The organism is Methylobacterium sp. SyP6R (genome assembly GCF_019216885.1).
GTDB lineage: Bacteria > Pseudomonadota > Alphaproteobacteria > Rhizobiales > Beijerinckiaceae > Methylobacterium.
In genome coordinates, this window is sequence record NZ_JAAQRC020000001.1 from 3,327,650 (window position 1) to 3,383,399 (window position 55,750).

Consider the following 55,750-nt stretch of genomic DNA (forward strand, 5'->3'; position numbering starts at 1 on the left):
ATCACGTCGAGGCGCACAATTATTGGCATCAGACGAAGCCGTCCCGGTCGCGCTCGACCGCAGCGCCGACGCGTAGCAAGGCTTCAAGGACGCCGAGCAGGGCGGCGACGAGGAGGATGTAGGCCGAGCCGGCATGGAACCAGGCCCGGTCTACGCCGTGGCCGACCGCTGCGACCAGGATTTCGCCGAGGGCCGGTGCCAAGGCTGCGGTGACGAGCCAGAGCGCGATCCGGCGCAGGCGATCTGCCTGGAGCGCTGCAAAGGTCGCGCCTTCGCCAAAGCCGCACAACAGCCGGCGCAAGGCTGCCAGAGCGAGGAGAAGGGGCATCTGCCCGAGGACGAACTTCGTCGCATAGGCGAGGCGGGTCGGCCAGGGCAGCGAGCCGAACGGGACCAGCCCGGCGACACCCTCCGGCGCCGCACCGAGATAGGCGGCATCTGGCGCGAGCCACAAGAAGGCACCACTGCAGACGAGCCCGAGGATCAGGACCGCGCCTCCGAACGCCGTCATCAGGACGATGAGAACGGCACAGAGCCGGTCGAGCCAGGTCGAGAGATGGCGGAGCCGTATCCGGGAGGCGGGCTCGTCCTCCGGCAGGGGCGACGGGGCGACGGCGTAGGGCATGGGCGTGCCTCCAGAAGATCCTGGTCGCACGAAAAATAATTTCTGTAAAACGATAATTTTAATCCCAAACGTGATGCTCTACGCGTGCTCCCTAATCAAGTCCCTTCATCAAGTCCCCCTGGGCTTCGCCCGCCGGGTCGGCGGGGCGGTGGTCGGGTCCTCGGGCCAGGGGTGGCGGGGGTACTGGCCGCGCATGTCGGCGCGCACCGCGCCCCAGGAGCCGCGCCAGAAGCCCGGCAGGTCGCGGGTGATCTGGATCGGGCGCTGGGCCGGCGAGAGCAGGTGGAGCACCAGGGGCACGCGGCCGCCGCCGATGGTCGGGTGGCGGGTGAGGCCGAACAGCTCCTGCACCCGCACGGCGAGCGCCGGACCGCCCTCGGCGGCGTAGTCGACCGGGATGCGCGAGCCGGTCGGCACTTCGAGATGGGTCGGCGCCTCGGCGTCGAGGCGGGCGCGCAGGGACCAGGGCAGGAGGTCGTGCAGGGCCTCCGAGAGCCGGTCGGCGCCGATCTCGTCGAGGCGGGTGAGTCCGGTCAGATGCGGTCCGAGCCAGTCGGGCAGGGTCTCGGCGAGGTGGGTATCCGAAAGGTCGGGCCAGGGCTCGCCCTCGGCTTTGCGCAGAAACATCACCCGCTCGCGCCATTGCTGCGCCGCCTTCGACCAGGGCAGGGCGCCGATGCCGAGGCCGGCGAGGCCGCGGGCGAGGATCGCGGCGCTGTCGGCGTCGGTCGGGACCGGCAGGATCCGCTCGGCCAGCGAGACGGCACCGAGGCGGCGCTGGGCCCGGGCGCGCAAGGCCCGCGCTTCCGCGTCGAACTCGACCCGGGTGCGGGCCTCGATCCGGTCGGAAAACAGCGCCTCGATGGCGGGGAGGGCGATCGGCGCCGCGGCCAGGATGCGCGCCGACGAGGCCTTGCCGACGATCTCGGCCACGGCCAGGAAAGGCTCGCGGGCGAGCGCGGCGGCGGGGTCGAGGGCGGCGCCGCGGCCGTTGGCGAGGACGTACTCGCCGGGCTTGCCCCGGGCCCGGGCGATCCGGTCGGGATAGGCCAGCGCCAGCAGCGTGCCGGTATCCGGCGCCTCGGCGGAGCCGGTGGACTCGACCGTCGGCACGGCGAACTGGCCGGCCAACCTCGCCCAGCCGGCGGCGAGGCGGCGCATGTCCTCGGCCCGTCCCGAACGGTCGCGCCGGTAGCGCTCGACCCGGTCGGTGAGGTCCGCCGCGTCGCCGCCGAGGCCGCGCTCCACCAGCACGGCCGCGACGTCGGCGGCGTGCCGCGCCGCGTCCCGCCCGCGCGCGGCGGCGCTCACCACCATGCGGGCGAGGCGCGGCGGCAGCGGGAGGGCGCGCAACGCCCGGCCCGACGCGGTCAGACGGCCGTCGCCGTCGAGGGCATCGAGGCCGCAGAGCAGCGCGCGCGCCTCGGCGAGGGCCGGAGCCGGGGGCGGATCGAGGAAGGGCAGGGTGGTCGGGTCGGCGACCCCCCAGGCGGCGCAGTCGAGCACCAGCCCGGCGAGGTCGGCGGCCAGGATCTCGGGCCGGGTGAAGGGATCGAGCGCACCGGTGGCGGCCTCCGGCCACAGCCGGTAGCACACGCCCGCCTGGGTGCGGCCGGCGCGGCCCCGGCGCTGGTCGATGGAGGCGCGGGAGGCCCGCTGGGTGACGAGGCGGGTGAGACCCAGATCCGGCTCGTAGACCGGCACCCGGGCGAGGCCGGAATCGACCACCACCCGCACCCCCTCGATGGTGAGCGAGGTCTCGGCGATCGAGGTGGCGAGCACCACCTTGCGCCGCCCCGCCGGGCTCGGCCGCACCGCCCGGTCCTGCTCGGCCCGGTCGAGGGCGCCGTAGAGCGGAGCGAGGTCGACATCGGAAAAATCGCTCAGGCGCTCGCTCAGGCGCTCCTCGGTGCGGCGGATCTCGGCCTGGCCGGGCAGGAAGGCGAGGACCGAGCCCGGCTCGGCCCGCAGCGCCCGCATCACCGCATCGGTCACCGCGTCCTCGATCCGGCCCTGCGGGTCGCGATCGATGTGGCGGGTCTCGACCGGGAAGGCCCGGCCCTCGGACAGGATCACCGGGGCGTCGCCCATCAGGGCCGCGACCCGGGCGCCGTCGATCGTCGCCGACATCGCGAGAAGCCGCAGATCCTCCCGCAAGGCCCCTTGCGCGTCGAGCGCCAGGGCCAGGCCGAGATCGGCGTCGAGGGAGCGCTCGTGGAACTCGTCGAACAGCACCGCGGCGATGCCGTCGAGCTCCGGATCGTCCAGGATCATCCGGGCGAAGACGCCCTCGGTGACGACCTCGATCCGGGTGCGGGCCGAGACCTTGGAGCCGAGGCGGACCCGCAGGCCCACCGTCTCGCCGACCGCCTCCCCCAGGGTCGCGGCCATGCGCTCGGCGGCCGCCCGGGCGGCGAGGCGGCGCGGTTCCAGGAGAATGATGCGGCGGTCGCCGCGCCAGGGCGCCTCCAGCAGGGCGAGCGGCACCCGGGTGGTCTTGCCGGCCCCCGGCGGCGCCACCAGCACCGCGTTGGGCCGGCCGGCGGGGTCCGAAAGGAGCGTCGCGAGGTCGCCGAGGACGGCATCGATCGGCAGGGAAGGGACGGAGCGCATGGGCGCCGGGATGGCGGAGCCCGCCGGGCGGCGCAAGCCCGGACCCGATGCGCCCCCGGCCGACCGACTCAGCCCGGCCGCGGGATCGGAGCCGAAAAGTTTCCCGAGGATTTCTCGTGCCGCAGCGGAACCGGGTGCGAGACGAACGCTTGATGCACAGGTTGGCCGAGGGGGCCACCGTTCGGAGAATGCCTCGATGAAGTCCCTGACCCTGGCCCTGGCGGCGAGCGTGCTGCTGGGCGGTCTCGCCCTGACCCCGGCCTCGGCCGCCGTGACCGGCCCCGCCTCGGCCGTGGCCGGGTCGGAATCGACCGTCGAGCACGTCGCCATGCGCCGCCACTACCATTATCGCCACATGAAGCGGCACGACCGCCACATGCGCCGGCACATGCGCCGCAACCACATGCGGGCCGGCGACCCGAACGCCCGCAACCCGTCGCGCCCGGGCTACCAGCAGCAGCTCGGCAACACCACCGGCGGCCCGCGCTATTGAGCCCGATCGCGGGCGTGGCGAACGCGCCCGCGACCCTGCGTCCCTTCGTCTTTCGGGTTACCCGGACATCATGTAGGGACGCAACTTGACGCTTGCGCGCGTGGCCGCGCCGGGCGAGGGGAGCCGGACCGGCCCCCTCGAACCGTGAGAGCCCGTCCGTGACCGCCTCCCTCCCGCCGCGCGGGACCGCCCGCCGATGAGCCTCGCTTCCGTGAAGGCCGACCTCGCCGCCCGCGCGCCCGACCTCACCGTCCTGGAGACCGAGGCGAGTTCCGCCACCGTGGCGCTTGCGGCAGCGGCCCACGGCGTCGAGCCGGCCCGCATCGCCAAGACCCTGTCGCTGCGCCTCGGCGAGCGGGTGGTGCTGCTGGTGGCGCGGGGCGACGCCCGCCTCGACAACCGCAAGGCGAAGGCCGCGTTCGGGGTCAAGCCGCGGATGCTCGGGCCCGACGAGGTCGAGGCGATCACCGGGCACCCCGTCGGCGGGGTCTGCCCGTTCGGCCTCGCCACGCCGCTGCCGGTCTATTGCGACGTCAGCCTGAAGGCTTTCGACGAAGTGGTACCGGCGGCCGGCTCCCCCAACAGCGCCGTGCGGGTCACGCCGGAGCGCATGGCGGCGTTGACCGGGGCCGAATGGATCGATGTCTGCCAGCCGCCGGCCGAGGAGGGCGAGGCCGAGCCGGCACCGGAGGCCTGACGCCGGGTGAGAGCACCTTCGAGCGAAAACACGGACGGCTGTGGACCGGGCGTCATCGACAAGCGGGGCGCCCGTGACCTAGCTGTCACGGAGCCTTCAAGCGGCCGGGCCAGAAGGCCTCTCCCGCCCTCGCCAGAGACCGTCCCTTGATCTTCGTCCATCAGCCGAATGCCTGCGCCAGCACCGGTCAGCCGCTCCTCGAGCGGCGCCTGCTCGAGATGTCCGAGCCGATCCCGCCGGACGCGCTCTGGATCGACCTGATCGAGCCGACCCGCCAGGAGGACCACAAGGTCGAGGCGTTCCTCGGGATCTCGATCCCGACCCGGGAGGAGATGCAGGACATCGAGCCGTCCGAATTGCTCTACGTCGAGAACGGCGCCCGCTACATGACCGGGCGGCTCCTGTGCCGGGTCGATACCGACGACGCGATGCTCACCGGCGTCACCTTCATCCTGCGCGACAACAAGCTCGCCACGGTGCGCTACGACGATCCGCAGGCGTTCCGGATGTTCGTCCACCGGGCGGCGCGGCCGGCCGGGGTGATGCTGGCCGGCGAGGCGATCCTGGCCGGGCTGATCGAGACCATCATCGACCGCGCCGCCGACGTGCTCCAGCTCCAGGGCGAGCGCATCGACCGGCTCTCGCGCCGGATCTTCGCCGAGCATTCCGATCCGAGTGCACGCAACGCCGAATTGCAGGACACCCTGCGGGCGCTCGGGCGCCACAACGAGCTGCTGTCGCAGCAGCGCGAGAGCCTGGTCTCGGTCGAGCGCATCCTGCTCTCGCTCTCGGCAAGCTACCGGGCCAGCAAGGCCCCGCGCGAGGTCCGCGAGGAAATCCGCTCGACCCTGCGCGACCTCCAGTCGCTCGAGGAGCATGCGAGCTTCCTGTCGGGAAAGATCCAGTTCCTGCTCGACGCCACGCTCGGCCTCGTCAACCTCGAGCAGAACAACATCATCAAGCTGTTCTCGGTCATGGCGGTGGTGTTCATGCCGCCGACCCTGATCGCCTCGATGTACGGCATGAACTTCAAGGTGATGCCGGAACTCGACTGGGGATTCGGCTACCCGATGGCGGTGGTGATGATGGTGGTGGCAGCCATCCTGCCCTATGCCTTCTTCCGCTGGAAACGCTGGCTGTAGGGGGCACAGGGATGTGCGGCCGCTTCTTCGCCACCTCCTCGCCCGACACATTTCGCGAGGCCTACGGCTACGACGACCGGCCGAACTTCCCGGCCCGCCACAACGTGGCGCCGACCCAGCCGGTGGCGGTGGTGACCTCCGAGCACGGGCGGCGGCGCTTCGTTCTGATGCGCTGGGGCTTTCTGCCGGCCTGGGTCAAGGACCCGGACGACTTCCCCCTCGTCATCAACGCCCGGATCGAGACCGCTTCCGAGAAGCCGAGCTTTCGCAATGCCCTGCGCTACCGGCGCTGCATCTTTCTGGCGGACGGCTTCTACGAGTGGCGCCGCGGCGGGCCCCGGGGCCAGGCGCCCTACGCCATCCGCCGCGCCGACGGCCGGCCGATGGCGCTCGCCGGCCTGTGGGAGACCTGGAGCAGCCGCGACGGCTCGGAGATCGACACCGCGGCGATCGTCACCTGCGGTGCCAACGGACTGCTCGCCGGCATCCACGAGCGCATGCCGGCGATCCTGTCGCCGGAGGGGGTGAATGCCTGGCTCGACATGCGGGACGTGGATGCCGGGCGGGCGGCCGCCCTGTGCCGCCCGGCGCCGGAGGAGTGGCTGGACTTGGCTCCCGCGAGCCGGCGGGTGAACGACGTACGCAACGACGGGGCGGAGCTGCTGCGGCTGGACGAGGATGAGCCGGTGGTGCCGAAGCCACTGGAGTCGAAGGTGGAGGCGCAGGGTCGATTATTTTGATGCATGTACTGTTACCGAAGGGGCGGATTTGGATATCAAGTTTCTGGCATCTCAGGATGTGATGATTCAATGTGTTTTTGGTATTCAATTGCCAATAGTAATTTTTTTCCTGTATCTGTAAGTGTAAAATAGACCTCTGTGTGGGGCTTGCTAAATTCATGCTCCTGAACGTGGGTGATCCCTACCAATCCCCTGGAAGCATATTCTGCAAGAACATCAGATATTTCGATTCTCATGCCGGATATTTCCAATTCCCCCGCCAGTCTTCTCTTAATATTCCATTCGGTGCTGCCTGTTGATAGTGCGCGACTAAGAATTAGAAATGTCTCCATCATAGAAATTTCCGGTATTTCAAAATTATTGTCCTCGGTTTCTATGAATTCTGCCAATAACTTAGATTTTAAAGAATTAATATGAAATTGAATTTCTGCTGGTATCTTCAATGTTGTGTTTTCTCCCTCGTATCGATCAAGTTTCTCTTGTAATATGCGTTTTTCTTCTAATAGTCTAGACATCTCACTCAGCGCCAACGAAGTAGCAACACTATCTGCCCTGACCCAGCCCGTCATGGGCCTCTCTCTGATAAGCTCAACTAGGCTCCCTATAACTTTTGTATTCAAGTCATCCACATTTCTCCAGTGTTTAACAAGTTTTTTCTCACACAAGCTTCTAAATTTATTTACCTTAGCAATTTTATCAAATTCTATTTTACTTTGAGGCCAGCTTTTTCTAGCGTCGGAGTGAAGTAAGAAAGAAATCGTGGGAATTTTATTTTTTATCGCAAATTCATACTCCATCTGGGTGTAACTTTTGCCTGTCTGACCTTCGGATCCATATCTTTCAGCCATTATTAGTACATAATAGTCAGACTCTAGTATTCGCCTCTTTATATAGCTCCACTGTGTTTCATCTCCAGCTTGAAATAACTCCATACCAATCGGAATATGGCCAAGATTTAATATTTGTTCGATCACCCCTCTTCGCTCATCTTGCAAATCAATAAATGTAGAACTTACGAAAACTTGATATTTTACATCCATCTGGAGTGCTCATAATAATTCGATTTTGCTGTCATATTTGGTGGAGTTCTATGAAAAATTGCAAGAGAAATTTTATAGGGAAATAGTCGATCTCCGCCGCTACCCAAGGCGGAGATCGAGAATGCAGATTTTTAAAAAGATGGGTTACTCCGCCGGCGGCCGCGCGCTCTCCCGGAACGGATGGGCCGGATAGGTCCCGATGATCCGGAACGCGTTCGAGAAATAGGCCAGCTCGTCGAGCGCACGGCGCAAGCCCGGTTCCTCCGGATGGCCGTCGACCTCGGCGTAGAACTGGGTCGCGGTGAACTGGCCCTCGACCATGTAGCTCTCCAGCTTGGTCATGTTGACGCCGTTCGTGGCGAAGCCACCGAGCGCCTTGTAGAGCGCGGCCGGGATGTTGCGCACCCGGAACATGAAGCTCGTCACCGTCGGGCCCGCATCCACCGGCGGCACCACCGGCTCGCGGGAGAGCACGACGAAGCGGGTGGTGTTGTGGGCCTCGTCCTCGACATCCTCCTCCAGGATGGAGAGACCGTAGATCTCGCCGGCGAGCCGCGGCGAGAGCGAGGCGCGCGAGCGGTCGCCGGCCTCCGACACCTGGCGGGCGGCGCCGGCGGTGTCGGGCGCGACGACCGCCTTGAGGCCGAGGCGCCGGATGATCTTGCGGCACTGGCCGAGCGCGTGGACGTGGCTGTGCACGGTGCGGATCTCCTCCAGCTTCACGCCCGGCAGGGCCATGAGCTGGAAGTGGATCGGCAGGAACTGCTCGCCGACGATGTGGAGGCCGGACGCGGGCAGCATGTGGTGGATGTCGGCGACGCGGCCGGCGATCGAGTTCTCGATCGGGATCATGCCGAGCGCCGCCGCACCGTCCTGCACCGCCGTCAGCGCGTCCTCGAAGGTGGCGCAGGGCAGCGGCGTCCAGTCCGGATAGGCCTCCTGGATGATGATGTGCGAGTTGGCGCCGGGCTCGCCCTGGTAGGAGATGGTTCGGTTCATCGCGGACGTGCTTTCGGGGTCAGTTCAGGCGCCGGGCGGCCAGGATGGCCCGGGCGCGTTCGAGATCGTGCGGCGTGTCGACGCCGAGCGGCACGTCGTCGACCACCACGGCGTCGATCCGCATGCCGGCTTCCAGCGCGCGGAGCTGCTCGAGCTTCTCGCGCAGCTCGAGCGGGCTCGGCGGCAGGGATACGAAGCGCTCGAGCGCCCGGCGGCGATAGGCGTAGAGGCCGATATGATGCAGGAGCGGGCCGTCGCCGTACGGCGCCGTGGCGCGGGTGAAGTAGAGCGCCCGCAGCCGCTTCGGGCCGATCTCGGAGCCGACCAGCTTGACGACGCTGGGCTCCGTCCGCTCCTCGGGCCGGGTGATGACGGCACACAGCGTCGCGATGTCGACCGCACGGTCGGAGAGCGGCACGACCGCGGCGGCGATCGCCGCCGGGTCGATGGTCGGCAGGTCGCCCTGCACGTTCACCACCACGTCGTGGCGCCCCTCCGGGTCGATCACCTCCAGGGCCTCGGCCAGACGATCGGAGCCGGACGGGTGGTCGGGCCGGGTCATCACCGCGAGGCCGCCCACGGCTTCCACCGCCTGCACGATCGCGGCCGTGTCGGTGCAGACCACCACCGGGCCGATGCCGGCCTCGATCGCCCGGCGCCAGACATGCACGATCATCGGCGCGCCGGCGATGTCGGCCAGCGGCTTTTCGGGCAGGCGGGTCGCCGCGAGGCGGGCGGGGATCAGGACGAGCGGATCGGACATGGGGGGATGATTCGGGGCCGTGCGGGATTTGCTCTGTGGATGACGGATTCGTCCGGCAAGCCGCGGCTCTTAGCAGTGCCGGCCGGGCTTGTCATGGCGGGCGGGCGCCCGGGCACCGTGGCACGGTCCACACGCCGGCGCTCTGCGACGAACCGACGATGTTTAGAGCCATTGTCAACGGTGTCGCAGAACGGCTAAGCACCGGCGGACCTTCAGAGCGGCGTGGGGACGGGCCGCTTCTCGAATCGCCCCTGCTCACCGGAGCATCGGAGCTGCCGACACATGGATTCCTTCGAGCTTAACAAGATCGCCGGCGCAGTGCTCGGCGCCCTGCTCCTCGCGATAGGGACGGGGTTCCTGGCCGAGCTGATCTACAAGCCGAAGCCGGCGGGTGATCGCGGCTACGCGCTGCCCGCTGCCGAGGAGAACGCCGGCGCCGCGGCGCCCGCCGCCGCCAAGGAGGAGCCGCTGCCGGTCCGCCTCGCCAGCGCCGACGCCACCAAGGGCCAGGCCGCGGCCAAGAAGTGCATGGCCTGCCACAGCTTCGAGAAGGGCGGCCCGAACAAGGTCGGCCCGGACCTGTACGGCGTCGTCGAGCGGCCGAAGGGCAGCCACGAAGGCTTCAATTACTCCGCCGCCATGAAGGCGAAGGGCGGCAACTGGACCTACGAGGACTTGGACCACTTCATCCACGGGCCGAAGGCTTTCGTGCAGGGCACCATCATGGCCTTCGCCGGCGTGCCCTCGGGCGCCGAGCGGGCCGACATCCTGGCCTATCTGCGCACCCTCTCCGACAAGCCGGTCGATTTCCCGAAGCCCTGAGCGGCGTCGCGATCACCGCATGGGCACGAGGCCGGGCGATAGCCCGGCCTTTTTCGTCTGTGGGCCCGTCGAGAGCCGGGCCTTTTTGCGTGAGGGGCCCCTGCGCCGACGCGCCCGGGTTGGCGGAGCCGCCTCCCGCGACCTAGAACGGGGAGACCTTTTCCACATGGAGGATCGCCCCGCGTGATCGCACGCCCCCTCACTCGCCGCACCGCCCTCGCCCTCCTGAGCCTCGCCGGCCTGCCGGCCGGGGCTCGAGTGTCCCGCGCACAAGCGCAGGGAGCGCTTGCGGCAGGCGGCACCAACGGCGACGGCTGGCGCCACGGCCTGTCGCTCCTCGGCGAGCCGAAATACCCGGCGGGCTTCACGCATTTCGACTACGCGAACCCCGATGCCCCTAAGGGCGGGCTGGTGCGGTTCGGCTCGCAAGGCTCGTTCGACAATTTCAACATGATCGTCGCCGGGGTGAAGGGCGACCTCGAGAGCCAGATCCCGCTGATCTACGACACCTTGCTCGCCCAGGCGCAGGACGAGGCCTCGACCTATTACGGCCTCGTCGCCGACGGCGTGAAGCCGGCCGCGGATCTCGGCAGCGTCGCCTACCGCCTGCGGCCCGAGGCGCGCTGGCACGACGGCAAGCCGATCACGCCGGACGACGTGGTGTTCTCCTTCGACGTGCTGAAGGAGAACAGCCCGCAATACGCCGCCTATTACCATAACGTGACCAAGGCCGAGGCGACCGGCCCGCACGAGGTGACCTTCACCTTCGCGGAGAAGGGCAACCGCGAATTGCCCCAGATCGTCGGCCAGCTGCCGGTGCTGCCCAAGCACTGGTGGCAGGGCAAGGACGCGAGCGGAAAGACTCGCAACCCGACCGAGACGACGCTGGAGATCCCGCTCGGCTCCGGGCCCTACCGGCTCGCCCGCTTCGATGCCGGCCGCACCGCGACCTACGAGCGGGTGCCGGATTACTGGGGCCGCGACTTAGCCGTGAACCGGGGCGCCAACAACTTCGACACCCAGCGCGCCGAGTATTTTCGCGATGCGACGGTGATGATCGAGGCGTTCAAGGCCGACCAGTTCGACTGGCGCACCGAGAACATCGCCCGCAACTGGGCCACCGCGTATGACGGCTTCCCGGCCGTGCGCGAGGGGCGGATCGTCAAGGAGGAATTTCCGCAGGCCGGCATGGGCATCATGCAGGCCTTCACCCTCAACCTGCGGCGCAAGAAGTTTGCCGATGCGCGGGTGCGCCGGGCCTTCATTCTCGCCTTCGACTTCGAGGAGATGAACCGCACTCTGTTCTACGGGCTCTACAAGCGGGTCGATTCGTACTTCTTCGGCACCGAATTGGCCTCGTCCGGCCTGCCGGAGGGGCGCGAGCGGGCGATCCTGGAGAGCGTCAAGGACAAGGTCCCGGCCTCCGTCTTCACCACCCCCTACAAGAACCCGGTCAACGGCAGCCCTGAGGCGGTGCGCGCCAATCTTCGCGAGGCGGTGCGCCTGTTCCAGGAGGCGGGCTACGAGATCCGCGGCAACCAGATGGTCGAGAAGGCGACCGGCCAGCCCTTCACGGTCGAGTTCCTGGGCTACGACAACTCGGCCGAGCGGGTGGTGCTGCCCTATCGCGCGGCGTTGGAGCGCGTCGGCCTCAAGGTGTCGTTGCGGGTGGTCGATCCGGCCCAGTACCAGAACCTCGTCCGCAGCTTCGACTTCGACGCGCTGGCGCTCAACAGCTGGGCCGAATCGCTGTCGCCGGGCAACGAGCAGCGCGATTTCTGGGGCTCGGCCGCCGCCGACCGGCCGGGCTCGCGCAACGTGGCGGGCATCAAGGATCCGGGCATCGACGCGCTCATCGACAAGGTGATCTATGCCGGCGACCGGGAGGAGCTGGTGGCGGCGACCCGGGCGCTCGACCGGGTGCTGCTGGCCCACGATTTCGTGGTGCCGCAATGGTCCTCGCCGGTGTCGCGGACCCTGCGCTGGAACCGCTTCGCCCATCCGGCAGTGCTGCCGAAATTCGGCGCCTCGGGCTTCCCGACGACCTGGTGGTACGACCCCGCGCTCGCCGCCAAGACCGGGGCGGCGCGGTGATGCGCCGGCGCAGCTTCCTGGCGGCGAGCGGGGCGGCCTTGCTGGCCGCCCGCCTCCCGGCCCGCGCGCAAACGCCCGAGCGCCACGGCCTGTCGAGCTTCGGCGACCTGAAATACCCGGCCGGCTTCCCGCGCTTCGACTACGTCGAGCCGCTGGCGCCGAAGGGCGGCACCTTCTCGGCGCAGCTCTCGACCACCACCGGCAACCAGGCCTTCGAGACCTTCAACACCCTCAACATCTACGTGCTGAAGGGCGATGGCGCCGCCGGCATGGACCTGACCTTCGACAGCCTGATGGTCCGGGCCCTCGACGAGCCGGATGCCGTCTACGGCCTCGTCGCCCGCAGCGTCTCGGTGAGCGACGACGGGTTGGCCTACCGTTTCAGTTTACGCCCGCAGGCGCGCTTCCACGACGGCTCGCGGCTCACCGCCCGCGACGTCGCCTTCTCGATCATGACGCTCAAGGAGAAGGGCCACCCCCAGATCGCCGCGGTGCTCCGCGACGTGGCGGGCGCCAGCCCGGACGGCGACGACGCGGTGGTGGTGCGCTTCGCCCCCGGCCGCAGCCGCGACCTGCCGCTGATCGTCGCCGGCCTGCCGATCTTCTCGGAAGCCTATTACCGGGGCCGCGACTTCGAGGCCTCGACCCTGGAGCCGCCGCTCGGCTCCGGCGCCTACCGGGTCGCCCGGTTCGAGGTCGGCCGCTTCATCGCCTTCGAGCGCGTCGCCGATTACTGGGGCGCCGACCTGCCGGTCTCGATCGGCCAGAATAATTTCGGTGAAATCCGCTACGAGTATTTTCGCGATCGCGACGTGGCGTTCGAGGCGTTCAAGGCCGGCACCTTCACCTGGCGCGAGGAATTCACCTCCCGCGTCTGGGCCACCGGCTACGATTTTCCGGCCGCCCAGGAAGGCCGGGTCAAGCGCGAGACGGTGCCGGACCACACGCCGTCCGGCACGCAAGGCTGGTTCCTCAACACCCGCCGGGCTGTCTTCCGCGATTCCCGCATCCGCGAGGCGATCGGGCTCGCCTTCGACTTCGAGTGGTCGAACCAGAACCTGATGTACGGCGCCTACAGGCGCACCGCCTCGTTCTTCGAGAATTCCGACCTGAAGGCGGAGGGCATGCCGTCGCCGGAAGAGCTGGCGCTGCTCGAACCGTTCCAGGGGAAGGTCCCCGACGAGGTGTTCGGCGAGCCGGTCTCGCCGCCGCGCTCGGACGGGTCGGGCCAGGACCGGGCGCTCCTGCGCCGGGCCGACACCTTGCTGCGCCAGGCCGGCTGCACCCGCGACGGCGGGGTGATGAAGCTGCCGGACGGCCAGCCGCTCGCCTTCGAGTTCCTGGATTCCTCGCCGGTCTTCCAGCCGCTGTTGCAATCCTACATCAAGAACCTGAGCCTCATCGGCATCCGGGCGAGCTCGCGCCTCGTCGATGCGGCGCAGTACCAGGCGCGGCTCAAGGATTTCGACTTCGACGTGGTCTCGACCCGGTTCGGCGGCTCGGTCACCCCGGGCGCCGGCTTGCGCGAGGTCTATGGCAGCCGGGCCGCCAAGGTGCCGGGCTCGCAGAACCTCGCCGGCATCGAGAACCCGGCGGCCGACGCGATGCTCGACCGCATCGCCGATGCCGCCTCCCGGGCCGACCTCACCACCGCCTGCCGGGCCCTCGACCGGGTGCTGCGCGCCGGCCGCTACTGGGTGCCGATGTGGTACGGCGCCCAGCACCGCCTCGCGCTCTGGGACATGTACGGCCGCCCGCGCGACCTGCCCAAATACAGCCTCGGCACCCCCGCCCTGTGGTGGCACGATGCCGACAAGGCCCGAAAGATCGGACGGACCTGACCTGATGGCCGCCTACCTCATCCGCCGCCTGCTCCTAATGATCCCGACGATCCTCGGGATCATGCTGATCTCCTTCACGATCGTGCAATTCGCCCCCGGCGGACCGGTCGAGCGGGTGCTGGCCCAGCTCCAGGGCCAGAACACCGCCATGTCCCGGATCACCGGCGGCGGCGGCGACCTCGCCGGGCGCGGCGGCACCTCCCAGGCCGGGGGAGGGGAATCGAATTCCCGCTACCGCGGCGCGCAAGGGCTCGATCCCGCCTTCATCAAGCGCCTGGAGCAGCAATTCGGCTTCGACAAGCCGGCCCCCGAGCGCTTCCTGAAGATGCTGTGGGATTATGCCCGCTTCGATTTCGGCAAGAGCTACTTTCGCGATGTCTCGGTGCTCCAGCTGATCCGCGAGAAGCTGCCGGTCTCGATCAGCTTAGGCCTGTGGATGACGCTGATCTCCTACGCGATCTCGATTCCGCTCGGCATCCGCAAGGCGGTGCGCGACGGCTCGCCCTTCGACGTCTGGACGTCGGGGGTCGTCATCGTCGGCTACGCGATTCCCGGCTTCCTGTTCGCGATCCTGCTGATCGTGCTGTTTGCCGGCGGCTCGTTCTGGCAGATCTTCCCGTTGCGCGGGCTGACCAGCGAGGGCTGGTCGCAATTCTCGCTCTGGCACAAGGTGACGGACTACCTCTGGCACATCACGCTGCCGATCATCGCCATGGCGATCGGGGCGTTTGCCACCTCGACCCTGCTCACCAAGAACTCGTTCCTCGACGAGATCCGAAAGCAATACGTGCTGACCGCCCGGATGAAGGGCCTGTCCGAGCGCCAGGTGCTCTACGGCCACGTCTTCCGCAATGCGATGCTGATCGTGGTGGCGGGTTTTCCGGGCGCGTTCATCTCGGCGTTCTTCGCCGGATCGCTCTTGATCGAGACCATCTTCAGCCTCGATGGGCTCGGGCTCCTGTCGTTCGAATCGATCGTGAACCGCGATTACCCGGTGGTGTTCGCCAACCTGTACATCTTCTCGCTGCTGGGCCTGGTGGTGAACCTGATCTCCGACCTGACCTATAGCTGGATCGATCCGAGGATCGATTTCGAGGCGCGGGCGGCTTAAGTCGGAGCACGCCCTCTTGAACCCTCCCCCCTCTGCGGGGGAGGGTGCCCGGCGGAGCCGGGCGGGAGAGGGGACGACGTTTCCGGAAAAGACTGAACCGCGCTGACGGGCGCCATACTCGGCCCCGTCGCGCTACCCCTCTCCCGGCCTGCTCCGCAGGCCACCCTCCCCCGCAGAGGGGGGAGGGGTCAGGCGTCGCACCCGTTAAAGGCGGCGCCTCAGCCTTCCGTCGGCTTCGCCTCGGCCTTCGGGCCGCCCTTGGCGACGCCGACCAGCGCCGGGCGCAGGACGCGCTCGCCGATGACGTAGCCCGACTGCACCACCTGCACGACCGTGCCGGAGGTGACGTCGGGGTTGGGCACCTCGAACATCGCCTGGTGCAGGTTGGGGTCGAAGCGCTGCCCGTGCGGCTCGACCCGCTTCACGCCGTGGCGCTCCAGGGTCTTGAGCAGGTCGCGCTCGGTCAGGTCGATCCCGTCGACCAGCGCCTTGAAGGGGCCCTCGGCGCTCGCCCGCGCATCGGCCGGCACGCTCTCCAGCGCGCGGCGGATGTTGTCGGCGGCGTTGAGCATGTCGCGGGCGAAGTTCGTCACCGCGTAGGTGCGGGCATCCGCCACCTCGCGCTCGGTGCGCCGGCGCAGGTTCTCCATGTCGGCCAGCGTGCGCAGGAGCTTGTCCTTGAGGTCGAGCTTCTCGGCCTCGAGGGTGGCGATCGTGTCGGCGGTCGCGGCCTCCGGCGCGGAGGCGGGAGCGCCCTCGGCAGCCGCGGGCTCATAAGCCCGCGCGGCGTTCTCCGTGTCGTTCGGCGTCATCGTCATTCCGAAAAAGGGGTCGGGGAGTGACTCCGATATCAGGTGGGAGGCCGGCGAAATCAAGCTTCGCCGGCGATGGGGGCCGACTGGTTGCGCTCGTCCTTAAGGGCCGCCTTGCTCCCGCCGCGGCGGCCCCGGTCACTGCGGGGCAGGTCGGCCTCGAACACCGCCATCACGGCCCGGCGGATCGTCGCCTGCCGGTCGGGCTGGGTCACCTTGGTGCCGGTGAGGTCGGTGACGTAGAACACGTCGACCGCCCGCTCGCCGAAGGTCGCGACGTGGGCCGAGGTGATGTTGAGGTTGAGCCGGCCGAGCGCCGAGGTGAGATCGAACAGGAGGCCCGGTCGGTCGAGGCCGGAGATCTCCAGAACCGTCTCGCGGGCCGAGAGCGCGTTGTCGATCGACAGGTCCGGGGCGACCTGGAAGGTGCGCGGCCGGTCCTTGACCGGGTGCTTGTCGGCGACGAGGTCGGCGATGCGGATCTCGCCCTTCAGCGCCCGCTCGATCGCCGTGGCGATGCGGCCGGTCCGGCGCAATTCGTCCTCGTCGCGCTCGAAGGCCCGCGACAGGGTGATGGTGTCGAGCACGAAGCCGTCGGCGGTGGTGAAGATCTGCGCGTCGACGATGTTGCCGCCCGACGCCGCGCAGGCGCCGGTGAGGATCGCGAGCAGCCGCGGATGGTCGGGCGAGTAGACGCAGAGCTCGGTGACGCCCCGCGACGGGTCGGTCTCGAAGGCAGTGGCGACGGTGTTGCCGGCCGCCGCCGCCGCCTTGATGAAATGGGCGTTCTTGAGCTGGCGCCCGGCATCGACCTTGAGCCAGTAATGCGGATAGTGCCGGGTGGCGTAGGCGTCGAACTCCTCCGCCGACCACTCCGTCAGTTGCTCGCGCAGGCGCATCTGGATCAGCCGGACGCGATCGGTGCGCGGGATCTCCGAGCGCCCGCCCGAGAGCACCATCTCGGTCTCGTAGTAGAGGGTGCGCAGGAGCGTCGCCTTCCAGGCGGTCCAGGTGCCGGGGCCGACCGCCTTGATGTCCGCGATGGTGATGACCAGCAGCAGCTTCAGCCGCTCCAGGCTCTGCACCACGCCCGCGAAGGTCTCGATGGTCTTCGGATCCGAGAGGTCGCGGCTCTGCGCCGTCATCGACATCAGCAGGTGGTGCTCGACGAGCCAGGCGACTGTGCTGGTCTCGGCGGCATCCAGCCCGAAGCGCGGGCCGAGCTTGCGGGCCACCGCCGCACCGGCGATCGAATGGTCCTCCTTCCGGCCCTTGGCGATGTCGTGCAGGAACATCGCCACGTAGAGGGCGCGGCGGTTCTGGATCGTGCCGACGATGCGGTGGGCGAGCGGATGCTCGTCCTCCAGCTCCCCGGCCTCGATCTTCGCCAGCACCCCGAGCGAGCGGATCAGGTGCTCGTCCACCGTGAAGTGGTGGTACATGTTGAACTGCATCATCGCGACGATGCGGCCGAAATCCGGCACGAACCGCCCGAGCACCCCGGTCTCGTTCATGTGCCGCAGGACCGTCTCGGGGGCGTTCTGCGAGGTGAGCAGCGCGATGAACAGGCGGTTGGCTTCGGGATCGACCCGCACCATCGGGCCGATCAGGGCCAGCGACCGGGTCGCGAGCCGGCTGGCATCGGGATGGATCGCGAGGTCGTGCCGGTCGGAGAGCCAGAACAGCCGGATCAGGTTGACCGGATCGCGCTCGAAGGCGGCATCGTCGCGCACGTCCAGGCGGCCGGTATGGATGCGGAAATCGTCCGCCTCCAGGTCGGGCGCGCGGAAATGCTGCTTGAAGCGGCGCAGCCAGCGGTCGAGCACCGGCGGGCGCTTGGCGTGGCGCGCCTCCATCTCGGCGCAGACGATGGCGGTGAGGTCGCCGACATCCTTGGCGATCAGGAAATACGCCTTCATGAACCGCTCGACCGCGGCAAGGCCGCCGCGGGCACCGTAATCCAGCCGCTCGGCGATGCGCGGCTGCAGGCCGAAGCCCAGCCGCTCCTCGGAGCGCCCCGTGACGAAGTGCATGTGGCAGCGCACCCGCCATAAAAACTCGTCGCAGCGCTCGAACAGGCGCAATTCATCGGGGGTGAACAGGCCGGCCTCGACGAGGTCGGCCGCCTCCTTGACCCGGAAGGTGTACTTGGCGATCCAGAACAGGGTGTTGAGATCGCGAAGACCCCCCTTGCCGTCCTTGACGTTGGGCTCGACGAGGTAGCGCGAGGCGCCGCTCTTCTGGACGCGGGCGTCGCGCTCCTTGAGCTTCGCCTCGACGAACTCGGCCGCCGTGCCCTGCACCACCTCGCGGTCGAAGCGGGTCTCCAGTTCCTCGAACAGCGCGCGGTCGCCGAACAGGAAGCGCGATTCGAGGAGGGCCGTGCGGATCGTCATGTCGCCGCGGCTCTCGCGCAGGCAATCGGCGACCGAGCGGGTGGCGTGACCGACCTTCAGCTTGAGGTCCCACAGGACGTAGAGCATCGCCTCGACGACGCTCTCGCTCCAGGCGGTCTGCTTGTAGGGCAGCAGGAACAGGAGATCGATGTCGGAGCCCGGCGCCAGCAGGCCGCGGCCGTAGCCGCCGGTCGCCACCACGGCGATCTGCTCGGCGGCGGTCGGGTTGTCGGAGCGGTAGAGGCGCTTGACCACCGCGTCGTAGATCGCCCGGATCACCGCATCCATCTGGGCGCAGATCAGCCCGGCGCAGGCATGGCCGTCGCGCTCGGCCATGAGCCGCCGCTCCGCCTCGGCGCGGCCGGCCTCGATGATGCGGCGCAATTCCGGCACCAGCCGCTCGCGCAGGCGCGTGGGGTCGCTCAGGGACTGGTCGATGCCGGCGAGCAGAGCTTTCAGGGCGGCGTTGGTGTCGGACGGGTCGATGACGGGTTCGGACATGGTAGCCGGGTTCGGGCCTGGAGCGGGGGGCGAGCGCGGCCGGGTCCCGTCGCGTCGATTCCTGTTTCGCATCACGGCAAGCGGAAAGCCAACGCTTCCGCGCCGCGCACAGGCTCCCACAGTACGACGCGTTCGGTCCGAAAGGCTGATCCGCTTCATCGGCCGGATCGTTTGACACTCCGAACGCCGCGCCCTAGCTATGGCGCCGATCCGCCCCGCCTGGAGTGACGGCGCGGTCGACAAGGGGAGAGACGATGCGCATCCATCGCCGCGCGCTCATCGGCGCCGCCCTCGGGACAATCGGCCTCGCCGCCGGTCCGGCCCTCGCGCAAGCCGCCAAGGAACCCGCGAAGGAAGTGCGCCTCGACTGGGCGACCTACAATCCCGTCAGCCTCGTCCTGAAGGACAAGGGCCTGCTCGAAAAGGCGCTCGCGCCCGAGGGCATCACGGTGCGCTGGGTCCAGTCGCTGGGCTCGAACAAGGCGCTCGAATTCCTCAATGCCGGCTCGATCGATTTCGGCTCGACCGCCGGCGCCGCGGCCCTGCTGGCGCGGATCAACGGCAATCCGATCAAGGCGGTCTACGCCACTTCGCGGCCCGAATGGACCGCCCTGGTGACGCGCCCCAACACCGGCATCACGGCGGTGAAGGACCTGAAGGGCCGCCGCATCGCCGTCACCCGCGGCACCGACCCGCACATCTTCCTGATCCGGTCCTTACGCGGCGCCGGCCTGACCGAGCGCGACGTGAAGCTGGTGCTGCTCCAGCATCCGGACGGCCGCACGGCTTTGGACCGCGGCGACGTCGATGCCTGGGCCGGGCTCGACCCGATCATGGCGGCGGCCGAGATCGAGAACGGCGACGTGCTGTTCCACCGCGATCCCGCCGCCAATACCTGGGGCGTGCTCAACGTCCGCGAGGATTTCGCCAAGCAGAATCCCGACCTGACCCGCAAGGTGCTGGCCGCCTACGAGGAGGCGCGAAAACTCGCTCTCTCGGATCCGAAGGAACTGACCCGCATCCTCGTGGCGGCGACGAAGCTCCCCGAGCCGGTGGTGGCGCGCCAGCTCGAGCGCACCGACCTGTCGCAGCCGGTCATCGGCAAGCGCCAAACCGAGACGATCCTCGATGCCGGCACCGCCCTTCTCGATGCCGGGGTGATCCCGGCCGGTACCGATGTCGGCGCGGCGGTCCAGGCCCTGATCGATCCACGCTTCGGCCCGGCGGCCCCGTAACGGCGATGGAGGCGAGTTCGCTGCCCCTCGCGGCCGCGCCGGCCGGTCCCGCGCGCCGATCCTTTCGCTTGCCCGGCGGCCGGATGCTCACCGGGCTCGTCCTGCCGCTGGTGCTGGCCCTCGGTTGGGAAGCGGCGGTGCGGGCGGGGCTGGCGCAGGGACGGCTGGTGCCGCCGCCGAGCCGGGTGCTGGCCACGCTGTGGGGCCTGGCCGAGAGCGGCGAACTCTGGACCCACGTGCTCGCGAGTCTCACCCGGGTCGCGGCAGGCTTCGGCTTCGGTGCCGTCGCGGGGATCGTGGTCGGGGCACTCACCGGCACCTTGCCGCTCGTCCGGCGCCTGATCGATCCGAGCCTCCAGGCGCTCAGAGCGATCCCCTCCATCGCCTGGGTGCCGCTGTTCATCCTGTGGTTCGGCATCTTCGAGGCCTCGAAGATCACCCTCATCGCGGTCGGCGTGTTCTTCCCGGTCTATCTCGGGGTGGCGGGCGCCATCGCGGGGGTCGACCGCAAGCTCGTCGAGGTCGGCCGGGTTTTTCGGCTCTCGCGTCTCGCGCTGGCCCGGCGGATCCTGCTGCCGGCGGTCCTTCCGGCGACCCTGGTGGCGCTCCGCACGGGTTTGGGGCTCGGCTTCATGTTCGTGGCGGCGGCCGAGCTGCTCGGCGCCTCGGAGGGCCTCGGCTACCTCCTCCTCGACGGCCAGCAGCTCGGCAAGCCGGACCAGATCGTCGCGGCGATCCTGGCCTTCGCCGCCCTCGGCAAGCTGTGCGATGCGGCGCTCGTCGGGCTGACCGCGCCGCTCGCCCGCTGGCAGGACACCGCGCGGGACGCGCTCTGATAGGCTGATGACGAGAGACTGTCCGCCGTGATCGACCCGTTCACTCCCACCCACGACCTCATCCTGAGGTGCTGCGCAGCAGCCTCGAAGGAGGGCTCCAGTGCGCGCAGAGACTTCTGGAGCCCTCCTTCGAGGCTCCTGTCAGTCTGCGATCTACGATCGCCAGCATCTCAGGATGAGGTCGCGAATGGGAGAGACGAGGTCCTCGTGATGCCGCCGCCGCAGACCACGCAGGCGCCATGCTGATCCTCGATCGCCTGTCGAAGACCTATGCCGACGGCACGCGGGCCCTCGCCGACCTCTCGCTCGAGGTCCGGGCCGGCGAGATCGTGGCGCTGATCGGCGGCTCGGGCTGCGGCAAGACCACCTTGCTGCGCCTGATCGCCGGGCTCGACCGGGCGAGCGCCGGCCGGATCAGCCTGGACGGCGAGGCGATCACGGCGCCGCATCCGGGCGTCGGCATCGTGTTCCAGGAGCCGAGGCTCCTGCCCTGGCTCAGCGTCGCCGACAACGTCGCCTTCGGCCTCGCCGACTTGGCGAAGGCCGAGCGCCGGACCCGTGTCGCCCACGCCCTGGAGCGCGTCGGCCTCGCCGAGCATGCCGGGCGCTGGCCCCGCGACCTGTCGGGAGGCCAGCAACAGCGCGTCGCGATCGCCCGCGCCTTCGTCGCCGCCCCGAAGGTGCTGCTCCTCGACGAACCCTTCTCGGCTCTCGATGCCCTGACCCGGGCCGGACTGCATCGCCACCTTCTGGCGCTCTGGGAGGAGAGCCGGCCGACCGTGCTCCTCGTCACCCACGACGTCGCCGAGGCGGTGGCGCTCGCCGACCGGGCCGTGGTCCTGCGCCCGAAGCCCGGCCGGATCGACGACACGATCCCGCTCCCCTTGAGCCGCCCGCGCCAGCCTTCGGCGCCGGGCAGCGAGGCTGCTGCCCGCACGATCCTGGCGAGCCTCGACCGCTCCTTGCGCCCGGAAGGCGAGCCCGACCGCGCGAGGCCGGATGCCGCCGCGATGTGGTGGTGAGATCGCCGCCGCCGATGCCGCCGGTCAGGGCTTCGACGCCGCGCGCGGGCCCGCCGGCCTGATCGGCAGCGCCCGTTCCAGCAGTCCGTCGCCGAACAGGTCGCGAAACCCCAGATGCGGCATGTGGGCGTAGCCGATATGGCAACGGCACTGGGCGAGCGGGCAGGGGCGCGGCGCCAGGACGGCGTCGAAATCCGGGTCGTAGAGGTTGCCGATCCGGGTCTTGACGCTGTGGCAGCGGCGGACCTCGCCGTCGCCGTCGACGCTGATGACGCTCTCGCCGGTGGCGCAGGCCCGGCCGCGGCTGCGGATGCCGGCCCGGTTGATGCCAAACAGCGGGTCGATCGCCTGGAGGAGCGCCAGGTCGTCCTCGGCGTAATGGTTCGGGCCCTCGTCCCGATAGGCATTGATCCAGAGATAGATCTCGGGGCGCAAGGCCGCGCGGAGCGCCGTGATGCTTGGCAAGTGCTCGCGCTTGCCCACCACTCCGACGCTGTAGCTGACGCCGCGCTCGTCGAGGGCGGCGCAGCGGGCAAGGAAGCGGTCGAGGGAGGTCTCGCCCGGGTGGAAGGTGCACCAGAACGCGATGCGCGAAGGCTCGCAGGCATCGAGCCAGCCGGTCGGCCAGGACAGGTTGGTCTGCGCGGCGACCCGGCGCACCTGCGGCATCCGGCTCAACTCGGCCATCGCCCGCCGGTAGGCGGGGCGGATCAGGGCCTCGCCCCAGGGCGTGAACAGGATGCCGAGGCTGCGCCGCGCCTGCCCGCCCACCCAGTCGACGAAGCGGGCGAGCTGCCGGGCGTCCCGCCGCAGGGTCTCGCGGCTGTCGCGCCGCTTGGCGAAGGGACAGTAGGGGCAGGCGTAGTTGCAGCTCGCGAGCGGGCCCCGGTACAGGATGTCGAGGTGACGGCTCACGGCGTTCACCGGAGCGCGAAGGCGCGCATCCGCTCGCGCGTGCCCGCGGCCTGGAGCCGGGGGCCGATCGCGTCCGAGCGTTCGAGGCCCGCTTCGGTGAGGGTGAGGGTACCGCCATCGAGCGTGGCGAGACCCGCCTCGACGAGGCTCGCCAGTTCCGGCAGGTCGTCGAGGAGCGCCGTGCCGAACCGCCCGGCATAGGCAAGCAGGGACAGGCCGGCCGACTGGAGCAGGTGCATCAGCACGAAGCGGCGGCGCCGATCCTCGTCGTCGAGCCGGGCGCCGTAATCGGCCCGTCCATGCCGGACGGCATCGCGGGCGACGTAATCGGCGACGATCTCGGCGATGCCGGCCTGGCCCACCGCGTAGGGCGTCGAGTAGTGCAGGGCGGCGGTGTAGGAGCGCGCGCCGGCCCCGAGCCCCACCATGCCGTCGCGGGCGCAATCGTAGGCGGGGCCCCAGGTCGCCTCGGGCCCGCGCCGGAACATCCGCATCGAGACCTGGGCGTAGCCGGCAGCGCGGAGCCGGTCGCGGGCGGCGCGGTAGATCGCCAGGCGGCGCACGTCCCAGGCGCCGTCGCCCTCGACGGCGCCGTCGCGCCGGCCGAGCCCGGTCAGCGGCCGGACGTAGAGGGGATAGAGGAACAGTTCCTCCGGCTCCCAGGCCAGCGCGGCCTCGACCGAGTCGAGGAAGCGCGCGGGCGTCTGCCCGGCGGCGCCGTAGATCAGGTCGATGTTGAGCACCGGGATGCGTGCGTCGCGGATCGCCCGGAGCGCGGCCTCGACGGCGTCGCGCGATTGCGGCCGGCCCATCGCCCGGGTCTCGTCGCCGCGGAACGATTCGACCCCGATGCTGACGCGCTCGACGCCGTGCGCCCGCAGCACGGCGAGGCGGTCCGGCGTGGTCGTGCCGGGCGCGGTCTCGACCGAGGTCGGGATCAGGGTCGGCGAGGCCGCGAAGGTCGTCCGCAGGTCGTAAAACAGACGGTCGAGGTCGGACGGATCGAGGAAGGTCGGGGTGCCGCCGCCGATCGCCATCCGGGCGACCTGGAGGGTGCCGAGCTGATCGGCGACCGTCTCGGCCTGGAGCCGCAGGGCATCGAGATAGGGTCCGACACGTCCCTCGCCCCGGGTCAGGGTGAACAGATTGCAGAAGCCGCAGCGCATCGGGCAGAACGGGATGTGGACGTAGAGGAACAGTCCGGTCTTCGGCTCCTCCGCCCACACCTCGCGCAGGGGCACCGGCCGGGTCAGCGGCCGGTAGGCGGTCTTGTGCGGATAGGCATATTGGTAACCGCCATAGACCGGCCCGGCGAGGATCGCCGCCGCGTGGCTCATCGCATGCCCTCCAGGATGAATTCGGCGTAGGGCACGTCCCAGACCGACGGATGGGCGAGGCGGTGCCCGTGATAGCCGTCCTCGCCGAAGGCGGTGCCGTGATCCGCGCAGACGATGCAGAGGGCGGGAGCCCGCCGCCCGAGGGCCGCGAAGAGTGCGCCCAGGGCGCCGTCGGCATGGGCGAGGGCGGCCTCTTGCGTCTCGGGGCTCTCCCGTCTCGCCCCGGGCCGGTAGTGGCGGGTCGGGGCGTGGGTCGCCGAGACGTTGACGAACAGGAACAGGCGCCGCTCCGGGGGCAGGGCCGCGATCCGCTCGACCGCGAGGCCGACCTGCGCGCCGGTCGAGTCGCGCGCCTGCACGCCGAAGCCGGGACGCCAGTGGCTTTCCAAGAACAGGCCCGGCAGCACGCGTCCCAGGGCCGTCCGCTGGTTGAAGAAGCCGACGCCGCCGATGCAGAGCGTGTGGTAGCCGCGCCCGGCAAGCCCCGAGACGATGTCGGGCGCGTCGAACACGGCGGTGTCCGGCCCGGTGGTACGGCTGCCCTCGAAGGCCAGCGCGAACAGGCGCGGATGGGGCCCAGGTGCGGCGGGCGTCGGCAGGAAGCCGGCGAGGATCGCCTGGTGGGCGGCGTAGGTGAAGCTGCCCGGCGCATGGCGGCGCTCCCAGGCCCCGCCGGGCAGGAGGCGCGCGAGGTTCGGCGTCCGGCCCGCCGCGAGCGCGGCCTCCGCCACGTCGTAGCGGAGCGAATCGAGTGTCACGAGCAGGATGTCGTGCGTGCCCACAAGGTCGGCGGCCCGGATCACGCGGCAAGCCCCAGCGAGCGGCGCCCGGCGATCCAGGCGGGCAGGCACGCGACCTGCCAGCCATAGGGGTCGTGCCCCGCGAAGGCGACGCGGCGGATCAGGTCGCCGAAGGCGTTCGCCTCGAAGAAGACGTGACGGCGCAAGCCCACCGTGAGCGCGACGTCGAAGGCGACGTGGAGATTGCCGGGAAGACGAGCGGCGAAGCGGCGGCAATCCGCCAGCATCGCCTCCCAGGCGGCGGGCGGGGCGAGCGCCCGCAACACCTCCGCATCGGCCCGGCGCCCGCCGAGATCGAGGTTGGTGATCGGCCCGTCGGCGAGGCGCAGGACGATGTGGGCCGGCTCGCCCGCCACCACCAGCACCCGCAGGTCGCACGGGCGCCCGCCGATCGCCGCCTTGGGCACCCATCGCTCGACATGCGTGTCCTGCGCCAGGATCGCGTCGACGAGGGCGACGGCTTGCGGCCCGCGCAGGCGCCGCAGCCGGTGGGTGTGGTGCAGCGTGCCGTCGCCGGGCGCGTGCTCGGCGCAGGAGAGCGCCACGATGTCGTTGCCGGCGACCGCGAGCGCGACGATGCCCGCCGCCCCCGAGCCGTAGCGCGGCTTGACGAAGACCCGGGAGAGCCCGGCCGCCCGCATCGCCGCGCGCAAGGCCTCGAAATCGTCCACCGGCGGCAGCGCCCGCGGCACCGGCAGCCCCGCCGCCCGCATGGCGTCGTGGCAGGCGCGCTTGTCGTAGAGCAGGGCGACCGCGGCGGCGTCGTGGGTCATGGCGACCCCGGGCGGCAGGATCCGCCGGGCGAGGCGAATCGCCGCCGCCAGCCCGCTCTGCACGGCGTGGTCGGGACGCAGCCGCGTGCCTGCATCGCTCCCCGCTTCTTCGTCGGCGCCGGCGAGGCGCAGGAGCGCCCGGCGGATGCGCAGGCTCCCTCCGGGGGATTCGAGGCGCAGGACACCGCATCCCTCCGGGAAAAGGCCGGCGAGCCGGTCCGGCGCCTCGGCGAAGCGGGCATAGTCGAGGACGTGGGCGGGCGGCAGCCCGGCCCGGACCAGGGCGGCGTTGAACCCCTCCGCGCGCTCGCCATCCCCTTCCCCGAGGATGACGGAGGGCGCGAGCGGGGAGCCGGCGGGAACCGTCATTCCGAGACGGCGATGCTGCGGTAGATCGTGCCGCCGTATTCCTCCTCCTCCTGCCGGTCGGAGAGATCGACCGCCGGCCCGAGCGTCTCGAGCCGCCCTGTCGTGGGGTCGGTGAGGAAGTGGTGGTGCAGGTCGAGCCGGGACAGGCGCGCGACCGCGGGCGAGGCCAGCAGCGCCTCGGCGCCCCGGTCGGTGAGGTTGCCGAGCGACAGATCGAGGGTGGTGATCCGCTCCAGCAAAGGCGCCTGGGCGAGCGCGACGGCGAGGTCGTCGGCATAGGCGCAGTCGCGTAACGCCAGGGTTTCGAGCTTCGGGAACAGCCGGCCGGCGAAGAGGTCGGCGAAGTCGTCCGGCGTGGTGTCGCCGCCGTATTCCTCGGTGCCGAGCCAGAGTTCGAGGTGGCGCAGTTCCGGCGCCCCGGCGGCAAGCGCGTCCCGCACCGCCCGGCGCGGCAGCCCGCCCGATTCGAGGATCAGGGCCGTCAGGTGCGGCGCCTCGAACCGGCCGAGGGCCAGGTCGGTGCCGCCGCGCACCTGCAGGTGCTCCAGGTTCGGGAAGGCGGGCCAGAGCGCCGACAGGTCGCTCTGGTTGATCCAGGAGATCTCGTTCTCCTCCGAGACGATGTCGCCGAGGAAGAGCGCGCGCAGGTTGGGGACGCGCTCGGCATAGGTCACCAGCGCCTCGACGACCTCCTGGGACGAGCCTTGCGAGTCATCGCCCTGCCAGTAGCCGATGACGATGGCGTCGGTCGCCTCGATTCCGGGGAGACCTGCGTAACTCGCGAGCAGCATCGGGACGCTGTCCTCGGAGTCGTACTCGATGCGGAAGCGCGGCACGGCGCGGGCGACGTCCCACGCCTCGGTCCCGCTCTGGAAGTCCTCGACCGGCTTGCCGAAGAAGGTGGTCAGGTTCTCGTAGGGCATGGTCCCGGCTCCTCGGGCACGATGTCAGGCAAAGGGGCGAGCGAGGTCGGGGGCTCAGGTCTCGACCAGCGGCGCGTAGTCGGCCGGGTCGTCGAAGCCCGCCGTCCAGGCCACGGCCTGGTGGCAGGTGGTCATGGTCGGCGGGACGCGCAGGAAGTAGCGCCGCTCGGTCGAGGGGCAGCCGACCGAGACGCAGACCAGGGGCTCGTCGTTCTCGAGCGTCACGCGCAGGAGCCGGCGCTCGCCGCCCGGGTCGTGGTCGGCATCGAGTTCCTCGGCCGCGGCCGCCGCCATGAAGGCCTCGAAGCCGAAGCGCTCCAGCATCACCCGCCGCCGCTCGGCGTTGCGCTCGGCCAGGATCTCGCCGATCCCGAGTTCGTGCGGCCGGAAGGCGATGCGGGCATCGACCGGCACGCCGCGCCAGCGCAGGCCGACCCCGTCGAGATGGGCCGGGAGCGCCGTGAGGCCCGAGCCGGCGACGTCGATCCACGAGGTGACGCGAAACCCTTCCGGGACGCGGTCGATCCGGCCGCAGCCGGCGATGTCGAGTTGCGCGACCGTTCCGCGCTCGGGCAGGGCGTCGATGAGCGCGCAGTCCCGCAGGTCGAGCCGGCCGCCGCGCAGGGCGAGATCGCCGGGCAGCCGGGCGAGCGCGGTGCAGCCCGCGAGATCGAGGAAGGCCGGCGACAGGCCGGGCGGCAGGCGCTCCAGGGCGAGGCAGTCGCGCAGGTCGACGATGCCGGCGCGCAAATCCGCCGGCAGGGCCGTCAGCCGGTGGCAGCCGCGAGCCGAGAGCCGGTAATCGATGCGCACGCCGTCGGCGATGCGCGCGATCGCCCCGCCATCGAGCACCATCTCGCGGCAGCGAAGTGCGCCGCCGATCTCCTCGATCCGGCTCTCGGGCGCCAGGATCCGGTGGCAGACGAGGCCGTCCGGCAGGGTCCGGGCGGCCTCGTTGCGCGGCATGTCGAGCCGGTCGAGCGGGGCGGCGGCCTCCAGCGGGCCAAGGGTCTCGTTCGGGCGCAGCACGCGCCGGGTGGCGGAGGGCGGTCGGCGGCTCACCGGCTTTCAGTCCTGCACGGTCACGATGCGCTCGGGCGTGTATTCGCGCTGCCGCCAGACCCGGTAGACGCCGCGCGCCAGCGTGATCGTGCCGTGCTCGTCGTGGACGACGCGGGCTCGCTCCGCCTGCACGTCGAGGTAGAAGCAGTTCTCGCCGGCGAACAGGGCGGCGGGATCGGCGACCCGGTGGCTGTGGCCGGTGATCTCGCCATGGGCGAGCACGGTGTGCGGCAGCGGCCGCTCGGCGGCCTCCTGCGGCAGCGCCGGAATTTCCTGGATGAAGATATCACCCTGTCGCCACATGGCTGACTCCGCTGGTTGTCGAGAGCAGCGGCCGGCGATGGCGGCGGCTGTTCCTTATCCGGCTGATGATCGCAGGTGCGCGTTCGGTGAGGAGAAAGCCCCGATCGTCGAGGCCGTCGGAAATATTATTTGCCCGGAACGGTAGCCCGAGGGTCGACTTCCGGTCAACCATCATCGCGCGATGCGCGCAAGCGGCAGGTCATGCGACCGCAGCGCGAATGCCTGTCGCGCCCTTGCCGTCCCGCGCCGAGCTTGCGGCGGGCGGCTGCCGGGCGGACATACGGGAGGCACCGGGCGGGGCGCGCCGCTGCCCGATCGAGGAGAGGTGTGATGCTGTTCAACCCCGACGACCTGCCGCTCGCCGGCATCCGCGTGCTCGACCTGTCGCGGGTGCTCGCCGGACCCTGGTGCGCGCAGGTGCTGGGCGATCTTGGCGCCGACGTCATCAAGGTCGAGCATCCCGAGCGCGGCGACGACACCCGCGACTGGGGCCTGAGGACCGGCGCGACCAACACCTCGTATTTCGACAGCGTGAACCGCAACAAGCGATCGATCGGCGTCGACCTCGCCGACCCGGACGGTCTCGCCCTGGTGCGGGACCTGGCCCGGCAGGCCGACGTGGTGGTGCAGAACTTCAAGACCGGCGGCGCCGACCGGCTCGGCCTCGGCTACGCGGCGCTCGCGGCCGAGAACCCGCGGCTGATCTACTGCTCGGTCTCGGGCTACCCCGCCGACGGGCCGGAAGCCGCGCGGCCGGGCTACGACCTCGTGGTGCAGGGCGAGGCGGGGCTGATGTCGCTCAACGGCGAGGCCGGGCGCCCGCCGCTCAAGTTCGGCATCGCGGCGGTCGACCTGTTCACCGGCCAATACGCCGCGCAGGCCGTGCTCGCCGCCCTGTTCCAGCGCGAGCGCACCGGGCGGGGCCGCCTGGTGGAACTCGCCCTGTTCGATTGCGGGCTGGCGATGACCTCGTATTACGGCCTCGAGACGATGGTACGGGGGCACGATGCCGACCGCTTCGGCAACGCGCATCCGTCGATCGTGCCCTACGGCGTGTTCGAGACCGGCGATGGGCCGATCGTGCTGACGGTGGGCAACAATGCGCAGTACCGCCGCTTCTGCGAGCAGGTGCTGGAGCGGCCCGACCTCGTCACCGATCCGCGTTTCGCCACCAATCTCGACCGTTCGAAGAACCGCGCCGTCTTCGTGCCGTTGATGGAGGCGGAGCTGGGCAAGCGGAGCCGGGCCGATCTCCTCGCCCGGCTCGCCGCCGCCGGCATCCCCTGCGGCGAGGTGCTGGGCCTGCACGAGGCGCTGACCTCGGAGCGGGCGCGGCGGGCCGGCCTCCTCCAGCCCCAGGGCGGGGAGGCGATCGCCGAGGCGCATGTCCTGGTGCCGCCCTACCGGCTCGACGGCCGCCGCCTGCCGGTGCGCCGCATGCCGCCGGCCCTCGGCGGCGCGGACGGCGAGATCCGCGAGAGCCTGGCCGCCGGCGAGGGGGGCGAATCGATCGGGGGAGTCCGCTCCCGTGGGCCCTGGCCGGCGACCGGCGCGGGATGCTAAGCCGTTCGCCCATAAACAGGGAGGATACCCGATGGACGCCACCGAACTGCGCTCGCTCCAGGCCCCGATCAAGGACCGCTACCGCGGCGATCCGGAGGCGGCCGTCGTCACCCTGACGGCGCAAGGCTCGCTCGATGACGGCGGCATCGCCTGCAAGGTCGAGACCGGCCGGGCGCTGGCGGTAGCGGGCCTGCATCCGGCGAGCGGCGGATCGGGCGCCGAGCTCTGCTCCGGCGACATGCTCCTCGAAGCGCTGGTGGCCTGCGCCGGCGTGACCCTGAAGGCGGTGGCGACCGCCCTGGAGATCCCGTTGCGCAAGGGGCTGGTCAAGGCCGAGGGCGACCTCGATTTCCGCGGCACGCTCGGCGTCGACAAGGGGGCACCGGTGGGCTTCCGGGCGATCCGGCTCAGCTTCGAGGTCGATTCGGACGCGCCGCAGGAGAAGCTCGATCAACTGCTCAAGCTCACCGAGCGCTACTGCGTGGTGTTCCAGACCATCAACCAGAAGCCGCAACTGGACGTGGTGATGACGCGGGGGTGAGGGGAGAGCCCGGAGGGGGAGCCGAGCCAGGATGCCCGCTCTCGAGCAGCTCTGTTCCATCCCATCCGCGACCTCATCCTGAGGTGCTGGCGATCGAAGATCGCATTCGAACGGAGTGAGCCTCGAATGAGGGCTCCGGGGATCTGAGCGATTATTGGAGCCATCCTCCGATGCCAGTCGATTTTCAATCGACTGGCATCGGAGGATGAGGGCGAGGTCTGGACAGAGAGGCTCGATACATCGAACCGCACCCTCAGCGCATCGCCTCGCGCTGCGCCAGTGTCGTCGGTGCGCCCGATTTCTGGATCAGCCCGTCGATCTGGTCGCGCTGGCGGCGGAACTCGGCGAGGAGCCGTCCGTCGAGCTCGCGGCCGCGCGGCACGCGGATCTTCATCGGGTCGACGAAGTGGCCGTTGATGATCACCTCGTAATGGAGGTGCGCGCCGGTCGAGAGGCCGGTCGAGCCGACATAGCCGATGATCTGGCCCTGGCGCGCCTTGGCGCCGGCGCTGACGCCGCGGCCGAACCGCGACATGTGGTTGTAGGTGGTGACGTAGCCGTTGGCGTGCTGGATCTCGACCCGGCGGCCGTAGCCCGAATCCCACTCCGCCTTGATGATCGTGCCGTTGCCGGCGGCGAAGATCGGGGTGCCGATCCGGATCGACCAGTCGACGCCGGTATGCAGCTTGGCGTAGCCGAGCACCGGGTGCCGGCGATAGCCGAAGCCGGAGCTCATGTTGCCGTCGGCGACCGGTTTGCGGATCAGGAACTTCTTGAGCGACCGCCCGGCCTCGTCGAGATAGTCGACGCTGCCGTCGTCGGGCGACTGGAAGCGGTAGATCCGCCGCGATTCGCCGCCGAGATTGAGGGCCGCGAACAGGATGTCGGGCCGCTCCGCCGAGCCGCCGGATTCCTCGTCGTAGGTATAGAACAATTCGATCCCGTCGCCGGTGGCGACGCGGCGCTGGAAATCGACATCGTAGCCGAAGATCCGCACCAGGTCCTCGACGGTGGAGCGCGGCAGGTCGTGGCGCGCGGCGGTCTCGTACAGGCTGGCATAGAGGCGCGCGCCGGTGCCGCCGTCCTCGTCGTCCTCGGCCTCGGGCTTGGCGGCCGGCTTCTGCGCGGCGCCCTCCGGCACCGGCGGGGCCACCGACACGAAGGCGCCGCGGTCGTTCATGGCGGCGATCGCCTCGACGCCGGATTCGCCGTAGAGGATCACCCGGGTCAGCTGGCGCGGATCGCCGGCCCGGGGCCCGGGGCCGACCTGGAGCCGCATCTGCTGGCCCTCGCCGACCGCGCCGGAGCGGACCCGGGTGCCCAAAGCCGCCAGGATCGGGCGGATCTGCTCGTCGAGGCCGCCATTGGCCTTCAGCACGCCTTCAAGAGTCTCGCCGCGCTTGATCGCGACGTCGCGATCCTCGACCAGCGGCGCGTCGCGCTCGCGCTCCATCTTGGCGAGGTCCGTGACGTTCTCGCGCATCACCCGGACCTCGATCGACTTGAACGGGCCGGACGCGCCGCCGAAATCGCCGCCGCCGTCGAGGCCCGGCAGCGTCGCCATGCTGCGCAGGGTGCGCGACAGCATCAGCTGGGGGGCGATCGGGAGCGCCGCGCGCCGCCCGGCCTCGGCGGCGAGGCGCCGCTCCTCCTCGATCTGCGCCGCCACGTCCTCGTCCGAGAGGGCAGGGGAACCGGTCGGCACCGCGAGGTCGCCGAGATCGCGCTTGACCACCGATACCTCGGCATCCGGCGCGTCCGCGTTCGTCGCGGCCTGCGCCTCCGGGGCGCGGTCGTTGCCCGGATCGGCGAAGAAGCGCATCGGATCGAAGGCTGGAATGTCGGTCGCCGCCATCCCGGCGGTGGCCGAGAGCGCGGTGGCGATCCGCACGAAGGGCCGGACCTTGATGATCTCGCGCTCGCCGGCCCTCAAGGTCACCGGGGCCTTGAAGCTCTGCTTGGCGAGCGCCACCATCGGGTTGCGCACCAACCGGTCGCCCTTGCGGGCGAGGTTGGTGCCGCCCTCGCTGGCGACCGGGCGGGGCGCCACGGTCACGGCCTGCGGCAGCTCCGCGAAGGTGATCTCGCCCTGCAGCGAGACCCAGATCGCGGAGCCGATCAGGCCGGCGCCGGTCATGCCGGTGAGAACGCAGGCCGTGAGCCAGCGGAGATTCACGTCGCGCCGGTCGGAACGGGGCGAGGCGGCGCCCGAGAGGTCGAGCGGCGGTTCGCGGCCCGGATCGGCGGACCGGCCGCGGGGCGCCTGCTGGGATCCGACCGGGTCGAGCCGCGCGCGCTTCACCGTCTCTCCTTCGCTCATCCGTTCCGGCGCCGCCGCGGACGAGCCACGACGGCGGAAGGACGCTTCGGTACGCTTCCGCAGCGCCGCGACCATGCGTGGCCCAGGCAGGGAAATCAACGGCGGGCGGGAGGCGGTCCCCAACCGGCGTCACGCTCCGATGCGGTCCTTGTGCGAGGCTGTCTCTCCGGTGCCAGCATGTCAGGATTGAGGCGTCGGGATCGGGGCGCGCGGCGCCGTCCCCGGCCCGGCCCGTTTTGCCGCAGATCGTGTCCCATGGCCGCCGCCGCGGCCCGGACCAGTTTCGTTCACGCCCCGGCTTGCGGTACGATTCCTGCACGACGGTTTCGCCACCCCGCTCCGGGAGTTCTCCATCATGCGTCGTCACGCCGGCCTCGCCGCCGCCCTGCTGCTCCTCTCCTCCCAGGCCGCCCTGGCGCATCCGGGCCACGGCGACGCCGCCGGGCTCGCGCAGGGCTTCGCCCACCCTTTGAGCGGGGCGGACCACCTGCTCGCCATGGTGGCGGTCGGCCTGCTGGCGGCGGCGCGGGGCGGGCGGGCCCTCTGGGCGGTGCCGCTGGCCTTCCTCGGCATGATGGCGGTCGGCGGGGCGCTCGGCGCCGCCGGGATCGCGCTGCCCTTCGTCGAGGCCGGGATCGGCCTGTCGGTGGTCGCCTTCGGCCTCGCGGCGGTGTTCGGCGCCGGCCTGCCGCTGGCGGCGGCGCTCGCCCTCGTCGGGGCCTTCGCGGTGTTCCACGGCCATGCCCACGGCGCCGAGATGCCCGAGAGCGCCTCCGGCCTCGCCTACGGACTCGGCTTCCTCGCCGCGAGCGCGCTGCTGCACCTCGCCGGGATCGGCCTCGGGCTCGCCGCCGGCCGCGTCGCGCAAGGGCGCGCGTTGCCCTTCGCGGGGGCCGCGGTCGCGGTGGCGGGCGTGGCGGTGCTGGCCGGCGGCGTCTGACGGACCGGACGGCCGGGGATCGACGACCGGGGGGGCACGCGGCGGCCCCGGTCAGCCCGGATTGACCGCGGTCGCGAGCCAGCAGGCCGCGCCGAGGCTCACCGGGCGCTCCGCCGGCATCGCCCGCCGCAAGGCCGCCACGGCCCGCTCGTGTAAGGCCGGATCCTCGATCTCGCGCAGGAGCCCGGCGATCGGCCCGACGGTGGCGGAGAAGCGCGCGGCTTCCTCCGCGTCGGCCCCGATCGCCACCGGATGGTCGATGGGTGCGACCGCGGCGCTCGCGAAGCCCACCTCTCCCAAAAGCGCGACCAGCGCGTCCCCGTCCGCGAACCGGAACGGCCCCGGGCTTCCCGGCGGCGACGGAGCCGGCTCGGGCACCACGCTCAGCACCGCGCCGCGCGGCACGCTCACCCAGGGATTCTCGGACAGCGCACGCCAGCACAGGATCGCGAGGCGCCCGCCCGGCCGCAGGGCCCGCCGGATATTGGCAAAAGCCGCGCGCGACTCCTCGAAGAACATCACACCGAACCGTGACAGCGCGACGTCGTGTTCCGGTGCGAAGGGATGTGTCTGGGCGTCGGCCTCGATCCAGGTGATCGCCGCGCCGGTGGCCGGCCGGGAGCGGGCCCGGGCCAGCATCGGCCGGGACACGTCCACCGCCGTCACGGCCCCGCCGGGCCCCGTGCGCGCCGCCGCCAGGAGGGCGGTCTCGCCGCAGCCGCAGCCGATATCGAGCACCCGCTCGCCGGGCGCCAAGCCCGCGCCGTCGAGCAGGGAAGCGGTCAGGGGCGAAAAGACCCGGTCGAGCTCCGCCTGCATGTCGGCCCAGCGGGTGCCGACATCGCCGTTCCAGTACTCGGCCTGGGTGATCGGCTCCGGCATCGGCGGAAACCCTCGTCGTCTCATGGCCGTTCCGCCGACGCTACACCGGCGCGAGGGGAGAGGCGAGGCCGGATAGCCTCGGGCCGTCGATCAGGTCGTTTTCCTGGGCCGCCCGCGCCGCCCGGATGGGGCGGGGGCGCCCTCGCCGCCCTCGGCTCCGCGCAGGCGGCGGCGGCCGAGCCCGCTGTTCTTGGCGAGTTCCGAGCGCTGCGAGGCGTAAGTCGCCGCGACCATCGGGTAGTCGCGCGGCAGGCCCCATTTCTCGCGGTATTGCTCGGGCGTGAGGCCGCGGCCGGCGAGGTGGCGCTTGAGCGTCTTGTAGGGCTTGCCGTCCTCGAGGCTGATGATGTGGTCCGGCGTCACCGTCCGGCGGATCGGGATCGGCGGCTCGGGCTTCGGCGGCTCGGGCGGAGGCGGCGCCATCAGCTGGGTCAGGGTGGTGTGGATGGCGCCGATCATCGGCGGCAATTCGTTCGGCGGCACCGCATTGTTGGACACGTAAGCCGTGATGATCGCGGCACACAAATCGACGACGCGGTCACCAGAGCCATTCTCTTCGACGTTCATCGCCCCACCCCGTCTGCATTCGCGATAAAGAATGCATGACAACGGTCAAACGTCAAACAGACTGCGCGGCCATGGAGGTTAATCCTGTGGACGTAACCGTTCTTCATCAGTCAACCGCGATGCACGGCCACTAACTTATGTTTACGGATGAGGCTACGCTCTTCGATGTAGGACGCCGGGACGGAACGACCGGCGGGGCCGCGTCACGCCACGGTCGGGCACGGCCGAAACCGCGCGAAGCGTTGCGCGAGGACCGGCAGGACCGAGAGATTGAGGAGCGTCGAGCTGGCGAGCCCGCCGAGGATGACGATCGCCATCGGCCCCTCGATCTCGCGGCCGGGCTCGCCGGCGCCGAGCGCCAGGGGCAGGAGGCCGAGGCCGGTGACGAGCGAGGTCATCAGGATCGGCACCAGGCGGTCGGCGGCACCCTCGATCGCGGTCGCCCTGCTCCAGGGCCGCCCCTCGACCAGCACGAGGTGCTCGTAATGGGCGATCATCATGATGGTGTTGCGCAGCGAGATGCCGAACAGCGTCACGAAGCCGACGATGACGCCGAGGGAGACGAGGCCGCCGGTCGCGGCGACCGCCAGCACCCCGCCGACGATGGCGAAGGGCAGGTTGACGAGGATCAGCATCAGGTTGGCGACGGACCCGGTGACGACGGCCAGCAGCAGCAGGATCCCGAGCCCGGCGAGGCCGGCATAGAGCGCGAGATCGCGGCGGGCCTGGGCCTGCGCTTCGCCTGCACCGCCGATGCCGACATAGACGCCCGGCGGCAGCGTCACGTCCCGGTCGATCTTGCGCTTCACCGCCTCGGTGAACGAGGCGATGTCCCGGCCCTCGACGTTGACCGTCACCACCCGCACCCGCTGCGCCCCGTGATGCGCGATGGCGTAGCGCCCCATCGTCTCGTAGACGTCGGCGATCTGCGCCAGGCGGATGGTGCTGCCGCCGGGCGTGCGCAGGGGCAGGTCGCCGAGGCTCGACAACCGCGAGCGGGCGGCAGGAGCGAGGACGACCACGACGTTGAAGACCGCGTTGCCTTCGTAGGACTGGCCGACCGTGTCGCCCTGGAAGGCGGTGCGGGCGAGTTCCAGCACCTCGACCGCGTCGAGGCCCCAGTGGCGCAGGTCGGCGGAGCGCAAGGCGATGGTGATCTGCGGCAGGCCGGCGGGTGAGCGGAGCTGGATGTCGGCGGCTCCCCGGACCTCGGCGAGTTCCCGCGCCACGTCCCGGGCCGCCGCCTCGATCCGGTCGAGATCCGCCCCGTAGACGCCGACCACCACAGGCGCCGTGAAGCCCGACACCACCTCCTCGATGCGCTCGGTGAGGAAGGTCTTGAGCGAGAAGGTCGCGCCGGGAGTGGCCGCCATCAGCGCGCGGATTCCCGCCTCGGCCCGCTCCTGGGCCTCGCCGTCGAGGCCGGGCGCGAGGTCGATGTGGATCTCGCTCTCATGCGTCCCGCCGAGATCGTAGCCGGCTTCGGCCCGGCCGACCTGCTGGGCCACGGCCCGCACCCCGGGGACCGCCTTGAGGCCGGCCGTGACGCGGCCGCCGAGCCGCAGGGTCTCCTGCAGGGAGGTGCCGGGCGCGGTCGCCATGTGGAGGATGAAGTGCCCCTCCTTGAGGTCGGGCAGGAAGGCCCCGCCGAAGGACGGCACCGGGACCGCGCTGCCTGCGACCACGAGCAGGCTCACCAGGCCGACGAGGACGGGGTGCCGCGACAGGCGCTCGAGCAGCCGGACGTAGACCCCTCGCACCGCCCGGGTGACCGGCGGCTCCCGGGCCGGCAGGTCTTTTCGTCCGGCCAGCAGCAGGCGCGCGAGCGCCGGCGTGAGCGTGAGCGCCACGACCAGCGAGGCCAGCACCGCCAGGATGTAGGCCAGCGCCAGGGGGCCGAACAGGCGGCCGGGCACGCCCGAGAGCGCCAGCACCGGCAGGAAGACCAGCAGCACCGCGAAGGTCGCGTAGGCGACCGAGACCCGGACCTCCAGGATGGCCTCGATCACCACCCGGGCCTCCGGCCGGGGAACCGCGCGGCGCCGGTTCTCCCGCAGGCGGCGCATCGCGTTCTCGACGCCGATCACCGCATCGTCGACGACCTCGCCGATGGCGATCGCGAGGCCGCCGAGCGTCATGGTGTTGAGGCTCTGGCCGAACGCCCCGAGCACCAGGACGGCGCCGATGAGCGAGAGCGGGATCGCCGTCGCGCTGATCAGCGCGGTGCGCCAGTCGAACAGGAAGACCGCCAGCACCACGACGACGAGGATGCCGCCGAGCGCCAGGGCCTGCAATACGTGGCCGGTGGCCTGCGCGACGAACTCGGCCGGGCGGAAGAGGTCGTTGCGTAAGGTGATCCCGTCCTTCGTGAGGCCGGGCTGCAGCTCGGCGAGCGCCGCCTCGACGCCGGCCGCGACCTCGACGGTGTTGGTGCCGACCTGCGCGCCGATCATCATCAGGACGCCCGGCTTGCCGTCGACGAGCGCGCCGCTGATCGCCGGTTCCGGACCGGCGGCCACGTCGGCGACGTCGCCCAGCACCACGCTCGCGCCGCCCTCGTTGATCAGCACCGTGCGTGCCACCGCCGCCGGGGTCACCGCCTGCCCCTCGGTCTGCAGGGTGATGCGCTGGTTCACCGTGTCGATGAAGCCGGCCCCGCGGATGCCCGTCGCCCGGCGGCCGGCGGCGAGCACGTCGTTGAGGCCGAGGCGGAAGCGGATCAGGTCCTGCGGCCGGACCTGGATGCGGATCGACCGGACGTCGCCGCCATAGACCAGCACCTCGCCCACCCCCGGCGCCGCGAGGAGCCGCAGGCGAACCCGCCAATCCGCCACCGTTCGCAGCTCCATGAGCGAGCGGGTCTCGGAGGTGAGGCCGGCGAGCAGGATCGCGCTCGTCGAGGAGGTCAGCGCCGTCATCGCAGGCGCCGCCACGCCCTGGGGCAGACGGCCGGCGAGCCCGGCCAGGCGCTCGCCGACGAGCTGGCGTGCCCGGTAGATGTCGCTGCCCTGCCGGAAGGTCGCGACCACCACCGAGATCCCCTGGATCGAGTTCGACCGCAGGGTGGCAAGCCCGGGCAGGCCGTTGACGGCGCCCTCGACGGGCTGGGTGACCAGCACCTCGACCTGCTCCGGGTTGAGGCCGGGTGCCTCGGTCTGCACCGTAACGCTGGGCGGGGCGAATTCCGGGAAAACGTCGTACTTGGCCGCGCTCAAAGAGAGGAGGCCGTAGGCGACGAGCGCGAGCGCGAGGGCGACGACGATCCCCGGCCGGCGCACGGCGAAGGCCACCAGGGCGGCCTGAAGGCCTGCGGGCTTACCGGCCGGCGGCAGCTCGGTCGGGGTCGGATCGGGGGTGGTCACGCGGGGGCTGCTTTTTAATCGTCGTCGGTGTCGCCGGAGGCCTGGACCTGGCCCCTCAGCTCCTCGCTGAGCACCGCCTGCGGCCCGGTCACCACGATGTCCGCCTCCGGTCCGAGATCGTCGACCACGTAGCGGTCGGCGGAGATCGGCGCGTCGGCTTTGAGCGGATGCCGGGCGAAGGTGTCGGCGCCGACGCCGCGATAGATCCAGGCGCCGCCCTGCCAGTGGATCACCGCGCTTTCCGGCACCGCGATCCCGACGCTCTCCCGCGGCGAGGTGAGGAAGGCCTGCACGCTCATGCCCGGCAGGAGGCCGGCCTCGCCGGCGACGAGGTAATAGTAGCCGACGCCCTGGATGCGCTGGTCGGTCCGGGTCGCCGGCGAGACGAAATGCAGGGTCACCCGCTCGCTCTGGGGCGGCACTTCGGCGGAGGCCGTGGCCGGGGGCGGCTTCATGGCCTCGCCGGAGGGAAGCGTCACCTGCACCAGGAGGTCCGCCCGCTCGATCAACCGGGTGACGAGGGGGGACCGCTCGACGATCGCCCGGCCCAGCACCGGCCCCCATTCCTGCTGCGCGGTGGCGGCGAGGGTCCGCAGCTGCGATTCGGCGGCCGCGACCGCCGCCTCGTCGGTGTGCACGCTGCCCTCGACCGTCTCCAGCTGCGCGCCGGCGACGACCTTGGGGCCGAGGCTGCGCGCCCGGCGCAGGGCGCCGGCGGAGACCTCTGCCCGGGCCCTGGCGGTGCGCAAGGAGGCGACCGCCCCCGCATAGCTGTTGGTCAGATCGGTGATGCGGGCGGGATCGAGGACGCTGCCATAGGCCAGGATCTCGATCCTGTGCGGCTGCGCGGCGAGACGGTCCGTCACGACGCCGATGCGGGCGCGCTCCTCGGCGGTCAGCCGTACGGCGACGCGGCCGCTCTCCGGCAGGAATCGGGTCCGCCCCTGGCCCGGCGCCGGTCCGGCCATGGCGGCGCAGGCGCACAGCACCAGCCCCGCGGACAGCACTGCCCGCCGCATCATCACGCCTCCCCCATGCCCGTCCGCCCTCGCGCGGAAAGCCGCTTTTGCAACGCCGCTTCTGCCCGGCTTTGCGCGAGCGGTCCACCCGAGGGGGAGAGCTCTCGACGCGCCCGCGGGCCGGCCGCCGCGGGACGGGGCGGCGACATCCTATTAGGATCGCCTCATCGAGCGGGGCCTGATGGTCCGGGAGACGAACCGATGGATGCCGCGACGCCGACCGACCTGACGCGTCTCCAGGACAAGGCCGCCGAGGCGGCGCACCTGCTCCGCCTCCTCGCCAACGAGAAGCGGTTGCTCATCCTGTGCCTGCTGATCGCCCGCGGCGAGATGGACGTGACGAGCCTTGCCAAGGAGGTCGCGCTGAGCCAGTCGGCCCTGTCGCAGCACCTCGCCAGGCTCCGCGAGGACGGGTTGGTCGCGTTTCGCCGCGAGAGCCAGACCCTGTATTACCGGCTGGAGGATCCCCGAGCCGCCCGGGTGCTGGCGACCCTCAAGGACATCTTCTGTCCCGGCCTCGGCTGACCGGGCCGTGCCGGGCGGACGTCTCCGTCTTGACGGTACATTAGACTTATCTAATTTAATATCGTCTCGTTCGAGGTGACGATGGGCCATCGGCCCCGCGGGCCAGGCGGTGCCCGTCGTTTCGACCCCGCGGCGATTCGGAGCGATCACCATGGACGGCTTCACGCCCCTCGGCGCGACCCTCGGCGGGGTCATGATCGGTGCGTCCGCCTCCCTGTTGCTGGTCCTCAACGGACGCATCGCCGGCATCAGCGGCATTCTCGGCGGGCTCATGGCCGCGCCCTCGCGCGACACCGGCTGGCGGGCCGGCTTCCTCGCGGGTCTCGTCCTGGCACCGCTCGCCTACGGCCTCGTCGCGAGCCTGCCCACGGTGACGGTCGGCGCCTCGTTGCCGCTCCTGGCGCTCGCGGGCCTGCTGGTCGGGTTCGGGGCGCGCCTCGGCTCCGGCTGCACCAGCGGCCACGGCGTCTGCGGCCTCGCCCGCCTGTCACCCCGCTCGATGGTCGCGACCGGCACCTTCATGGCCGTCGCCATCCTGACCGTCCTCGTCACGCGCCACCTCGCCGGGGCGTGAGCCATGGCCCAGACCGTCTCCGCCTTCGCCGTCGGCCTCCTGTTCGGCCTCGGCCTCCTCGTCTCCGGGATGAGCGACCCGGCCAAGGTCCTGGCCTTCCTCGATCTGGCCGGTCACTGGGACCCGAGCCTCGCCCTGGTGATGGCGGGGGCCGTCGCGGTCTCGGCCCTGGGCTTCGCGATCGCGCAACGCTGCGGCCGGCCGGTGCTGGCATCCCGGCTGGAGATCCCGACCCGGCGCGACCTCGACCCGCGCCTCGTCGCCGGTGCGGCGATCTTCGGTCTCGGCTGGGGCCTCGCCGGCCTGTGCCCCGGGCCCGCGCTCACGCTCCTGACGATCGTGCCGGCCCAGGCCGCGACCTTCGTAGCCGCCATGGTCGTCGGCATCCTGCTGGTCCGTCTGGTACCTTCCGCGACAGCGACGCCGTCCGAGCCCGGAACCGACGCGTGATACGACTTCCGGAAGATCGCTTCCTGAAGTCGTATCGCAAGCCCGCGACGGTGAAGCTTCGCCTCACACGCCTGAGCGAAGCCGATTTCCGCATCGCGAAGCGAGTGTCGGAAATCGTATGACGCAGGGCCTGCGGGCGGCCCGCAGGACGAGGGGCGGGCCCGGACGGGTTGCGCTGGATCAAGGCAGGGACCGGCCGTACGCCCAGAGTGGCCGCACCGGCCGCGGGGCGCCGGAGGCGGAGACCGGCCGATGCTGCGGGACGACGTGCGATCCTGGACCGCGCAGCGGGTCGGCGCGTCCACCGGCTCCAAAAACCGCCCCGGCACCTCCTCCGAGACCCGTCCGCCGGAGCTCCGGTTTCCCGGACCCGGCCCGTCCGGATTACCGGGTCCGGCGCCGATGTTCTGGACCCTCACGCCCGAGGCGTTGGGCGCCCGCCTCGCCTGCGGCCCGGACGGGCTGACGGTCGCGGAGGCGGGGCGACGCCTGGAGCGCCACGGGCCGAACCGCGACGCGGAAGCCCGGGTCGACGGTGCGGCGCGGGCGGTGCTGCGCCGGATGGGCGAGCCGCTCGCCCTCATCCTGACGGCGGCCGGCCTCGTCACCGTCCTCACCGGGGACTGGGCCGGCGGGGCGATCATCATCGCCATCCTGATGCTGTCGATCGGCCTCGACACGATCCAGGAAGGCCAGGCCTTGAGGGCGGCCGAGGCCCTGCGGCGCAGCGTGGCGCTCAAGGCGGAGGTCCGGCGCGACGGCGCCTTCCGCGTCGTCCCGGTCGACGAGGTGGTGCCCGGGGACGTGATCCGCGTCCGGGCGGGGGACATCGTGCCGGCGGACGCCCTGGTGCTGGCGAGCTTCGGCCTCACCGCCGGGCAGGCCGCGCTCACCGGCGAGCCCTATCCGGTCGAGAAGCGGCCGGGGCTGGTCGCGGCGACGAGCCCGGCCGAGGCCGTGAACGCGCTGTTTCGCGGCTCCGTGGCGCAGAGCGGCGAGGCGATCGCCCTCGTGGCCGCGACCGGCCGCGACACGCTGTTCGGTGCCGCCGCCGCCTCCCTGTCGGAGGAGGCGGAGCCGTCGCCGTTCCAGCGCGACCTGCGCGACCTCGGCCTCCTGATCGCCCGCCTGACCCTCGTGCTGGTCGTCGGGGTCATCGCCGTGCGCGTCGCCTTCGGGCGGCCGGTCGTCGAGTCGATGCTCTTCGCCGTGGCGCTGGCGGTCGGCCTGACGCCCGAATTGCTGCCGATGATCACCACCGTGACCCTCGCCCGGGGGGCGCTGCGGATGGCGCGGCGCAAGGTCATCGTGAAGCGCCTCGCCGGCATCCACGATCTCGGCGAGATGACGGTCCTGTGCACCGACAAGACCGGCACCCTGACCTCGGCCGAGATCACCCTGGCAAAGAGCCTCGACCCGGCGGGCGCCACTGCGGCCCGGCCGGCCCGGCTCGGCGCCGTGGCGGCGGCGCTCGGCGGCGACCGCGGGCCGCTCGACGCGGCGCTCACCGACGCCAGCCCGCAGGCGGCGACCGGCTGGCGGCTGGTCGGCCAGCGCCCCTTCGACTACGCGGAGCGGGTCGGATCGGTCCTGGCCGAGGGGCCGGAGGGGCGCCTCCTGATCGTCAAGGGCGCGCCGGAGGCCGTGCTCGCCCGCTGCAAAGCCCGGCGCGACGGCGAGGGGATCGGCGCGCTCGGCGAGCCGGAGCGCGCAGGCATCCTCGCCCGGGTCCACGGGCTCGCGGAGGAGGGCCTGCGCAGCATCGCGGTCGCATCCGGCACGGGCAGCGAGACCGCTCTCGTCTTCGAGGGACTCTGCGCCTTCGCCGACCCGCCGAAACCCGGCGCGGCCGCGGCGCTCGCGGCGCTCGCCGCCGCGGGCGTGCGGGTCAAGATCCTGTCGGGCGACGATCCCGTCATGGTGCGCCGCCTCGCCGGGCTCGTCGGGCTCGCCGCCGACCGGGTGCTGTCGGGGCCGGAGGTGGCGGGCCTGAGCGACGAGGCGCTCGCCGTCCAGGTGCGCGCGGTCGACGTCTACGGGCGGCTCAGCCCCGACCAGAAGGTCCGCATCGTCCGGGCGCTCCAGGCGGGCGGCGAGGTGGTCGGGTTCCTGGGCGACGGGATCAACGACGCGCCCGGCCTGCGGCACGCCGATATCGGCCTGTCGGTCGCGGGCGCCAGCGGCGTCGCGCAGGAGGCTGCCGACATGATCCTGCTCGCCCCGGACCTCGCCGTCGCGGCGGATGGCGTCGCCGAGGGGCGGCGGACCTCGGTCAACATCCTGAAGTACATCCGCATGGGGGCGAGCTCGAACTTCGGCAACATGCTGTCGATGGCGCTCGCGGCGGCGTTCCTGCCGTTCCTGCCGATGCTGCCGATGCAGATCCTGCTCAACAACCTGCTCTACGACCTGTCGGAACTCGGCATCCCGTTCGACCGCGTCGAGCCCGACGGCACGGCGCATCCGCAGGCCTGGGACCGGGGCGCGCTCCTGCGCTTCGCCGCCGTGATGGGCCCGCTGTCGTCGCTGTTCGACGGCCTCACCTTCGGCGTGCTGCTCCTCGGCTTCGGGGCGGGCCCGGAGGTGTTCCGCACCGCCTGGTTCCTGGAATCGATGGCGACGCAGATCCTGGTGATCGTCGTCATCCGCACCCATGGGCGGCCGTGGCGCGACCGGCCGGGCGCGGCGCTCGCGGCCTCCTCGCTGGCAGCCCTGACGGTCGCCCTGGCGCTGCCGTTCACGCCGCTCGCGGGCTGGCTCGGGTTCACGGCGCCGCCTCCGGCGATCCTCGCCGCGGTCGCGGCGATCACGGCGGCCTATCTGGCGGCGGCCGAGGCGGTGAAGCCATGGGCGATGGGACGGTGGGCGATGGGGCGGTGGGCGATGGGGCGGTCTTGCGCCTCCGCCGATCCCCGCGCCTGACGAGACGGGAGGAGACCGATGCCGGCAGGCCCGCAGATCGAGACCCTGGACTTCCTGACCCACCGGCTCGCGGGGGAAGGGCCCCTCGAGCGGATCGACACCCACGCCTCGGTCGTCCTCATGGCCGGCGACCAGGTGCTGAAGCTGAAACGGGCGGTGCGCTTTCCCTTCCTCGACTTCTCGACCCCCCGGCGCCGGCTCGCCGCGTGCCGGGCCGAGATCGCCGCCAATGCCCGTGCGGCGCGGCTCTATCGCGGCGTGCACCGGATCACCCGCGGCACGGAGGGCGGCCTCGCCCTCGACGGGCCCGGCCCCCTCGTGGACGCCGTGGTGGCGATGCGGCGCTTCCCGCAGGACAACCTGTTCGACCGCATGGTGCAGGACGGGCGCCTCACCCCGGCGCTGGTGACCGACCTCGCCCGGCGCCTCGCCGCGCTCCATGCCGAGGCGCCGGCGTCCAAGGCGGGCGGCGCAGCCGCGATGGCCGATCTCGTCGCGCTCGGCGACCGCAGCCTGCGGGCCTGCGGCCTCGTCCCCGACCGGGAGGTGGATGCGCTGACGGACCTTTTTCGGAGGCGGCTCGCCCGCCACGCCGACCGGCTCGACGCGCGGCGCCGGGAGGGGAAGGTCCGGCGCTGCCACGGCGACCTGACCTTGCGCAACATCTGCCTGTTCGAGGGCGTGCCGACGCCGTTCGATGCCCTCGAATTCGACGAGCGCCTCGCCACGATCGACGTGCTCTACGACCTCGCCTTCGTGGTGATGGACCTGTGGCATCGCGGCCGGCCCGACCTCGCGAACCTGCTGCTCAATCGCTACCTCGACGAGACCGACGACGCGCCGGATGCCGGCCTGATGCCGTTCCTGATGGCCGTGCGCGCGGTGATCCGCGCCCATGTGACCATGAGCCAAGCGACGGCGAGCCAGGCGACCGCGAGCGAAGCGACGGCGAGTGAGACGGCCGCGACGGCTGCCCGCCGCGAGGCGCGGGCCTATCTCGCCCTGGCGCGGGATCTCCTCGCCGAGCGGCCGGCCGGCCTGGTGGCGGTCGGCGGCTTGAGCGGGTCCGGCAAGTCGACGCTCGCGGCGGCCCTGGCGCCCGGGCTCGGTGCGCCCCCGGGCGCCCGGATCGTGAGCAGCGACCGTACCCGCAAGCGCCTGCACGGGGTCGTGCCGCTCACCCGCCTGCCGCCGGGCGCCTACGCGGCCTCGGTCTCCGAGCAGGTCTACGCGACGATGCGGGACGAGGCCGCCCGGGTCCTGGCGGGGGGGACCTCGGTGGTGCTCGACGCGGTGTTCGACCGGCCTGCCGAGCGGGAGGCGGCTGCCGGTTTGGCGGCCTCGTGCGGGGTGACGTTCCGGGGTCTCTGGCTCGAGGCCCCGCTCGCCACCCTGACGGCGCGCGTCGCGGCCCGGCGCAACGACCCGTCCGACGCCACGCCCGCCATCCTGGCCGCCCAGGCCCGGCGCGATTGCGGCACGATCACCTGGCGCCGCCTCGATGCGGGGCTGGCGCCGGAGAGGCTGGCCGGCGACGTGCTGCTTGCCGAAAACCTCGCCGGGGCGGCGGAGCCCGCCGTGCGCGCGGCCCTCGGTCGTGCGTCGGCATGACGGGACGCCGGGGAGCGCAGTCAGGCGACCGACGCCCTACAAGGGTCGGCCGGCGATCACCGCATCCGCCAGAGCGCCCCGATCAGGCCGAGATTGACCAGGGCGAGGGCGAGCAGCCACCACCAGAGCGGGCCCGCGCCGGCCTGGACGAGCAGGACCGCGCCGGCCGGCGGCGCCAGGGCCTGGGCGATCAGCCCGGGCCGTGCCAGGCGGCCGACCAGCAGCGGGTAGCGCTCCGGGCCGAACAGGGCCAGCGGCACCGTCCCCCGGGCGATCGAAGAGATGCCGTTGCCGCCGCCGTAGAGCACCAGCCAGACCCCCAGGCCGGGCACGTCCGCGGCGAGCAGGGCGAGGCCGAGCGCCACGAGGCCGAAGGCCGCGATCAGCGTCCAGAGCGGGTGGTGGCGGCCCTTGAACGCCATCTCGACGATCCGCGCGCCGACCTGGGCCGGCCCGATCAGCGCCCCGTAGGACACCGCCGAGGCGAGCGCGACGCCGCGCGCCTGCAGCAGGGTGACGAGGTGGACCGAGACCAGGGACATGATCGCTCCGCCGAGCACCAGCACCCCGGCGAACAGCCGGAATGCCCGCCGCTCGCGTGCCGAGAGCGGGCCGGCCGCCGCCGCGCGGGTCTCCGCCGTCGCCGGCAGCGCGGGGGTGGACGGGATGAACCCCAGTACCAGCGGCAGCGTGACCAGGAGATGCAGGCCGGCATAGGCCAGGCAGGCGCCCCGCCAGCCGATCTGCGCGACGAGGAGCGCCGAGAGCGGCCAGCAGACGGTGCTGGCGAACCCGCCCCAGAGGGTCAGCGCGGTGATCGCCGGCCGGGCCGCCGCGCCGTAGAGCCGGCCGAGGGTGGCGAAGGCCGGGTCGTACAGGCCGCAGGCCATGCCGAGGCCGAGGAGCAGCCAGCCGGCCAGGAAGACCGGCAGGACCGGCGCGACCGCCAGGGTGGCGAGGCCGGCCGCGAGGAACAGGGCCGCCGCGGCGAGGACCGGCCGGCCGCCACGGCGCTGGATGACCGCGCCGACATGCGGCGATGCGGCAGCGGCGACCAGGAGGCCGAGGGTCAGGCCGCCGACGATCCCGGCGAGCGGCCATCCGGTCCCGTCCGCGACCGGCCCGGCGAGGATCGCCGGCAGGTAGAACGACGAGCCCCAGGCCAGGATCTCGACGATGCCGAGGGCCGAGATGACGGTCAGGCGGCCCGGCGCACCACCGGGCTCAGGCCTCACGGGAGGCCGGCGCGAGCGCCGCGTTCCTCTGCGCCGCGCCTCGCTCGTACCAGCCCCGGCTGCGGTTCACGATCCACACCACCGACAGCATCACCGGGACCTCGATCAGCACGCCGACCACCGTGGCGAGGGCCGCGCCCGAGTCGAAGCCGAACAGGCTGATCGCGGCGGCCACCGCCAGCTCGAAGAAGTTCGAGGCCCCGATCAGCGCCGAGGGTCCGGCGACGCAATGCTGCTCCCCGGCCCAGCGGTTGAGCAGGTAGGCGAGCCCCGCATTGAAGTAGACCTGGATCAGGATCGGCACCGCCAGCAGGGCGATGACGAGCGGCTGGGCCAGGATCTGCTCGCCCTGGAAGCCGAACAGCAGCACCAGCGTGGCGAGGAGCGCGGCGAGCGAGACCGGGCCGAGGGCGCGCAGCAGCCGGTCGAGGGCCGCCTGCCCGCCGGAGGCCAGCAGGCTGCGTCGCAGGACCTGCGCCACGATCACCGGCACGACGATGTAGAGCACCACCGAGAGCACCAGCGTGCTCCACGGCACGGTGATCGAGGACAGGCCGAGCAGCAGGCCGACGATGGGGGCGAAGGCCACCACCATGATGCTGTCGTTGAGCGCGACCTGCGACAGGGTGAAATGCGGCTCGCCGCGGGTGAGGTTCGACCAGACGAACACCATCGCGGTGCAGGGCGCGGCGGCCAGGATGATGAGGCCGGCGATGTAGCTGGGGATCTGGTCCGCCGGCAGGTAGGGCTTGAACAGGACGCCCACGAACAGCCAGCCGAGCAGCGCCATCGAGAACGGCTTGACCGCCCAGTTCACCAGGAGGGTGACGCCGATCCCGCGCCAGTGCCGGCCGACCTGGCCCAGCGCAGCGAAGTCGATCTTGAGCAGCATCGGGACGACCATGAGCCAGATCAGCACCGCCACCGGCAGGTTGACCCTGGCGATCTCGGCCGCGCCGACGAGGTGGAAGAACCCCGGCACGACGTGGCCGAGCGCGATGCCGGCGACGATGCAGAGGGCGACCCAGAGGGTCAGGTAGCGTTCGAAGGTGCTCATGGTTCGATGAGGGTCCCGGGCCGGGCTTTCAGAGGGTGATGGGCTTGGTCAGCAGCGTGGCCGAGGCCGGGCACAATCCGGCCGCCTGGCGCGTGTTCCGGATCGTGGCCGGGGCCGATGCACGGTCGCAGGCGGCAAAGCCAAGCCGTTCGAAGAAGGCGCGGGCCTCGGGGGCGCCGGTCAGCGCGTAAGCCTGGCGCGCGCCCCGATCGGAGGCTCGCCGCATCAGCAGCGCCGCCAGGTTGCGCCCATGACCCCGGCCGTGGAGGCGCGGCAGCACGGCCAGCGAGCGCAGCAGCACGTCCGGGCCGTAGGGCTCGAACCCGCCCCAGCCGACGCCGTGACCGTCCAGCGTGGTATAGCGGAAGAACGTGCGGCCGGGATCGGCCAGGTCGGCCGTCGGCAGGCCCGCCGCCGCCAGAGCCGCCGCCAGGTCCGGGCTGTCGCCCGTGATCGGGAGGTCTCGGAGAAAGGGGGTGCCGTCGTCGCGGGTCGCGGTCGTCTCGGCGAGACCGTCCGGCAGGAGATCCAGCACCACGTCGGACGGGCGGCAGAGCTTCGCACCCTTGTCCGTCACCACGATGGGCCGATTGAGGAGGATCGGGTGTGCCTGGATCGCGGCGTGCAGCGCATCGTCGGACATGGCGGAATCGCCCAGCCCGAGGGCCGCATAGGGCGTCCCCCGCTCGCGCAGGACCGCGCGGACCGGCATGCCCATACGGTCGAGCAGAGCGACGAGATCCGGCGTGGAGGGCGGAGTGCTCAGGTATTCGATCACCGCCGGCTCGATACCGCAGGCCCGCAGGAGCTTGAGGGTGCTGCGCGAGGTGCCGCAACCCGGGTTGTGGTAGAGGGTGACGGTCATGCACGGGTCTCCTCGCCCTCCGGGCAGCAGGCGGTCAGCGCGGCGACCGCCGGTGTGCAGACCTCCGGCCGGCCCTGGCAGCAATCCTTCATCAGGAAGGCGATCAGGCCGGACAGGGCCGGATAGGCGGCGCTGTAGATGATCGAGCGCCCGTCCCGCCGCGAGGCGACGAGGCCGGCCTGCTCCAGCTCCTTCAGGTGAAACGAGACGGTGGAGGGCGGAGCCGCCACCCCGCCCGCGAGGGTGCCGGCCGCCACGCCCTCGGGGCCGGCCGTCACCAGGTGGCGCAGGAGGCGCAGGCGGGTGTCCTGCGACAGGGCCGCGAAGGCCTGGAGGGCTTGACGCTCGTCCACGTTTCTACAATCCTGGAAATATCGAAACGTGGGGTAGCACCGATGCTGGACGTTGCCAAGATGGACGCGACCTTGCCGACGCCGCCGGCTACCGAGGACATTCCCCTCGGCGCCTTGCTGGCCGCCTGCGACGCCGAGCCGGCCGCGCCCCTGGTCTTCTCGTACGAGGGCCGGACGATCCGCCCCGGCTACCACGTCACCGAGGTGAAGGCCGGGCAGTTCGCCGCCCTCGATTGCGGCGGCAACCCGGAATCCTGGTCGGAGATCTTCGTGCAGCTCTGGGACGTGACCGACGGCGACCGCACGCACATGAAGGCGGGCAAGTTCGCGGCGATCATCCGCAAGGTCTCGGAGCATGTCGGCCTGGATCTCGGCGCGCGCCTGACCTTCGAGGTCAGCGACGGCGTCGCCCCGATGCAGCTCCACGCCGCCGCCCGCCCGCGTCCGGCGGACGGGTCGCTCACCGTCGCCTTGGCGCCCCGCGCGGCGAGCTGCAAGCCGCGCGACCGCTGGCTCGAGGAGCAGAAGGCGGGCGCCTGCTGCAATGCCGGGCAGCCCTGTTGCGGCTGAACCGACGGCGCGGCCGGTGAGGCCGGGTCGATCGCGGCACGCCGAGAGCCCGTTCGCGTCGGCTGACCGCCGTGAAACCCTTGATGTCGTCCCGGGGCCGCGCAGCGGAACCCGGGATCCATAACCGTTGACGATGCAGGATGAAGCGGAACGTCGACCGCCATGTTCTTCGGCGTCAGCGGCTCTGGATCCCGGGCTCTCGTCTTCGACGAGACCCGGGATGACGCGGAGGGTGTCAATACTGACGATTTGATAAAGAAATCTCTCACAGCATGATCGGATCCGCGCCCCAATAGGCGACGAAGGTGTGGTCGCGCACGGCGACGACGCCCGGGATACCCTCCGCCGCGGTCACCAGGCCGCGGGCCTCGGCCTCGTTCGTCACCGCGCCCCAGAGATGCACGACCCCGTCGAGCACCGTGACGTTGCCCTCGGCCTTGTCGGTCCAGGGCTGGCGGGCGAGCTCGGCCAGCAGCATGTCGCGGATGCGCCGGTCGGAGAGGGCCTGGTCGGTGCCGGCTGCGGGCGCGGCCGGGACCAGGGTCGCGAGGGCCCGCACGAGGTCGCCGCGGGTCACGATCCCGACGATTCGCTCGCTCCCGTCGGGCCGCGCCTCGACGATCGGCACGCGGCGGATGTGCCGGCGCTCCATCAGCTCGACGATCTCGTGCAGCGGCGTCTCGGGCGCGGCCGTGACCACGGAGCGCGCCATCACGTCCCGGGCCAGCCGGCCGTGGGCGCCCCGGTAGGCGTTCGCCAGGGTCTCGATCGACGCGAAGGCGTCGAGCCAGCGGTTGCGCCGCCGCTCGGTGCCGAGTTCCTCGCGGTGGAGCAGGTCGGCCTCGCTCACGATCCCGACGAGGCGCCCGTCATCGTCCGTCACCGGGACGGCGCCGAACCGCTTCTCGACGAGCAGCCGGACGATCGCCCCCAGCGGCGTCTCGGGCGTCACCGTGACGACGTCGCGGTGCATGATATCGCGTGCCAGCATGGCATCCCTCCCGTTTGGGTCATGCGGCGATCCTGCGGCCGGCGGCGAGGGCCGGCTTTGATCCTGCTCAAACGTCGGCGGTCCCCGGGCCCCGGGCCCGGCGCTTGATCCAGCGCAAGGCCCGGCGGCCGACTTCGGCGCGTGTCTGAGAGGCAACGCGAGGGAGGCGAGGGCGGTCATGGAGCGGTCACCTGCGGAGAGAGATGCATCCGGGACGATCCCGGCCGGATGGATGCTCGCCCTGCGCGGCGGGCTCGTGGCGCTGCCGCTTCTCGGGCTCGGCGCCGGTTTCGCGGCGCAGGGTCTCGGCCATCCGGAGGCCGCCGCCCTGGCCTGGAGCCTCGCCACCCTGGCGGTGCTCGCCGTGCTGCTGGTCCAGGTGGCGACGAGCCTCGCCCGGGGGGATGTCGGGCTCGACCTCGTCGCGCTCCTGTCGATGGGCGGCGCGCTCGCCCTGTCGCAGCCGCTCGCCGGCGCCGTCATCGCGCTGATGTATGCCGGCGGCCAGTCGCTGGAGGCCTATGCGGCCGGACGGGCGGGCCGGGCGATGACGGCGCTGATCGCGCGCCAGCCGCGTACCGCCCTGCGGGAGGAGACCGGGGCGGAGGGCGTCCGGGTGCACGAGGTGCCGCTCTCGGCGCTGGCCCCGGGCGACCGCATCCTCGTGCGGGCCGGCGACGTCCTGCCGGTGGACGGGCGCGTCGCCGCGGGCCGCGCCGTCCTCGACCTGTCGAGCCTCACCGGCGAGTCGCTGCCCGCGTCCTTCGCGGCAGGAACCGCCGTGCTCAGCGGCAGCCTCAATGTCGGCCAGGCTTTCACGCTCCTGGCCGAGCGGCGGGCGGAGGAGAGCACCTATGCGGGCATCGTGCGCCTCGTCGAGGCGGCGCGGGCCGCCAAGGCGCCGATGGCGCGGCTCGCCGACCGCTACGGCCTCGTCTTCCTCGTCGTCACGCTCGTCCTCGCAGGCGGCGCCTGGGCCGCCGCGGGCGATCCCCTGCGGGCGCTCGCCGTGCTGGTGGTGGCGACGCCCTGCCCGCTGATCCTGGCGGTGCCGGTCGCCCTGGTCTCCGGCCTGTCGCGCGCGGCGCGGCGCGGCATCCTCGTCAAGGGCGGCGGGGCCCTGGAGACCCTGGCCAAGGTGGAGATCCTCGTCGTCGACAAGACCGGCACCCTGACCCACGGCCGGGCGCGCCTGAAATCGGTCGCGGCGCTGCCGCCCTTCGGCGAGGAGGAGGCCCTGCACTTGGCGGCGTCCCTCGACCAGGCCTCGGCCCACCCGATCGCCCGGGCGCTCGTCGAGGCGGCGAAGGCGCGCGGCCTGCGCCTTGCCTCCCCGTCGGCGGTGACCGAGGTCCCGGGCGACGGCGTGATCGGGCTCGTGGAGGGGCGGCGCGTGAGCGCGGGCGGGCCGCGCCTGATGCGCGCGCAGGGAATCGCCTTTCCGTCGCAGCAGACAGGGGGGGACCCGGCGGGGCGGGACGCCGCGGCCACGATCCTGGTGGCGGTCGACGGCCGGCCGGCCGCGATCCTGTCCTTCGCCGATCCGCTGCGCCGCGACGGTGCCGCCATCCTGGCCGCCCTGCGGGAGTGCGGAATCGCCCGGATCGTGCTCGCGACCGGGGACCGGCGCGCCGTGGCGGAAGCGCTCACCGCGGGCCTGCCGATCGACGCGGTGGCGGCCGATCTCGACCCGGCGGACAAGACGCAGGTCGTCGTCGCCGAGCGGCTGCGCGGGGCGGTGATGATGGTGGGCGACGGGATCAACGATGCGCCCGCCCTGGCGGCGGCGGATCTCGGGGTGGCGCTGGGCGCCCGGGGTGCCGCCGCGGCGGCGGAGGCCGCCGACGTGGTCCTGCTCGTCGACAGCCTGGCGCCGCTGCCGGAGGCCATCCGCATCGCCAGGAAGGCCCGTACCATCGCCCTCCAGAGCGTGCTCGCCGGGCTCGGGCTCTCGCTCGCCGGAATGGTCGCGGCCGCCCTCGGCGCGCTCACGCCGGTGCAGGGCGCCCTGGTGCAGGAGGCCATCGACGTCGCCGTCATCCTGAACGCGATGCGGGCCCTGTCGGGGCCCGGCGCCGATCAGGGCGCGGACACGGGCCCGCCGGCGGCGTGACGCCGATGCCCCGGGGCGCCCGGCGCCCATTCGGCGGGCCCGTCTTGAAAGCAGATCCCGGTGGCGGACGCGCGGCTGCGCCTCACTCGACGAAGGTCCAGCCGGATTTGAGGGCGCGCAAATCCTCCGCGTCGAACGGCTCGAGGTCTTCCGTCGCGACCGGCGAGATCGGGATCTCGTCGTCGGGTCGCGGCGGCGCCGGGACGATTGCAGGCCTGAGCGTCTGCCGGATGGCCTTGCGCCGGCGCGCGGTCCGGAGCGCGTCGGTCCTCGTCGGTCGATGCCGCATCATGACGAGCCTCCCCTTCAATGAGCGAGAAACAGCGGGACCGGTGCGTCGAGCAGGAACGCGCGGGTCACGCCGCCGAAGACGAATTCCCGCGTGCGGGAATGCCGGTAGGCTCCCATCACGATCAGGTCGGCCCGCACCTGCTCGGCGTGGCCGCGCAGCGTGTCGGCGGTGCCGCCCACCTGCGGCAGGTCGGTGACCGTGACGGCGACGCCGTGCCGCGCGAGGTGGCGGGCGAAGTCGGCTCCCGGCACGGTCGTGAGCAGGTCGTCGGGATCGCCGACCGTGACGAGCTCGACGGCCTCGGCGGCGCGCAGGAGCGGCAGGGCGTCGTTGGCGGCGCGGGCGGCCTGCAGGCTGCCGTCCCAGGCCACGACGATCCGCCTCCCGGCGAAGGCCGGATGCGTGCGCGGCACCGCGATCACCGGACGGCCGCTCGCCATCAGCGCCGTCTCGATCGTCTCGCGCGACAGGATCTCGCTGCGCGGATCGAGATCGAGAACGGTCAGGTCGTGCAGGCGCGCCTCGGCGGCCAGCCGATGCACCACCTCCGGATAGGGCAGGCGCGGCGTCTCCCAGGTGCAGGTCAGGCCGGCCTGCGCCGCCGCGCCGGCCGCATTCTCCGCGAAGGCGCGGGCCAGGGCGTCGAGGCGGCGGTCGACGGCCGTGACGCCGTCGTCGGAGGGACCGGCGAGCCACGAATCGGTGCCGACGAGGCACCAGGAGGAGGACTGGATCGTCACGTGGGCGCTCGCCGCCTCCGCCAGCGAGAGCCCGTACCCGATCGCCGGGGAGACCGGATGATCCTCGTCCTCCACGATCGTGCCGATGAGGAGGTCGCGGAGACCGGCGAGCGGGGATGAAGCATGCGTCGACATGGATCGCCTCCGGTGGGAGCCGGAGACGAGGCTTCCTCCCTACGAGGCCGGTCGGCTTTGATCCAGCGCAACTGGTACCGGCCTCAAAGCCGCGACATCCGTCCGGCGACGAGGCCGCGCCTCCGTAAATGTCCTTAAGCAGACACACTTACGCGGCCGACCGGAATTTCCGCGTGACCACGATCCGGACATTCTCATCCGCGTCGAAGGGATGAGGAGTGCACCGATGTCGCCGGAGATGGCCCTGCCCCCTGTCTCACGCCCGGTCGTGAGCCCCCGCGCCCGAGCCACGGGCCGCGACGGCGCCGGCCTCTTCGCCGGCTGCCCGGACCTCATCGGCACGCCCTCCGCCTATGCCCGCGAGGAAGAGATCTTCGGCGAGGGCGAGGAGGCGGAGAGCGTCTACCGGGTGGTGCAGGGCGCGGTCCGCACCCACAAGGTGCTGAGCGACGGCCGGCGCCAGATCACCGGCTTCCACCTGCCCGGCGACCTGTTCGGCTTCGACCAGGGCGAGACCCACCGGCACACCGCCGAGGCCCTGTCCGGGACCCGGGTCCTGACCTTCAAGCGGCGGCAGATCGAGCGGGTCGCCGCCGACCGGGCCGAGGTCGCCTGCCAGCTCTGGAGCCTGGCGGCCCGGGCCCTGCGCCACGCCCAGGACCACATGCTGCTGCTCGGGCGGCGCTCGGCGGTCGAGCGCGTCGCCGCCTTCCTGCTCGACGTCGATGCGCGGCTCGGCGGCACCGGCACCTTCGACCTGCCGATGACGCGGCGCGACATCGCCGACTATCTCGGCCTGACCATCGAGACCGTGTCGCGCACGATCTCGCAGCTCGAAGGCGAGGGGGCGCTCCTGCGCACCGGCGGCCGGCAGGTCAGCCTGCGCCGCGGACGGATGCACCGCCTCGTCGAGGATTGAGCAGCCCAGCCGGCCCACCGATGAAGCGAGAGGGGAGGTCGTCATGACGACGTTCGACGAACGCGAGCAGGCCTTCGAGCGCCGGTTCGTGCACGAGGAGGACCGGCGTTTCCAGGAGCGCACCCGGCGCAACCGGCTCCTGGCGCGCTGGGCCGGCGAGCGGATGGCGCTCGATCCCGACGCGGCCTCGCGCTTCACCGACGCCTTCGTGGGGGAGACCGTGCCCCTCGACGACGAGGCGGTCCTGGCGCGCCTCGTGGTGGACCTGGCGGCGGCGGGGGCCGACGAGCCGGTCTCCGTGCTGCGCCGGGAGATGCAGCGTTGTGCCGGTCTCGCCCGGGCCGAGAGCCGCGTCGGCCTTGCGCTGGATCAAGGCTCGTCGGCGTGACCCGCCGAAAGTCCCCCGCTGGAGTCTCGCCGTTCCGCCGAGACATGCAGGAGCGCCGTCATGACCGACAAGGATCTGCGCCGCGACGTCCTCGACGAGCTCGACTTCGATCCCAGCCTCGATGCGGCCGAGATCGGCGTCGCCGTCGCGGAGGGCGTCGTCACCCTGACCGGCCATGTCGGCAGCTACGCCGAGCAGGTCGCGGCGGAGCGCGCCGTGCGCCGGGTGAAGGGCGTGCGCGCCATCGCCCAGGAGATCGAGGTCCGCTTCCCGCAGGCCAAGAAGGTGATGGACGACCAGATCGCCGCCCGGGCGCTCGCCATCATCGACTGGTCGGTCCACCTGCCGAAGGACGCGATCCAGGTCCGCGTCGCCAAGGGCTGGATCACCCTGACCGGATCCGTGCCCTGGCAGTACCAGATGGCGGGGGCGGAAGCCGCGGTGCGCAAGCTGTCCGGCGTCGTCGGGGTGTCGAACCTCATCGAGGTCCGGCCCGAGGTCCGGCCGAGCGCGGTCCGGAGCAAGATCCTGGAGGCCTTCCGGCGCCACGCC

General features: G+C 71.5%; 51 protein-coding genes (2 of these 51 cut by a window edge). 24 read left to right on the top strand and 27 right to left on the bottom strand.

Annotated features, from left to right (window positions below; translation table 11 throughout):
- From HBB12_RS15430 to hrpB, 3 genes are all read right to left on the bottom strand, one after another.
- Positions 1-29, bottom strand: partial view of a helix-turn-helix domain-containing protein gene (locus HBB12_RS15430; RefSeq protein ID WP_236990156.1) — the 5' end (the start) only. It extends 220 nt beyond the left edge of the window; 29 of the gene's 249 nt are visible here — the first part of the coding sequence; the start codon lies at positions 27-29; its stop codon lies off the left edge, out of view.
- Positions 29-625 (bottom strand): hypothetical protein, encoded by a 597-nt coding sequence (locus tag HBB12_RS15435; protein ID WP_236990157.1) that lies wholly within the window; start codon positions 623-625, stop codon positions 29-31. The genes HBB12_RS15430 and HBB12_RS15435 overlap by 1 nt, the downstream gene beginning before the upstream one ends.
- Before the next feature lie 108 nt (positions 626-733).
- Positions 734-3,238: an ATP-dependent helicase HrpB gene (gene hrpB, locus HBB12_RS15440; RefSeq protein WP_236990158.1), complete on the bottom strand. Its 2,505-nt coding sequence runs from the start codon at positions 3,236-3,238 to the stop codon at positions 734-736.
- 196 nt (positions 3,239-3,434) lie between these two features.
- On the opposite strand from hrpB, the gene HBB12_RS15445 reads away from it, so the two are divergent.
- The 4 genes from HBB12_RS15445 to HBB12_RS15460 all read left to right on the top strand — a co-directional run bounded on the left by HBB12_RS15445 (position 3,435) and on the right by HBB12_RS15460 (position 6,310).
- Positions 3,435-3,731, top strand: coding sequence for a hypothetical protein (locus HBB12_RS15445; RefSeq protein WP_236990159.1), 297 nt, complete (start codon positions 3,435-3,437; stop codon positions 3,729-3,731).
- A gap of 196 nt (positions 3,732-3,927) precedes the next feature.
- Positions 3,928-4,428 (top strand): YbaK/EbsC family protein, encoded by a 501-nt coding sequence (locus tag HBB12_RS15450; protein WP_236990160.1) that lies wholly within the window; start codon positions 3,928-3,930, stop codon positions 4,426-4,428.
- Between the two features lie 146 nt (positions 4,429-4,574).
- The gene (gene corA / locus HBB12_RS15455; protein ID WP_236990161.1) at positions 4,575-5,570 is read left to right on the top strand and encodes a magnesium/cobalt transporter CorA; all 996 of its coding nucleotides are present in this window, start codon (positions 4,575-4,577) and stop codon (positions 5,568-5,570) included.
- 11 nt (positions 5,571-5,581) lie between these two features.
- Positions 5,582-6,310, top strand: coding sequence for an SOS response-associated peptidase (locus tag HBB12_RS15460; RefSeq protein WP_236990162.1), 729 nt, complete (start codon positions 5,582-5,584; stop codon positions 6,308-6,310).
- A gap of 35 nt (positions 6,311-6,345) precedes the next feature.
- Here HBB12_RS15460 and HBB12_RS15465 read toward each other — a convergent pair whose 3' ends face one another.
- The 3 genes from HBB12_RS15465 to HBB12_RS15475 all read right to left on the bottom strand — a co-directional run bounded on the left by HBB12_RS15465 (position 6,346) and on the right by HBB12_RS15475 (position 9,112).
- The gene (locus tag HBB12_RS15465; protein WP_236990163.1) at positions 6,346-7,350 is read right to left on the bottom strand and encodes a DUF4062 domain-containing protein; all 1,005 of its coding nucleotides are present in this window, start codon (positions 7,348-7,350) and stop codon (positions 6,346-6,348) included.
- Between the two features lie 144 nt (positions 7,351-7,494).
- Positions 7,495-8,349 (bottom strand): prephenate dehydratase, encoded by an 855-nt coding sequence (locus HBB12_RS15470; protein ID WP_236990164.1) that lies wholly within the window; start codon positions 8,347-8,349, stop codon positions 7,495-7,497.
- Positions 8,350-8,368: 19 nt separating this feature from the next.
- Complete coding sequence (locus HBB12_RS15475) at positions 8,369-9,112, bottom strand: 3-deoxy-manno-octulosonate cytidylyltransferase (protein ID WP_236990165.1); 744 nt, start codon at positions 9,110-9,112, stop codon at positions 8,369-8,371.
- A gap of 282 nt (positions 9,113-9,394) precedes the next feature.
- On the opposite strand from HBB12_RS15475, the gene HBB12_RS15480 reads away from it, so the two are divergent.
- The 4 genes from HBB12_RS15480 to HBB12_RS15495 all read left to right on the top strand — a co-directional run bounded on the left by HBB12_RS15480 (position 9,395) and on the right by HBB12_RS15495 (position 14,980).
- Positions 9,395-9,934 (top strand): c-type cytochrome, encoded by a 540-nt coding sequence (locus tag HBB12_RS15480; RefSeq protein ID WP_236990166.1) that lies wholly within the window; start codon positions 9,395-9,397, stop codon positions 9,932-9,934.
- A gap of 183 nt (positions 9,935-10,117) precedes the next feature.
- Positions 10,118-12,028 (top strand): extracellular solute-binding protein, encoded by a 1,911-nt coding sequence (locus HBB12_RS15485; RefSeq protein ID WP_442919274.1) that lies wholly within the window; start codon positions 10,118-10,120, stop codon positions 12,026-12,028.
- Entirely contained in the window at positions 12,028-13,869 is a 1,842-nt protein-coding gene (locus tag HBB12_RS15490) for an extracellular solute-binding protein (RefSeq protein WP_236990167.1), read from the top strand. The genes HBB12_RS15485 and HBB12_RS15490 overlap by 1 nt, the downstream gene beginning before the upstream one ends.
- Before the next feature lie 4 nt (positions 13,870-13,873).
- The gene (locus HBB12_RS15495) at positions 13,874-14,980 is read left to right on the top strand and encodes a microcin C ABC transporter permease YejB (protein ID WP_236990168.1); all 1,107 of its coding nucleotides are present in this window, start codon (positions 13,874-13,876) and stop codon (positions 14,978-14,980) included.
- Between the two features lie 218 nt (positions 14,981-15,198).
- Here the strand turns inward: HBB12_RS15495 and grpE are convergent, their stop codons facing one another.
- Together grpE and HBB12_RS15505 are read right to left on the bottom strand one after the other, a co-directional pair.
- Entirely contained in the window at positions 15,199-15,792 is a 594-nt protein-coding gene (gene grpE / locus HBB12_RS15500; RefSeq protein WP_236990169.1) for a nucleotide exchange factor GrpE, read from the bottom strand.
- A 59-nt stretch (positions 15,793-15,851) separates the two neighbouring features.
- Positions 15,852-18,689 (bottom strand): [protein-PII] uridylyltransferase, encoded by a 2,838-nt coding sequence (locus tag HBB12_RS15505; RefSeq protein ID WP_236990170.1) that lies wholly within the window; start codon positions 18,687-18,689, stop codon positions 15,852-15,854.
- A 254-nt stretch (positions 18,690-18,943) separates the two neighbouring features.
- On the opposite strand from HBB12_RS15505, the gene HBB12_RS15510 reads away from it, so the two are divergent.
- From HBB12_RS15510 to HBB12_RS15520, 3 genes are all read left to right on the top strand, one after another.
- Complete coding sequence (locus tag HBB12_RS15510) at positions 18,944-19,924, top strand: aliphatic sulfonate ABC transporter substrate-binding protein (RefSeq protein ID WP_236990171.1); 981 nt, start codon at positions 18,944-18,946, stop codon at positions 19,922-19,924.
- 5 nt (positions 19,925-19,929) lie between these two features.
- Positions 19,930-20,760, top strand: coding sequence for an ABC transporter permease (locus tag HBB12_RS15515; protein WP_442919275.1), 831 nt, complete (start codon positions 19,930-19,932; stop codon positions 20,758-20,760).
- A gap of 239 nt (positions 20,761-20,999) precedes the next feature.
- The gene (locus tag HBB12_RS15520) at positions 21,000-21,782 is read left to right on the top strand and encodes an ABC transporter ATP-binding protein (protein ID WP_236990172.1); all 783 of its coding nucleotides are present in this window, start codon (positions 21,000-21,002) and stop codon (positions 21,780-21,782) included.
- A gap of 24 nt (positions 21,783-21,806) precedes the next feature.
- Here the strand turns inward: HBB12_RS15520 and HBB12_RS15525 are convergent, their stop codons facing one another.
- From HBB12_RS15525 to HBB12_RS15555, 7 genes are read right to left on the bottom strand one after another with little or no spacing between them, the layout of a single operon-like run.
- Positions 21,807-22,697, bottom strand: coding sequence for an STM4011 family radical SAM protein (locus HBB12_RS15525; protein WP_236990173.1), 891 nt, complete (start codon positions 22,695-22,697; stop codon positions 21,807-21,809).
- 5 nt (positions 22,698-22,702) lie between these two features.
- The gene (locus HBB12_RS15530) at positions 22,703-24,034 is read right to left on the bottom strand and encodes an STM4012 family radical SAM protein (protein ID WP_236990174.1); all 1,332 of its coding nucleotides are present in this window, start codon (positions 24,032-24,034) and stop codon (positions 22,703-22,705) included.
- Positions 24,031-24,837, bottom strand: coding sequence for an STM4013/SEN3800 family hydrolase (locus HBB12_RS15535; RefSeq protein ID WP_236990175.1), 807 nt, complete (start codon positions 24,835-24,837; stop codon positions 24,031-24,033). Before HBB12_RS15535 ends, HBB12_RS15530 begins: the two co-directional genes overlap by 4 nt.
- Positions 24,834-25,976: an STM4014 family protein gene (locus HBB12_RS15540; RefSeq protein ID WP_236990176.1), complete on the bottom strand. Its 1,143-nt coding sequence runs from the start codon at positions 25,974-25,976 to the stop codon at positions 24,834-24,836. The genes HBB12_RS15535 and HBB12_RS15540 overlap by 4 nt, the downstream gene beginning before the upstream one ends.
- Positions 25,973-26,899: an STM4015 family protein gene (locus HBB12_RS15545; protein ID WP_236990177.1), complete on the bottom strand. Its 927-nt coding sequence runs from the start codon at positions 26,897-26,899 to the stop codon at positions 25,973-25,975. The genes HBB12_RS15540 and HBB12_RS15545 overlap by 4 nt, the downstream gene beginning before the upstream one ends.
- A gap of 54 nt (positions 26,900-26,953) precedes the next feature.
- Complete coding sequence (locus HBB12_RS15550; RefSeq protein WP_236990178.1) at positions 26,954-27,961, bottom strand: DUF6745 domain-containing protein; 1,008 nt, start codon at positions 27,959-27,961, stop codon at positions 26,954-26,956.
- A gap of 6 nt (positions 27,962-27,967) precedes the next feature.
- A complete protein-coding gene (locus HBB12_RS15555; RefSeq protein WP_236990179.1) occupies positions 27,968-28,264 on the bottom strand; it encodes a DUF8820 family protein in 297 nt (98 codons plus the stop codon).
- A gap of 330 nt (positions 28,265-28,594) precedes the next feature.
- On the opposite strand from HBB12_RS15555, the gene HBB12_RS15560 reads away from it, so the two are divergent.
- On the top strand, positions 28,595-29,827 hold the full coding sequence (locus HBB12_RS15560) for a CaiB/BaiF CoA transferase family protein (RefSeq protein WP_236990180.1): 1,233 nt from the start codon (positions 28,595-28,597) through the stop codon (positions 29,825-29,827).
- 31 nt (positions 29,828-29,858) lie between these two features.
- On the top strand, positions 29,859-30,368 hold the full coding sequence (locus tag HBB12_RS15565; protein WP_236990181.1) for an OsmC family protein: 510 nt from the start codon (positions 29,859-29,861) through the stop codon (positions 30,366-30,368).
- A gap of 253 nt (positions 30,369-30,621) precedes the next feature.
- Here HBB12_RS15565 and HBB12_RS15570 read toward each other — a convergent pair whose 3' ends face one another.
- Entirely contained in the window at positions 30,622-32,688 is a 2,067-nt protein-coding gene (locus HBB12_RS15570) for a M23 family metallopeptidase (RefSeq protein ID WP_236990182.1), read from the bottom strand.
- Positions 32,689-33,043: 355 nt separating this feature from the next.
- Here HBB12_RS15570 and HBB12_RS15575 point away from each other — a divergent pair, with 355 nt between their 5' ends.
- Complete coding sequence (locus tag HBB12_RS15575) at positions 33,044-33,628, top strand: HupE/UreJ family protein (protein WP_236990183.1); 585 nt, start codon at positions 33,044-33,046, stop codon at positions 33,626-33,628.
- Between the two features lie 51 nt (positions 33,629-33,679).
- Here HBB12_RS15575 and HBB12_RS15580 read toward each other — a convergent pair whose 3' ends face one another.
- The 4 genes from HBB12_RS15580 to HBB12_RS15595 form a co-directional block, all read right to left on the bottom strand.
- Entirely contained in the window at positions 33,680-34,510 is an 831-nt protein-coding gene (locus tag HBB12_RS15580; protein WP_236990184.1) for a class I SAM-dependent methyltransferase, read from the bottom strand.
- Between the two features lie 90 nt (positions 34,511-34,600).
- Positions 34,601-35,077, bottom strand: a complete 477-nt coding sequence (locus HBB12_RS15585) for a Ros/MucR family transcriptional regulator (protein WP_236990185.1) — start codon at positions 35,075-35,077, stop codon at positions 34,601-34,603.
- Between the two features lie 203 nt (positions 35,078-35,280).
- The gene (locus HBB12_RS15590) at positions 35,281-38,439 is read right to left on the bottom strand and encodes an efflux RND transporter permease subunit (protein ID WP_236990186.1); all 3,159 of its coding nucleotides are present in this window, start codon (positions 38,437-38,439) and stop codon (positions 35,281-35,283) included.
- Between the two features lie 14 nt (positions 38,440-38,453).
- Positions 38,454-39,407 carry an efflux RND transporter periplasmic adaptor subunit gene (locus HBB12_RS15595; protein ID WP_442919365.1) on the bottom strand — a complete coding sequence of 318 codons (954 nt, stop codon included), beginning with the start codon at positions 39,405-39,407 and terminating at the stop codon, positions 38,454-38,456.
- Positions 39,408-39,659: 252 nt separating this feature from the next.
- Between HBB12_RS15595 and HBB12_RS15600 the strand changes: the two genes are divergently transcribed.
- The 5 genes from HBB12_RS15600 (at position 39,660) to HBB12_RS15620 (ending at position 45,540) form a co-directional block, all read left to right on the top strand.
- Positions 39,660-39,983, top strand: coding sequence for an ArsR/SmtB family transcription factor (locus tag HBB12_RS15600; protein WP_236990187.1), 324 nt, complete (start codon positions 39,660-39,662; stop codon positions 39,981-39,983).
- Between the two features lie 151 nt (positions 39,984-40,134).
- Positions 40,135-40,557 (top strand): YeeE/YedE family protein, encoded by a 423-nt coding sequence (locus HBB12_RS15605; RefSeq protein WP_236990188.1) that lies wholly within the window; start codon positions 40,135-40,137, stop codon positions 40,555-40,557.
- A gap of 3 nt (positions 40,558-40,560) precedes the next feature.
- Positions 40,561-41,007 (top strand): DUF6691 family protein, encoded by a 447-nt coding sequence (locus HBB12_RS15610; protein WP_236990189.1) that lies wholly within the window; start codon positions 40,561-40,563, stop codon positions 41,005-41,007.
- Between the two features lie 402 nt (positions 41,008-41,409).
- A complete protein-coding gene (mgtA, locus tag HBB12_RS15615; protein WP_236992793.1) occupies positions 41,410-43,929 on the top strand; it encodes a magnesium-translocating P-type ATPase in 2,520 nt (839 codons plus the stop codon).
- A gap of 18 nt (positions 43,930-43,947) precedes the next feature.
- On the top strand, positions 43,948-45,540 hold the full coding sequence (locus HBB12_RS15620) for a bifunctional aminoglycoside phosphotransferase/ATP-binding protein (RefSeq protein ID WP_236990190.1): 1,593 nt from the start codon (positions 43,948-43,950) through the stop codon (positions 45,538-45,540).
- 56 nt (positions 45,541-45,596) lie between these two features.
- Here the strand turns inward: HBB12_RS15620 and HBB12_RS15625 are convergent, their stop codons facing one another.
- From HBB12_RS15625 to HBB12_RS15640, 4 genes are read right to left on the bottom strand one after another with little or no spacing between them, the layout of a single operon-like run.
- Entirely contained in the window at positions 45,597-46,775 is a 1,179-nt protein-coding gene (locus HBB12_RS15625; protein ID WP_236990191.1) for an MFS transporter, read from the bottom strand.
- Positions 46,765-47,832 carry an ACR3 family arsenite efflux transporter gene (arsB, locus tag HBB12_RS15630; RefSeq protein WP_236990192.1) on the bottom strand — a complete coding sequence of 356 codons (1,068 nt, stop codon included), beginning with the start codon at positions 47,830-47,832 and terminating at the stop codon, positions 46,765-46,767. Before arsB ends, HBB12_RS15625 begins: the two co-directional genes overlap by 11 nt.
- Before the next feature lie 28 nt (positions 47,833-47,860).
- Positions 47,861-48,697, bottom strand: a complete 837-nt coding sequence (gene arsN2, locus HBB12_RS15635; protein WP_236990193.1) for an arsenic resistance N-acetyltransferase ArsN2 — start codon at positions 48,695-48,697, stop codon at positions 47,861-47,863.
- Positions 48,694-49,050 (bottom strand): ArsR/SmtB family transcription factor, encoded by a 357-nt coding sequence (locus HBB12_RS15640; protein ID WP_236990194.1) that lies wholly within the window; start codon positions 49,048-49,050, stop codon positions 48,694-48,696. The genes arsN2 and HBB12_RS15640 overlap by 4 nt, the downstream gene beginning before the upstream one ends.
- 42 nt (positions 49,051-49,092) lie before the next feature.
- Here HBB12_RS15640 and HBB12_RS15645 point away from each other — a divergent pair, with 42 nt between their 5' ends.
- On the top strand, positions 49,093-49,620 hold the full coding sequence (locus HBB12_RS15645) for a DUF6428 family protein (protein WP_236990195.1): 528 nt from the start codon (positions 49,093-49,095) through the stop codon (positions 49,618-49,620).
- Between the two features lie 265 nt (positions 49,621-49,885).
- On the opposite strand, the gene HBB12_RS15650 is transcribed toward HBB12_RS15645, so the two are convergent.
- A complete protein-coding gene (locus tag HBB12_RS15650; RefSeq protein ID WP_236990196.1) occupies positions 49,886-50,611 on the bottom strand; it encodes a CBS domain-containing protein in 726 nt (241 codons plus the stop codon).
- 232 nt (positions 50,612-50,843) lie between these two features.
- Here HBB12_RS15650 and HBB12_RS15655 point away from each other — a divergent pair, with 232 nt between their 5' ends.
- Positions 50,844-52,724 carry a heavy metal translocating P-type ATPase gene (locus HBB12_RS15655; protein WP_236990197.1) on the top strand — a complete coding sequence of 627 codons (1,881 nt, stop codon included), beginning with the start codon at positions 50,844-50,846 and terminating at the stop codon, positions 52,722-52,724.
- 82 nt (positions 52,725-52,806) lie between these two features.
- On the opposite strand, the gene HBB12_RS15660 is transcribed toward HBB12_RS15655, so the two are convergent.
- Positions 52,807-53,016, bottom strand: coding sequence for a hypothetical protein (locus HBB12_RS15660; protein ID WP_236990198.1), 210 nt, complete (start codon positions 53,014-53,016; stop codon positions 52,807-52,809).
- A gap of 14 nt (positions 53,017-53,030) precedes the next feature.
- Positions 53,031-53,891: a universal stress protein gene (locus HBB12_RS15665; RefSeq protein ID WP_236990199.1), complete on the bottom strand. Its 861-nt coding sequence runs from the start codon at positions 53,889-53,891 to the stop codon at positions 53,031-53,033.
- 226 nt (positions 53,892-54,117) lie between these two features.
- Here HBB12_RS15665 and HBB12_RS15670 point away from each other — a divergent pair, with 226 nt between their 5' ends.
- The 3 genes in view from HBB12_RS15670 to HBB12_RS15680 are tightly spaced (at most 60 nt apart) and all read left to right on the top strand, a layout consistent with a single transcriptional unit that may run on beyond the window.
- Positions 54,118-54,810, top strand: a complete 693-nt coding sequence (locus HBB12_RS15670; protein WP_236990200.1) for a helix-turn-helix domain-containing protein — start codon at positions 54,118-54,120, stop codon at positions 54,808-54,810.
- A 43-nt stretch (positions 54,811-54,853) separates the two neighbouring features.
- Positions 54,854-55,198, top strand: a complete 345-nt coding sequence (locus HBB12_RS15675; RefSeq protein WP_236990201.1) for a DUF1476 domain-containing protein — start codon at positions 54,854-54,856, stop codon at positions 55,196-55,198.
- A 60-nt stretch (positions 55,199-55,258) separates the two neighbouring features.
- A protein-coding gene (locus HBB12_RS15680; protein WP_236990202.1) for a BON domain-containing protein crosses the window boundary here: on the top strand, positions 55,259-55,750 show its 5' portion. It continues 159 nt past the right edge of the window; the window shows 492 of its 651 coding nt (coding positions 1-492); the start codon lies at positions 55,259-55,261; the stop codon falls past the right edge of the window.

Excerpts from the sequence above, each read along its gene's own strand:
- HBB12_RS15435 (WP_236990157.1), bottom strand. The coding sequence starts at position 625 with ATGCCCTACGCCGTCGCCCCGTCGCCCCTGCCGGAGGACGAGCCCGCC.
- hrpB (WP_236990158.1), bottom strand. The coding sequence starts at position 3,238 with ATGCGCTCCGTCCCTTCCCTGCCGATCGATGCCGTCCTCGGCGACCTC.
- HBB12_RS15445 (WP_236990159.1), top strand. The coding sequence starts at position 3,435 with ATGAAGTCCCTGACCCTGGCCCTGGCGGCGAGCGTGCTGCTGGGCGGT.
- HBB12_RS15450 (WP_236990160.1), top strand. The coding sequence starts at position 3,928 with ATGAGCCTCGCTTCCGTGAAGGCCGACCTCGCCGCCCGCGCGCCCGAC.
- HBB12_RS15460 (WP_236990162.1), top strand. The coding sequence starts at position 5,582 with ATGTGCGGCCGCTTCTTCGCCACCTCCTCGCCCGACACATTTCGCGAG.
- HBB12_RS15465 (WP_236990163.1), bottom strand. The coding sequence starts at position 7,350 with ATGGATGTAAAATATCAAGTTTTCGTAAGTTCTACATTTATTGATTTG.
- HBB12_RS15470 (WP_236990164.1), bottom strand. The coding sequence starts at position 8,349 with ATGAACCGAACCATCTCCTACCAGGGCGAGCCCGGCGCCAACTCGCAC.
- HBB12_RS15475 (WP_236990165.1), bottom strand. The coding sequence starts at position 9,112 with ATGTCCGATCCGCTCGTCCTGATCCCCGCCCGCCTCGCGGCGACCCGC.
- HBB12_RS15480 (WP_236990166.1), top strand. The coding sequence starts at position 9,395 with ATGGATTCCTTCGAGCTTAACAAGATCGCCGGCGCAGTGCTCGGCGCC.
- HBB12_RS15490 (WP_236990167.1), top strand. The coding sequence starts at position 12,028 with ATGCGCCGGCGCAGCTTCCTGGCGGCGAGCGGGGCGGCCTTGCTGGCC.
- HBB12_RS15495 (WP_236990168.1), top strand. The coding sequence starts at position 13,874 with ATGGCCGCCTACCTCATCCGCCGCCTGCTCCTAATGATCCCGACGATC.
- grpE (WP_236990169.1), bottom strand. The coding sequence starts at position 15,792 with ATGACGCCGAACGACACGGAGAACGCCGCGCGGGCTTATGAGCCCGCG.
- HBB12_RS15505 (WP_236990170.1), bottom strand. The coding sequence starts at position 18,689 with ATGTCCGAACCCGTCATCGACCCGTCCGACACCAACGCCGCCCTGAAA.
- HBB12_RS15510 (WP_236990171.1), top strand. The coding sequence starts at position 18,944 with ATGCGCATCCATCGCCGCGCGCTCATCGGCGCCGCCCTCGGGACAATC.
- HBB12_RS15515 (WP_442919275.1), top strand. The coding sequence starts at position 19,930 with ATGGAGGCGAGTTCGCTGCCCCTCGCGGCCGCGCCGGCCGGTCCCGCG.
- HBB12_RS15520 (WP_236990172.1), top strand. The coding sequence starts at position 21,000 with ATGCTGATCCTCGATCGCCTGTCGAAGACCTATGCCGACGGCACGCGG.
- HBB12_RS15530 (WP_236990174.1), bottom strand. The coding sequence starts at position 24,034 with ATGAGCCACGCGGCGGCGATCCTCGCCGGGCCGGTCTATGGCGGTTAC.
- HBB12_RS15540 (WP_236990176.1), bottom strand. The coding sequence starts at position 25,976 with ATGACGGTTCCCGCCGGCTCCCCGCTCGCGCCCTCCGTCATCCTCGGG.
- HBB12_RS15545 (WP_236990177.1), bottom strand. The coding sequence starts at position 26,899 with ATGCCCTACGAGAACCTGACCACCTTCTTCGGCAAGCCGGTCGAGGAC.
- HBB12_RS15555 (WP_236990179.1), bottom strand. The coding sequence starts at position 28,264 with ATGTGGCGACAGGGTGATATCTTCATCCAGGAAATTCCGGCGCTGCCG.
- HBB12_RS15560 (WP_236990180.1), top strand. The coding sequence starts at position 28,595 with ATGCTGTTCAACCCCGACGACCTGCCGCTCGCCGGCATCCGCGTGCTC.
- HBB12_RS15565 (WP_236990181.1), top strand. The coding sequence starts at position 29,859 with ATGGACGCCACCGAACTGCGCTCGCTCCAGGCCCCGATCAAGGACCGC.
- HBB12_RS15570 (WP_236990182.1), bottom strand. The coding sequence starts at position 32,688 with ATGAGCGAAGGAGAGACGGTGAAGCGCGCGCGGCTCGACCCGGTCGGA.
- HBB12_RS15575 (WP_236990183.1), top strand. The coding sequence starts at position 33,044 with ATGCGTCGTCACGCCGGCCTCGCCGCCGCCCTGCTGCTCCTCTCCTCC.
- HBB12_RS15580 (WP_236990184.1), bottom strand. The coding sequence starts at position 34,510 with ATGCCGGAGCCGATCACCCAGGCCGAGTACTGGAACGGCGATGTCGGC.
- HBB12_RS15585 (WP_236990185.1), bottom strand. The coding sequence starts at position 35,077 with ATGAACGTCGAAGAGAATGGCTCTGGTGACCGCGTCGTCGATTTGTGT.
- HBB12_RS15595 (WP_442919365.1), bottom strand. The coding sequence starts at position 39,407 with ATGGCCGGACCGGCGCCGGGCCAGGGGCGGACCCGATTCCTGCCGGAG.
- HBB12_RS15600 (WP_236990187.1), top strand. The coding sequence starts at position 39,660 with ATGGATGCCGCGACGCCGACCGACCTGACGCGTCTCCAGGACAAGGCC.
- HBB12_RS15605 (WP_236990188.1), top strand. The coding sequence starts at position 40,135 with ATGGACGGCTTCACGCCCCTCGGCGCGACCCTCGGCGGGGTCATGATC.
- HBB12_RS15610 (WP_236990189.1), top strand. The coding sequence starts at position 40,561 with ATGGCCCAGACCGTCTCCGCCTTCGCCGTCGGCCTCCTGTTCGGCCTC.
- mgtA (WP_236992793.1), top strand. The coding sequence starts at position 41,410 with ATGTTCTGGACCCTCACGCCCGAGGCGTTGGGCGCCCGCCTCGCCTGC.
- HBB12_RS15620 (WP_236990190.1), top strand. The coding sequence starts at position 43,948 with ATGCCGGCAGGCCCGCAGATCGAGACCCTGGACTTCCTGACCCACCGG.
- arsB (WP_236990192.1), bottom strand. The coding sequence starts at position 47,832 with ATGAGCACCTTCGAACGCTACCTGACCCTCTGGGTCGCCCTCTGCATC.
- arsN2 (WP_236990193.1), bottom strand. The coding sequence starts at position 48,697 with ATGACCGTCACCCTCTACCACAACCCGGGTTGCGGCACCTCGCGCAGC.
- HBB12_RS15645 (WP_236990195.1), top strand. The coding sequence starts at position 49,093 with ATGCTGGACGTTGCCAAGATGGACGCGACCTTGCCGACGCCGCCGGCT.
- HBB12_RS15650 (WP_236990196.1), bottom strand. The coding sequence starts at position 50,611 with ATGCTGGCACGCGATATCATGCACCGCGACGTCGTCACGGTGACGCCC.
- HBB12_RS15655 (WP_236990197.1), top strand. The coding sequence starts at position 50,844 with ATGCTCGCCCTGCGCGGCGGGCTCGTGGCGCTGCCGCTTCTCGGGCTC.
- HBB12_RS15660 (WP_236990198.1), bottom strand. The coding sequence starts at position 53,016 with ATGATGCGGCATCGACCGACGAGGACCGACGCGCTCCGGACCGCGCGC.
- HBB12_RS15665 (WP_236990199.1), bottom strand. The coding sequence starts at position 53,891 with ATGTCGACGCATGCTTCATCCCCGCTCGCCGGTCTCCGCGACCTCCTC.
- HBB12_RS15670 (WP_236990200.1), top strand. The coding sequence starts at position 54,118 with ATGTCGCCGGAGATGGCCCTGCCCCCTGTCTCACGCCCGGTCGTGAGC.
- HBB12_RS15675 (WP_236990201.1), top strand. The coding sequence starts at position 54,854 with ATGACGACGTTCGACGAACGCGAGCAGGCCTTCGAGCGCCGGTTCGTG.